Annotated in this window: 53 protein-coding genes and 1 pseudogene (2 of these 54 only partly in view); 22 read left to right on the top strand and 32 right to left on the bottom strand. The window is 52.1% G+C overall.

The window, feature by feature from the left end:
- A protein-coding gene (locus tag ACSV5M_RS02700; RefSeq protein WP_439173992.1) for a DUF4256 domain-containing protein crosses the window boundary here: on the bottom strand, window positions 1-501 show its 5' portion. It extends 45 nt beyond the left edge of the window; 501 of the gene's 546 nt are visible here — the first part of the coding sequence; its start codon is at window positions 499-501; its stop codon lies off the left edge, out of view.
- Window positions 502-560: 59 nt separating this feature from the next.
- A complete protein-coding gene (locus tag ACSV5M_RS02695) occupies window positions 561-944 on the bottom strand; it encodes a hypothetical protein (RefSeq protein ID WP_439173991.1) in 384 nt (127 codons plus the stop codon).
- A 324-nt stretch (window positions 945-1268) separates the two neighbouring features.
- On the opposite strand from ACSV5M_RS02695, the gene ACSV5M_RS02690 reads away from it, so the two are divergent.
- The gene (locus tag ACSV5M_RS02690) at window positions 1269-1796 is read left to right on the top strand and encodes a PEP-CTERM sorting domain-containing protein (RefSeq protein WP_439173989.1); all 528 of its coding nucleotides are present in this window, start codon (window positions 1269-1271) and stop codon (window positions 1794-1796) included.
- 246 nt (window positions 1797-2042) lie between these two features.
- Here ACSV5M_RS02690 and ACSV5M_RS02685 read toward each other — a convergent pair whose 3' ends face one another.
- The 14 genes from ACSV5M_RS02685 to ACSV5M_RS02620 all read right to left on the bottom strand — a co-directional run bounded on the left by ACSV5M_RS02685 (window position 2043) and on the right by ACSV5M_RS02620 (window position 15434).
- The gene (locus tag ACSV5M_RS02685) at window positions 2043-2534 is read right to left on the bottom strand and encodes a phytanoyl-CoA dioxygenase family protein (RefSeq protein WP_439173988.1); all 492 of its coding nucleotides are present in this window, start codon (window positions 2532-2534) and stop codon (window positions 2043-2045) included.
- A gap of 74 nt (window positions 2535-2608) precedes the next feature.
- The gene (locus ACSV5M_RS02680) at window positions 2609-3016 is read right to left on the bottom strand and encodes a hypothetical protein (RefSeq protein ID WP_439173986.1); all 408 of its coding nucleotides are present in this window, start codon (window positions 3014-3016) and stop codon (window positions 2609-2611) included.
- A gap of 133 nt (window positions 3017-3149) precedes the next feature.
- On the bottom strand, window positions 3150-3605 hold the full coding sequence (locus ACSV5M_RS02675; protein WP_439173985.1) for a hypothetical protein: 456 nt from the start codon (window positions 3603-3605) through the stop codon (window positions 3150-3152).
- A 32-nt stretch (window positions 3606-3637) separates the two neighbouring features.
- Entirely contained in the window at window positions 3638-4531 is an 894-nt protein-coding gene (locus ACSV5M_RS02670) for an acyl-CoA desaturase (protein ID WP_439173984.1), read from the bottom strand.
- A gap of 149 nt (window positions 4532-4680) precedes the next feature.
- Window positions 4681-5142 carry a hypothetical protein gene (locus ACSV5M_RS02665; protein WP_439173982.1) on the bottom strand — a complete coding sequence of 154 codons (462 nt, stop codon included), beginning with the start codon at window positions 5140-5142 and terminating at the stop codon, window positions 4681-4683.
- Between the two features lie 93 nt (window positions 5143-5235).
- On the bottom strand, window positions 5236-5811 hold the full coding sequence (locus ACSV5M_RS02660) for a hypothetical protein (RefSeq protein WP_439173980.1): 576 nt from the start codon (window positions 5809-5811) through the stop codon (window positions 5236-5238).
- 111 nt (window positions 5812-5922) lie between these two features.
- Window positions 5923-6144 (bottom strand): hypothetical protein, encoded by a 222-nt coding sequence (locus ACSV5M_RS02655; protein WP_439173979.1) that lies wholly within the window; start codon window positions 6142-6144, stop codon window positions 5923-5925.
- Between the two features lie 151 nt (window positions 6145-6295).
- Window positions 6296-6670, bottom strand: a complete 375-nt coding sequence (locus ACSV5M_RS02650) for a hypothetical protein (protein WP_439173978.1) — start codon at window positions 6668-6670, stop codon at window positions 6296-6298.
- A gap of 124 nt (window positions 6671-6794) precedes the next feature.
- On the bottom strand, window positions 6795-7715 hold the full coding sequence (locus tag ACSV5M_RS02645) for a hypothetical protein (RefSeq protein ID WP_439173977.1): 921 nt from the start codon (window positions 7713-7715) through the stop codon (window positions 6795-6797).
- A gap of 453 nt (window positions 7716-8168) precedes the next feature.
- Window positions 8169-9395, bottom strand: a complete 1227-nt coding sequence (locus ACSV5M_RS02640; protein WP_439173975.1) for a glycoside hydrolase family 27 protein — start codon at window positions 9393-9395, stop codon at window positions 8169-8171.
- A gap of 150 nt (window positions 9396-9545) precedes the next feature.
- Complete coding sequence (locus tag ACSV5M_RS02635; protein ID WP_439173974.1) at window positions 9546-10946, bottom strand: glycoside hydrolase 5 family protein; 1401 nt, start codon at window positions 10944-10946, stop codon at window positions 9546-9548.
- A 35-nt stretch (window positions 10947-10981) separates the two neighbouring features.
- Entirely contained in the window at window positions 10982-12226 is a 1245-nt protein-coding gene (locus ACSV5M_RS02630; RefSeq protein ID WP_439173972.1) for an AGE family epimerase/isomerase, read from the bottom strand.
- 4 nt (window positions 12227-12230) lie between these two features.
- The gene (gene mgp130 / locus ACSV5M_RS02625) at window positions 12231-13412 is read right to left on the bottom strand and encodes a 4-O-beta-d-mannosyl-d-glucose phosphorylase Mgp130 (RefSeq protein ID WP_439173970.1); all 1182 of its coding nucleotides are present in this window, start codon (window positions 13410-13412) and stop codon (window positions 12231-12233) included.
- Window positions 13413-13571: 159 nt separating this feature from the next.
- Window positions 13572-15434: a sodium:solute symporter family protein gene (locus ACSV5M_RS02620; RefSeq protein ID WP_439173969.1), complete on the bottom strand. Its 1863-nt coding sequence runs from the start codon at window positions 15432-15434 to the stop codon at window positions 13572-13574.
- A gap of 72 nt (window positions 15435-15506) precedes the next feature.
- On the opposite strand from ACSV5M_RS02620, the gene ACSV5M_RS02615 reads away from it, so the two are divergent.
- Entirely contained in the window at window positions 15507-15659 is a 153-nt protein-coding gene (locus tag ACSV5M_RS02615) for a hypothetical protein (RefSeq protein ID WP_439173967.1), read from the top strand.
- Window positions 15660-15870: 211 nt separating this feature from the next.
- A pseudogene (locus tag ACSV5M_RS02610) lies at window positions 15871-16871 on the top strand (LacI family DNA-binding transcriptional regulator).
- A gap of 8 nt (window positions 16872-16879) precedes the next feature.
- On the opposite strand, the gene ACSV5M_RS02605 reads toward ACSV5M_RS02610, so the two are convergent.
- From ACSV5M_RS02605 to ACSV5M_RS02585, 5 genes are all read right to left on the bottom strand, one after another.
- Window positions 16880-18043 (bottom strand): AGE family epimerase/isomerase, encoded by a 1164-nt coding sequence (locus ACSV5M_RS02605; protein ID WP_439173966.1) that lies wholly within the window; start codon window positions 18041-18043, stop codon window positions 16880-16882.
- Between the two features lie 483 nt (window positions 18044-18526).
- Window positions 18527-21073: a sensor domain-containing protein gene (locus tag ACSV5M_RS02600; protein WP_439173964.1), complete on the bottom strand. Its 2547-nt coding sequence runs from the start codon at window positions 21071-21073 to the stop codon at window positions 18527-18529.
- Between the two features lie 299 nt (window positions 21074-21372).
- Complete coding sequence (locus tag ACSV5M_RS02595; RefSeq protein WP_439173963.1) at window positions 21373-23973, bottom strand: cellulase family glycosylhydrolase; 2601 nt, start codon at window positions 23971-23973, stop codon at window positions 21373-21375.
- A gap of 68 nt (window positions 23974-24041) precedes the next feature.
- On the bottom strand, window positions 24042-27191 hold the full coding sequence (locus tag ACSV5M_RS02590) for a TonB-dependent receptor (protein ID WP_439173961.1): 3150 nt from the start codon (window positions 27189-27191) through the stop codon (window positions 24042-24044).
- A gap of 769 nt (window positions 27192-27960) precedes the next feature.
- Entirely contained in the window at window positions 27961-28497 is a 537-nt protein-coding gene (locus ACSV5M_RS02585) for a glutathione peroxidase (protein ID WP_439173960.1), read from the bottom strand.
- A gap of 88 nt (window positions 28498-28585) precedes the next feature.
- On the opposite strand from ACSV5M_RS02585, the gene ACSV5M_RS02580 reads away from it, so the two are divergent.
- Entirely contained in the window at window positions 28586-28864 is a 279-nt protein-coding gene (locus ACSV5M_RS02580) for a hypothetical protein (protein ID WP_439173959.1), read from the top strand.
- Window positions 28865-28873: 9 nt separating this feature from the next.
- Here the strand turns inward: ACSV5M_RS02580 and cysQ are convergent, their stop codons facing one another.
- Window positions 28874-29749 (bottom strand): 3'(2'),5'-bisphosphate nucleotidase CysQ, encoded by an 876-nt coding sequence (cysQ, locus tag ACSV5M_RS02575; RefSeq protein ID WP_439173957.1) that lies wholly within the window; start codon window positions 29747-29749, stop codon window positions 28874-28876.
- Window positions 29742-30290 (bottom strand): ADP compounds hydrolase NudE, encoded by a 549-nt coding sequence (gene nudE / locus ACSV5M_RS02570; RefSeq protein WP_439173955.1) that lies wholly within the window; start codon window positions 30288-30290, stop codon window positions 29742-29744. Before nudE ends, cysQ begins: the two co-directional genes overlap by 8 nt.
- 53 nt (window positions 30291-30343) lie before the next feature.
- Between nudE and yrfG the strand changes: the two genes are divergently transcribed.
- From yrfG to hslO, 4 genes are all read left to right on the top strand, one after another.
- Window positions 30344-31033, top strand: a complete 690-nt coding sequence (gene yrfG / locus ACSV5M_RS02565) for a GMP/IMP nucleotidase (protein ID WP_439173954.1) — start codon at window positions 30344-30346, stop codon at window positions 31031-31033.
- Window positions 31030-31431: an RNA-binding S4 domain-containing protein gene (locus ACSV5M_RS02560; RefSeq protein WP_439173952.1), complete on the top strand. Its 402-nt coding sequence runs from the start codon at window positions 31030-31032 to the stop codon at window positions 31429-31431. The genes yrfG and ACSV5M_RS02560 overlap by 4 nt, the downstream gene beginning before the upstream one ends.
- A 5-nt stretch (window positions 31432-31436) precedes the next feature.
- Window positions 31437-31883 (top strand): DUF4124 domain-containing protein, encoded by a 447-nt coding sequence (locus ACSV5M_RS02555; protein WP_439173950.1) that lies wholly within the window; start codon window positions 31437-31439, stop codon window positions 31881-31883.
- A gap of 67 nt (window positions 31884-31950) precedes the next feature.
- On the top strand, window positions 31951-32838 hold the full coding sequence (gene hslO / locus ACSV5M_RS02550) for an Hsp33 family molecular chaperone HslO (protein WP_439173949.1): 888 nt from the start codon (window positions 31951-31953) through the stop codon (window positions 32836-32838).
- A 3-nt stretch (window positions 32839-32841) separates the two neighbouring features.
- Here the strand turns inward: hslO and dbpA are convergent, their stop codons facing one another.
- Window positions 32842-34284, bottom strand: coding sequence for an ATP-dependent RNA helicase DbpA (gene dbpA / locus ACSV5M_RS02545; RefSeq protein ID WP_439173947.1), 1443 nt, complete (start codon window positions 34282-34284; stop codon window positions 32842-32844).
- Window positions 34285-34355: 71 nt separating this feature from the next.
- Between dbpA and ACSV5M_RS02540 the strand changes: the two genes are divergently transcribed.
- Window positions 34356-35201, top strand: coding sequence for a MipA/OmpV family protein (locus ACSV5M_RS02540; protein ID WP_439173946.1), 846 nt, complete (start codon window positions 34356-34358; stop codon window positions 35199-35201).
- 54 nt (window positions 35202-35255) lie between these two features.
- Here the strand turns inward: ACSV5M_RS02540 and ACSV5M_RS02535 are convergent, their stop codons facing one another.
- Both ACSV5M_RS02535 and ACSV5M_RS02530 read right to left on the bottom strand, forming a co-directional pair.
- On the bottom strand, window positions 35256-37619 hold the full coding sequence (locus ACSV5M_RS02535) for a carbohydrate-binding protein (protein ID WP_439173945.1): 2364 nt from the start codon (window positions 37617-37619) through the stop codon (window positions 35256-35258).
- 311 nt (window positions 37620-37930) lie between these two features.
- Window positions 37931-38548, bottom strand: a complete 618-nt coding sequence (locus ACSV5M_RS02530; protein ID WP_439173944.1) for a class I SAM-dependent methyltransferase — start codon at window positions 38546-38548, stop codon at window positions 37931-37933.
- Between the two features lie 100 nt (window positions 38549-38648).
- On the opposite strand from ACSV5M_RS02530, the gene ACSV5M_RS02525 reads away from it, so the two are divergent.
- Window positions 38649-39371, top strand: coding sequence for an acyltransferase (locus ACSV5M_RS02525; protein ID WP_439173943.1), 723 nt, complete (start codon window positions 38649-38651; stop codon window positions 39369-39371).
- 155 nt (window positions 39372-39526) lie between these two features.
- On the opposite strand, the gene phoR is transcribed toward ACSV5M_RS02525, so the two are convergent.
- From phoR to ACSV5M_RS02505, 4 genes are all read right to left on the bottom strand, one after another.
- Window positions 39527-40801, bottom strand: coding sequence for a phosphate regulon sensor histidine kinase PhoR (gene phoR, locus ACSV5M_RS02520; RefSeq protein ID WP_439173942.1), 1275 nt, complete (start codon window positions 40799-40801; stop codon window positions 39527-39529).
- 145 nt (window positions 40802-40946) lie between these two features.
- Window positions 40947-41645: a phosphate regulon transcriptional regulator PhoB gene (gene phoB / locus ACSV5M_RS02515; RefSeq protein WP_439173940.1), complete on the bottom strand. Its 699-nt coding sequence runs from the start codon at window positions 41643-41645 to the stop codon at window positions 40947-40949.
- A gap of 122 nt (window positions 41646-41767) precedes the next feature.
- Window positions 41768-42667 (bottom strand): 4-hydroxybenzoate octaprenyltransferase, encoded by a 900-nt coding sequence (ubiA, locus tag ACSV5M_RS02510; protein WP_439173939.1) that lies wholly within the window; start codon window positions 42665-42667, stop codon window positions 41768-41770.
- Window positions 42668-42685: 18 nt separating this feature from the next.
- Complete coding sequence (locus ACSV5M_RS02505) at window positions 42686-43273, bottom strand: chorismate--pyruvate lyase family protein (protein WP_439173938.1); 588 nt, start codon at window positions 43271-43273, stop codon at window positions 42686-42688.
- Between the two features lie 196 nt (window positions 43274-43469).
- Between ACSV5M_RS02505 and ACSV5M_RS02500 the strand changes: the two genes are divergently transcribed.
- From ACSV5M_RS02500 to mutM, 6 genes are all read left to right on the top strand, one after another.
- Entirely contained in the window at window positions 43470-43745 is a 276-nt protein-coding gene (locus ACSV5M_RS02500; protein ID WP_439173936.1) for an HU family DNA-binding protein, read from the top strand.
- Between the two features lie 55 nt (window positions 43746-43800).
- On the top strand, window positions 43801-45108 hold the full coding sequence (locus ACSV5M_RS02495; protein ID WP_439173935.1) for a dicarboxylate/amino acid:cation symporter: 1308 nt from the start codon (window positions 43801-43803) through the stop codon (window positions 45106-45108).
- Window positions 45109-45145: 37 nt separating this feature from the next.
- Window positions 45146-46945, top strand: coding sequence for a DNA helicase RecQ (gene recQ / locus ACSV5M_RS02490; RefSeq protein ID WP_439173934.1), 1800 nt, complete (start codon window positions 45146-45148; stop codon window positions 46943-46945).
- A 104-nt stretch (window positions 46946-47049) separates the two neighbouring features.
- Window positions 47050-49044 (top strand): cation:proton antiporter domain-containing protein, encoded by a 1995-nt coding sequence (locus tag ACSV5M_RS02485; protein ID WP_439173933.1) that lies wholly within the window; start codon window positions 47050-47052, stop codon window positions 49042-49044.
- A gap of 69 nt (window positions 49045-49113) precedes the next feature.
- A complete protein-coding gene (locus ACSV5M_RS02480; protein ID WP_439173932.1) occupies window positions 49114-50514 on the top strand; it encodes an HDOD domain-containing protein in 1401 nt (466 codons plus the stop codon).
- A gap of 282 nt (window positions 50515-50796) precedes the next feature.
- Complete coding sequence (gene mutM / locus ACSV5M_RS02475) at window positions 50797-51609, top strand: bifunctional DNA-formamidopyrimidine glycosylase/DNA-(apurinic or apyrimidinic site) lyase (protein WP_439173931.1); 813 nt, start codon at window positions 50797-50799, stop codon at window positions 51607-51609.
- A 36-nt stretch (window positions 51610-51645) separates the two neighbouring features.
- On the opposite strand, the gene coaD is transcribed toward mutM, so the two are convergent.
- Window positions 51646-52128, bottom strand: a complete 483-nt coding sequence (gene coaD, locus ACSV5M_RS02470; RefSeq protein WP_439173930.1) for a pantetheine-phosphate adenylyltransferase — start codon at window positions 52126-52128, stop codon at window positions 51646-51648.
- A 247-nt stretch (window positions 52129-52375) separates the two neighbouring features.
- Between coaD and ACSV5M_RS02465 the strand changes: the two genes are divergently transcribed.
- Window positions 52376-52798 (top strand): hypothetical protein, encoded by a 423-nt coding sequence (locus ACSV5M_RS02465; protein WP_439173929.1) that lies wholly within the window; start codon window positions 52376-52378, stop codon window positions 52796-52798.
- 1 nt (window position 52799) lies between these two features.
- Here the strand turns inward: ACSV5M_RS02465 and rsmD are convergent, their stop codons facing one another.
- A complete protein-coding gene (gene rsmD, locus ACSV5M_RS02460; protein ID WP_439173928.1) occupies window positions 52800-53414 on the bottom strand; it encodes a 16S rRNA (guanine(966)-N(2))-methyltransferase RsmD in 615 nt (204 codons plus the stop codon).
- Window positions 53415-53494: 80 nt separating this feature from the next.
- Here rsmD and ftsY point away from each other — a divergent pair, with 80 nt between their 5' ends.
- The 5 genes from ftsY to ACSV5M_RS02435 form a co-directional block, all read left to right on the top strand.
- Window positions 53495-54595 (top strand): signal recognition particle-docking protein FtsY, encoded by a 1101-nt coding sequence (gene ftsY, locus ACSV5M_RS02455; RefSeq protein WP_439173926.1) that lies wholly within the window; start codon window positions 53495-53497, stop codon window positions 54593-54595.
- The gene (gene ftsE / locus ACSV5M_RS02450) at window positions 54592-55260 is read left to right on the top strand and encodes a cell division ATP-binding protein FtsE (protein ID WP_439173924.1); all 669 of its coding nucleotides are present in this window, start codon (window positions 54592-54594) and stop codon (window positions 55258-55260) included. Before ftsY ends, ftsE begins: the two co-directional genes overlap by 4 nt.
- Window positions 55257-56255, top strand: coding sequence for a permease-like cell division protein FtsX (gene ftsX / locus ACSV5M_RS02445; RefSeq protein ID WP_439173923.1), 999 nt, complete (start codon window positions 55257-55259; stop codon window positions 56253-56255). Before ftsE ends, ftsX begins: the two co-directional genes overlap by 4 nt.
- A gap of 193 nt (window positions 56256-56448) precedes the next feature.
- Entirely contained in the window at window positions 56449-57303 is an 855-nt protein-coding gene (gene rpoH, locus ACSV5M_RS02440) for an RNA polymerase sigma factor RpoH (protein WP_439173922.1), read from the top strand.
- A gap of 101 nt (window positions 57304-57404) precedes the next feature.
- Window positions 57405-57671, top strand: partial view of a DUF423 domain-containing protein gene (locus ACSV5M_RS02435; protein ID WP_439173920.1) — the 5' portion only. 111 nt of this gene lie beyond the right edge of the window; 267 of the gene's 378 nt are visible here — the first part of the coding sequence; it begins with the start codon at window positions 57405-57407; its stop codon lies off the right edge, out of view.

Below are 57671 nucleotides of genomic sequence, written 5' to 3'. Positions count from 1 at the left end.
CTGCGCACCGTTGTGATACACAAAAACCCTGCCATAACGGGAATCACCGAAGATGGCACCGCCGAGCTTTCTGATCTCCGGCGGGACTTTTAACCAGCTTGAGGTTTTTGTATCGAAGGTGCCGAGCTGTTGCAATTCCCGGTATTGTTCTTCGGTTAATATCTCTATCCCCATAGCGGTCGCCATATCGATAGCATTGTTTGCGGGCTTGTGTTCTTTTCTTGAGTCCAGTGCTTCACGGTCATAGCACACACTTCGGCGCCCCTTGGGGGTTTCTGCTGCGCAATCGTAAAAAATATATTCGCCGGTTTTTTTATCGTAACTCACCACATCCGGCTCGCCACCGGTTTGCTCCATTTCATAGAGCGAATCCAGTTTTTTGGGATTGGCTTCAAGCCTTACCTGGACCTTATCCCACGCAAGCCCTTTATGACGATTCATGTTTTCTTCAAAGCGCGCTTTTAGAATCGCCAGCAGCGCATCGCGTTCTTTTGCTTTCATGCTTTTACCTTTCTCTCGCTATTTCGTTGCCAAATACGTAAGCCAGGAATCAACCAGAATCAATGCCATTCGCCGCCTTGGGCAACGCAACCCTTTTTGGTATCAGCGAGTGTTTCCGCATCTCTTTTATAGTAATACGCCGTCATGGGCGAACCGAATAAACCTTTACAGGAGCCCTGAGCACCAGCGGGGCAGGCTGCAAGATAGGTAATCCTGGCTGGCTCCGCACCAAAGGCAACAGCCGCATTGGAAATACCTTCACACGTCTCAACAAATTGTGCTTTGGCAACGCCACCGCTTTCCATGCAATCTTTAATTTCTGTGGTTTGCCCGAGCATGGTGAAACTGCCTTCCATCAAACAGGCGTTCTCCTCTGCAAGCGCGGGGGATATCATCATGACAAGGGAAGAGGCAACGACGAATGAGCGGATAAACTGGGGCATGTAAATCTCCTTATGAGTGAAATTTTACCTACTATAGCATCACTTTATTTCAGTGGTGAAGGCGCTCAGAGCACGGCTGCTATAGGAATCCCCTTAAGAAGGTAATACCTAATAACCGAATAGAAGGTATTGACATCGACATCCATTCAAAATGCATGTCGATAAATTTATCAACATCCCTTCCAGCGCTGAAGAACCGCATGACAGCCCTACCGCTATCTCCGCGAATTACATTGGCTGCACACAACTGGTTTATAACTTGCGTGTTAAAAGTACCTGCGTTTGTCTGGCACCAGAGTAATAATATTTTCAGGAGGATTTGGCATGAAGATTTATCGTTTAGTGTCTGCTGCTGTTCTTCTTTTTGTCGCTTCGTTTTCACATGCCTATATTGTGGAGAATGTTTTAACTTTCAATAAAGTGTACAACCCAGGCCACTTCGTTACGCTGGCGCATGATATGCGGAAGTATGGCTTCGTTCCCGACGGCACCCTGCCTTCATTTACACTCAAGCTCGAAATACGTGATCCAAAAAATGCAAAGTGGGAAGATCAATGGCCGTTTTATATGGTGTCTCAAGGCCATGGATTCGATTTCGGAAGAGTTCAACCGGAAGGTTTTGTGATTAACCCGGACCCTTTCTTTATCAATGGCGAGGGTTATTCAGACGCGCGCTTTACTGTAATCGAAGGCAGCATCTGGATTGGCAGATCGATTTTGACGATGGATATAAAGCCGATACCCGCACCAAGTTCGGGTGTGTTATTGGTTGTTGGGGTGGTTGGTATGCTGTTGTTGCGGCGACGGTATAGGAACTTGGCAAACGGTAGACATTTGAATGGGTTGGTTTGATTGATTTTTGAAATGTATATTTTTACTTGGGGATTGTCGGATTACGCCTTTGGCTAATCCGACCTAGGTTTATCAATTTCAAAACAACATACTTAAGCCCAGCTAATTCCTTCTGACAGAAGATAGCTGCTGTACTCCAAGTGCAGTATGCGCCGCCTTGATGGTTCTTCAGCCTTGCTTGACGCATGCAGAATGTGAGGGCGCATTGCTAGTGCTGATAAAGCTGGCGCCTCAATAACCTCACCTTTAGTAGATGCCGTGTGACAGCAGACCCAACCGGTGGCTATTGGGCACCACCTTCAAACAACCATTCTTACGTGTTGAGCCATCCAGATGAATGCGGAACGTTATCATCGATTCCAGAACTTCCAGTGGAGGCTGAACGTGGTGCACGCCATCTTTAAAGCTCCACGGCCCCCAGCCTTCCTTTTCAAACGTTGAAGATACCGCTACCGTTTTATCCTGATGCCAGGTTACAAGCCAATTATTGTTAAAGGACTTATCGAAAAGAATCGCTCTAACCAAATGAGGGCAGCCTGATAAGTATCTTGATGCTTGAGCTAAAAGATAGTCGGATGAAGCCAGCGTGGCGATTACATTAAATTTCTTATCTGCGTTTCGAATTCCGCCACCTTGAGCATTTAACAGCGGTTGATTTACTTCCTCGATAATCGCAGCAGCCGTATCTGAATCAATGAAGTTTTGTAGCAGCTCAAAGCCAGATTGAAGTAATGTCATAGGACAAAAACCTGTGCAGTGGTACATAACGGTTATGTAAAGCACATACTATATTCCAGGCAGTAGCTTGCTATCTAATATTGAGCCTCAATCCATACAACTCTATTTTTTATCTTTTCTACAAGACAAATAAATCCGCCCCCGGCATCCCCTTTTATGTTGAAAGCTATCCAATAATTTAGATCATTCTCATAAACATGAGCTTTAGCGCGAGGAGTACCAATGTTCCAATCAACTAAGAATTCGTTGTTTTCGATACTTACTGATGCATCCAAACAACCCTCTATTGCGCGATACACTGGCGACGATATCTCTTGAACAACAGTCGCATGCACTTTACAAACGCCTCCGCTTGCATATAACTCATCAGGATGATCCGAACAAATTTGTATGTCAGCCGTATCAGCCATAGCTTTTGAGAAAATAATCAGACAGAGAGATAGTCCAAAAAGCAAACCGTAGAAAAACTTTAATTTATTCATTTATATTGCCCAAAGTTTAAACTCTGCTTGACTACATCGCTCTACTTTTATTAGCCAACTGTTAAGTTTTTTAAATAAGGAAATAATGAAGTGATCTAATTAGACCACTTCAGGTAGTTAAGCTTGCTTATTTTCACTGCAATAAACTTTCTAAATATTTCTCTAGCTCATAAAAACTGTTTGGTGGATTATTTGTAGACACCGAGAGAAATGGACCTAGCCCATAATCAGTTAATATGTACCAGCCTGTTCCGTCCATTACAATTACCTCGACTCCTGCCTGTTCTTCTTGAATTGATTCTTTTACATCGGCTACAGCTAATTTTCTAATTTCTTTTTCTTGTGCGGTAGTTAATGTTTTCTTTAATTTTTCCTTTCTTTTTCCCCAGTTATAACCACCAGCTCCACTATATGCTCTAAGGATTAAAGAGTTAGCGACTACTTCATATTCTTTAGGGGCAGAAAAACTAGGAGCAACAGACAGATAAAAACTTGGGCTGCCTTCATAAAAACGCTGGCCAGTTTTAGTTTGGTATGGTGCACATGAACTGAGCATCACAACCAAAAGCATAGTTATACTTAATTTCATATATTTGCTTAATGCCCCACTGCCTTGGCTTGTTAGCTGATTTTCTTAAGGTCATCCCTTAATTCTAGGGCCCTTGGCTTACCGATATTTCTTGCTAAACCCAAAAAAGATAAAAACTGAATGAAGCGCCATGCTGGATCACATTGACCACGTTCGATACCGATGCGAGCCGACTCTGGAAACGCATGGTGATTGTTATGCCAGCACTCCCCGTAAGTAAGCAGGCCTAAACCGGGAATGTTCGATGCCTGAACAGAGGCATTTTTAACTCGCCATTTTCCAGGGCCTGGGTTGTGGCAAAAGTACGTAATAGACCAATGACCAACGACGCTAACGGACACCCTTACAAAGATTCCCCATACTACAAACGCCCAACCGCCGATCAAATACAGTATTACTGCAAGTAGAAGCTGGTGGTACCGCCAAGTAGACTCAAGACACTGGTAGAACCTATCTGAGAGATACTTAGCTTCGATATTTACAGTAGGCGGATGTTTAAATACAAACTTTGATGTTAGCTGCCACCACACGTCAAGGAAGTAACCCCGCTTGTGGGAGAAAAAGTCATGACATTCTGCCTTACGTTGCGCCCAATCCCTTATGTCATGAATTCTTATGATTCCGTATGGCCCCGACATACCCACAAGAACACCTATATAAATGAGCAGCTTTTCCAAAAGCGGGTGGCACTCATAGGTTCGGTGAATCATCATACGATGCATTCCCGCGCTATGACCTATAAGGAGTGAAAAGTAAGTTAAAACCAAGAACAAAATAAACGCGTCAATACTGAAAGTAAGCGGAGCAAAAACTACCGCAGCACTGATCATTCCAAGATTCCATACAAGTTTAGGCAGGTCATATACAACACGACCTTCGACCGGGCTTGCTCCTCGGTCATCAACTCTTAGAACTGGTTCCATCATTGTTCTATGCTCATTCAGTTAACGTTCGGTTCAACCGCAGCTTGTAAGTGGCGCTTTACGATGACCTTCGCGCAGCGATTTGCTAAATGCGCTGCTTACAAACTGTGGAGCGTAAGCGCGAAACGCTGGAGCGGTATTGCGACCGCTTGCTATGTGATTGCAGTCGGCACCGAACCGGTTTCATTACTGCATTCAATAATTATATGTTGCGGCATATTTTCATAGGTTAGGACGCATGGCAAACCTATTGCCTGTGAAAAATAAGCCATAAACTCCAATACGATATTTAGCGAAGATTGATCAGTTACTTCTTTAGGTGAAATATCTAATTCGATTTCTTCTTCCACGAAGAAGTGGCAGTTAAAGCTAACCCCCTCTTTTTCTATGTCGAGCATTAGCGAAGAGTTTTCTTTTTCAGCAAAAATACTTTCAATATTCATTAGAATTTCACAGGGCTCGCCATTTTTATAAAGAGAGTAGCGAAAGACGGATTCAGGTACAGCTTCAAGAAATAACTTCCAGTTTTCAATGTTTGAACCGAAGAAATATAAGTCTCTCAAACTGCCGTCGGCAATAAAACTTTCCTTAACTTGGTTCCATATGATGGTCACAGTGGATTCTCACATAACGCCTTTAGGGCGGACTTGTAGCCGCGAAGCGGGGAAAGGCCGTCCCAGCCCTGAAGGGGCGATAACAGCCGCTTGTTAGATTTTTTCACGATAGTGTGGCAGAGTTTCAAGGTAGTTTCGAAGTCCAATGTTGCCTTGGAAAATTTTACCTCGCTTGAGAATTGAATCTATATCCGCTGAATCAATAGGATCTTCTTTTCCATCTGGCCACTTTGCAAAGTCATGAATAATGATTGCAGAACTTGGTTCTATTCCTAACTGTCTTTGGGGCCTTAACCGTTCACTGTAATAATCCAACAATAGAGGTCTCGAAGTATTAAGGCAAACGTGAAATTTATGCCGCCAATACTCTTCCTGTTCCTCACAAACTAGCTGGTGGTCCTTGCACTTTATCAATTCCTTTAGCCGTCTGTACTGCTCAATATGTCTCGCAGCCGTTAACCAATTAAGGCGATCGGGGGCAGGAGGTTGAATTTCTTGGCCACCATTAGAAAGTGCTTCATATGCACGCTCTAACGAGAGTGTAGCTTGATCCAAAAATTTCTGGCTTTTCTGCGTTCGCCAAGGAAAGTAAATTGCTGCTGCCGCAGCGAAAGCGGAAACCCCAGCAAACAGCGTGCTTAATGTAGAAATCCACTCAATTTGTGGCATAAACGCTCCGAATAAATCTGACGCCGCTCATAACCGGCGGCAGCGAAGCCGTGAAGGCCGCCCCAGCCCCGAAGGGGCGACAACAGCCGTTTGTTATGCGATACGCGGATGTCACTCTAGATTACTCCACGCTCTCACGAACTTTAACAGCATCTGCGGTGTCACTTCTGGATTGAGCAAATAAAGCGTCTGGATACATTTGAAGGTGGCTTCTGAATACAAAAGCCGGTTCTGGACATAGTCATCCTCAAGCGCCTGCTCTAGATGATCTGGTAGCTCATAATTCCAAGAGCGCTCTGCATACTCTGCCTTAAGCTCAATATCGGTTGCCAACTTAATGCCCGTGAAAAATAGTGGGTTCTATACTTTGGTAATCTTTCATGAACTAACGATCTTGAAGATACTTGCCGCATAACGCTGCCAGCACGCACGGCTCAGAAGGCGAATCCACAAAGGAAAAGCCGTCGCTGTGCCTAGCCGGTAGCTAAAGGCAAAATGCTTTTTCCACCCATTCATCATGCTCAAATGGGCCATGTATGGACTTAAAGCAGCCTCGACTTTCGTCGATGTTTCTGCCCAGATTTGTAGCTACCCAATCAACGGTACAGATAACCTTGTTGGCTTCCAAGATTACACCTTTGATTATGCCTAAGTGAAAAATTTTAATACCAGTTTGACCGCCCCCTTTCATACGCTTAATGGCAATTCGATCACCTGATTTCATTTCTGATGCTTTCTTGTATTGTGCAGGTTGATCGTCTTCCTCCCAGCCAAGCATCCAAATACCTTGCTCAATAAACTTCTTATCTTGGTGCTCAGTACCACCCCAAGAAGCACCTACAACCCAGTAGTTTGGCATTTCATTCTCCGATATAGTTTTACTGCATAACACCCTTGTTCAGCGGCAGCCTTGGGGGCGCGAAGCGCTCTAAAGGCTGTCCGATGGAGGCACCGAAGGTGCCGCAATGTACTGGAACAGATTGTTATGCTCTGCCATCAATTTTCTTCGCTATCTCCGCTAACATAAGTGCGGGTAGATTCTTTTGTGCCCTACTCCAATCCCACTCTTTGAATTCCTTCTCCATCTCAGCAACCCAAGATGCAAATTCCTTTGATTTTGGGCTCAAAATTCTAATAAAGTTAAATTTTGATTCAATATCAATAAATGAATACATTTCTAAGCAAGTCTCAGAATTTATTTTACCAACAGTATCAATAAAAGCTCCACAATCGTAAGCTGTTTGGCAAATAGAGTTTGTCCAAGAAAAGGCTATCGATCCGTATTTACTGCTTACTTTAAAGTAGCTTTTTCTCGGGTTTATCGCCTCAATGGCGTAACCTTTTGGCAAAAACAAACCCTCTTCAACTTTCAATTCAGAAGTAACAAATTTGTTTTCTTTCAAGCTATCAGGCAAAGAGCCGCAAGGCGTCTTAACTGATCCTTTGATTCGATATGAGCAGGGGTTTAACAGTCGACACACCAAAACCATTTGCACTACATCATCTATAAATTTACTAGCATCCGAACCTATAAACTTCATAAGCCTCGCATTTGATCCTATATGGTTCTGGTGTGGCTCATCTAGACGATTATACAAAACTCTCGCATTGACACTAGACATGCAATGAGGGATGTCAATAAATGTATTATTGCTTTTGTCAAACGCAAATAGCATTTTTATCTTATGGCTTGTACTGGACAGCGAACGGGTCAGAACCAAGTAGGCTAGAAGAGCACTTACAAAAAGAGAAGCAGAGACAATAACTATATAGGGTATAGCGTGCTCCTTGTAAGCTTCAGTGAAAACGATGTTTGAAATAGAGCTGACAAGAAATGAGATCAGTATAATTACCAACAACAAGATAATTGATTCTTTTTTTGCAGATTTTAATTTGTCGTACATATGAGAAGATTATCCTTGTAAACATAACATCTGTATATCGCGCATGCTCGATATCAACCTAACCTGATTTCTCGATACTTTATTTAACCATTTGATTTAAAAGGCAGAACATCAAGAAATCACCATATCTTTCAAGGCAAAAACGCGCATGCCCATTTTGTCGCTAGCAGATGCGCGTTATCCCACCCACTCAATACCTTAAGTTATTGACTATAGAAGACTTTGCCCTATTGGCAAGTTGCTAGACGCGCATCCAGCGGAATGTAAACGCGCAAGAACTTATATAGTTGGTCAATATACCGCCCAAATATGCAATACAAAATAACTGCACATTACAGAGCACGACCAGAAAACCGGGATCAATCAGGAAGGAAAGTATGTCTAGCGGAAACGCAAGCAAGGAACTTACAAACAAAAACCTGAGCCAGCAAAGCCAGCCCAGGCAAAACACAATTAACGCGGGGTCAGTTTCAGCATCACCACATCGTGCGCAGGAATCTTAAGTTTTAACGGTTTGGTGGTATCGCCTTTGTTGCCTTTCCACAAATCAACCCAGTTGAATTTTTCGTTTCTGAAATCGATCTGGTAATTAAAGATATCGTCTTTCAGTTCGTAGTAGTGCAGCCAGTCGTGGGTGTAGTTGAGTGGGGTGTTGCCGCGGTTTAAAAACAGAAAAGCCCACTCTTTATTGGCCAGCGGTTTGGCGAATACCATCAGGTCGCCGCCGTGGATGTATTTCATGGCTTGTACGCCGAGCTTGTCCTGGTTGATGGCGATAACGTTTTTGTTGGTGAGGATTTTGCGCGTGGTGTCGCTCATGTTGCGCAGGTCGTTGCCGGCAATGAGCGGTGAATTCATGATGGCCCAGAGTGAAAAGTGTGAGCGGTCCTGGGCTTCGGTCATGCCGTTGCCAACTTCCATCATGTCCATGTCGTTCCAGTGGCCGGGGCCGGCGAATTTGCGCAGTTTTTCCTGTTTGTCGAGGATCGGTAATACGCCCCAAGATGACCAGGAGCCGTGGTTGAGTTCGCAGTCCCAGCAGGGGTAAATGTCGCCGGTGGTGCGCCAGGCGTGGCCGACATCTTTCGCCCAGTCCCAGGGTTTGTTGTCGCCCCATTCGCAGATGCTGAACAGTACCGGGCGGCCGGCGGTGTGCAGTGCGTCGCGCATGGTGGTGTAGGCGCCGATGGGGTTAATGTTTTCGGTATCGCACCAGTCGTATTTCAAATAATCGATGCCCCACTCGGCGTAGGTGAGTGCGTCCTGGTATTCGTGGCCACGGCTGCCGGGGTAGCCGGCGCAGGTGGTGTTGCCGGCGTCGGAGTAGATGCCGATCTTCAAGCCTTTTGAGTGGACGTAATCGGCCAGGGCTTTCATGCCGGAGGGGAAGCGTTCTTTGTTGACCTGGATCTTGCCGTCTTTGTCGCGCTCGCCGTGCCAGCAGTCGTCGATGTTGATGTATTCGTAGCCCGCGTCTTTCATGCCGGATGCGACCATGGCATCGGCCATTTCGCGAATTAATTTTTCGTTTACATCACACGCAAAAGTGTTCCAGCTGTTCCAGCCCAGTGGTGGTGTTTGGCCGAGTTCTTCAAACTTTTTGGCGGACGCATTGGCGCCGAAGGTCATCGCTAGCAATGCGATGGAGAGCAGTGTGGTGGTCTTAATCAACCGGAGCATAGTCTTTCCTCTATTGTCGTTCTTGAAGCGTTAGTTATTATCAAATAATACATATCATATAAATTAATTCGGCGAATAAAAAACCGCAACAAAGGTTACGGTTTTTTACATTGGCATCGGGTAAAACCGAATGCTGATGTGGCAAAAAAATTATTGCTTGGTGTTGATATCTTTCATCGCATCGGCGTGGGCTTTAATCACGGCCAGGGTCGTGGTGTCACCATCAAACACGGAATTCAAACCTTGCGGTTCCTGCGGTGGGTCGCCGACAAAGTCGTCGCCTTCTTTCCACATAAAATCGTCATTCTCCGTGCGGCCATAACCACCCCAAGCCCAGAAGTTCATACCGGCAATAGCGTCGCCAGCACCGGCGCGGGTGCGCAGCAAATTGAAAATTTCTGCGTAAAAGCGGTCGCGATAAACGGTAGTGGAGTCAGTGGTGAAACTGCCGTTGTCGCGTTCGATACCGAATTCTTCCAACACAATCGGCTTGTTCATCTGGTTGGCCACATCAATGTGTTGATTGATGTAATCCTTCGCGGTGGCTAACGCGGAGCTAAAGGTTTCGTCAGGATTTTTCGCGTCGTACCAGCCCCAGTTTTTTACCCACATATGAAAGGTCAGGTAATCCACGTATTCACTTTTGTGGGAATCGATAAATAACTCCATATCGCGGAGTGCGCCCATGGAACCTTCGTTACCGGTGCTCACCAGCTGGTTGGGGGCGAGGCCGTCAATATATTTTGCGGTGTCGTGAATCCAGTTTTTAAATGCGTCGAAATTTGCGCGACCATCAGCATCGCTGCCGGGGCGCGGCTCGTTGGCGAGTTGCCAGGACATGATGGTCGGGTCTTCGCTGTAGCGCTTGCCGTTGATAGTATTTTTGCGGGTGATGAGGGCTTTGATCACATCGCGATACAGTTTTTGCGCTTCTTCAATGCGGTAAAAACTCGCGGAGTTTTCCATGAAGGGATTCCATTCATTGGTTACGTCCGGGTCGAATACCGGCTTGCCGGTAAACCACGCCACATACTGTGACATGCCGCCAGACCACTGCCAGAAGTTATTCAGATATAAGATCGCGGTCATATCGCGCTTGGCCATTTCGTCGAGCAGAAAATCCATACCGGCCAGCAAGGTTTCATCGTATTCGCCCGGCGCCTTGATGATGGCCGGACGCACCGCGCGCATTAATTCACTGCTTTCGGATACCGCCAGTACACGCAAATTATTGATGCCGGTTTGCTTTAACAAATCCAGTTCTTTGATCAAACGTTCGCGGTCACCAACCTCGCCCGCCGAACCCAGGTAACCGCCGTACCAGAAGTTGGTACCGATCACGTAATAGGGTTGGCCGTTACGTAAAAAGTGGTGACCGTCCACGGTTACAAAGGGGCTGTTGGTTTCGGCCGGTTCGTCCGGGTTTTGCAACGCCGGGGAAGACGCCTGCACGTTTTCGCTCGGCGCGGGCGCTTCCTGTTTACTGCAACCCAGCAGCAGAGCAATGCACAGCGCCGCCAGGCATGTGAAGTTGTTGTTGATTTTTTTCATGGATCACCTCGTGCGAATGGAATAGCGGCTACGCGCTATCCAATCTTTTTTATAAAATTAATCGCTTCCAGCATCGCACGGCCATTGTGATACGGGCCTTTCCAGAAGCCGACTTTGTAGGCTTCTTCATCGTGATCGCTATCCAGGGTGGATAACCACAACCACTCACCGTGCTGGCTGTCGCGTTGATACTGTTTGATAAAAGCCCAGACATTTTTTGCCACCGTCAGGTAGCGTTCGTCGCGGGTCAGCGTATAGACATTGAGAAAACCCACCAGTGCCTCGGCTTGTACCCACCAGACACGCTCCGTTAGTTTTTCACCGGATGCGAAATCAAACGCATCGAGCACTTCGCCATATTTGCCCATGGCTTCCTGCAAGGTGATATCCGCCAGTTTGATGATGCCTGGCGTCATCCTTTGCGTAACCTGCGGATCCTTGAGTGAATTCAGCGCCTTGGATAACAGCCAGCTGCATTCGATGTCATGACCGTAGGTAAAACCCGGTGAAAAATCTTCCCAGGTTTCGGTGAGGAACATGCGCAGGTGGCCGTTATCTTTATTGATCAGGTATTTATCAAAACAGTCAATGTTGTAACGTAACGCTTGTTTGATTTGTTCGCCGGGTTTGGCTTTATTGAGCGTGGTGTAGGCTTCCAGCACGTGCAGGTGCGTGTTCATGCTCTTGGGATAATTTAAATCCTTATCGCTCAGGCGCACGTCATCCATCTTGCCCCATTCGCGAGTGAAGGCTTCAAAATAACCTTCGTTCACGCGGTCGATGGTTTTTTCTTCCAGCAACGCAAAACATTCCAGCGCGTGCGCCATGGCGTGTTCATCGCCGGTAAGCTTGTAGTAGGAGCACAGCGCGTACACTGCAAAGGCCTGGGCGTAGGTTTGTTTTTTGGTGTTGACGGGCTTGTCCTGCGCATCCAGTTCCCAATACACGCCGCCGAATTCCCGATCGAGAAAATATTCAACCAGGTAATCGTATGCGCGCACCGCAGCGTCACGATACGCGGGCTTATCGACCACTGCCGCCACTTCACTGAAGAACCACAAGATGCGGGTGTTCAGCACAATGCCCTTGGTGGCCGTTTTTATCGGCGTGTTGTCCGGGCGGATTTCACCGTAGAAACCGCCCTGCTCCCGATCGATGGCGTGTTCAATCCACCAATCGCCGATGGCGATTAATTCCTGCTGGAATTCCTCGTTGAGCGCGGCGGCAGAAGCCGCTTCGGTCAGGGTCTTTGGATGTCGCTGCAAGCTCGCGTCAATCATCACATCACACCAGGTCGTTCATAAGTTTGAGGTTGGCGGCAATCAATTGATTGCGCGTGGCAACAGACGCGGCAGAACGCAAACCATCTTCCGGCGTGTTGATGCAGTAGTCCACCAGTTTTTCGATAGTGCTGGTGGCGACATGCATGCGCGTGTCGGACGACGCGTAATAAATAAAGACTTCATTTTTTTCGTTGACGATCCAGCCATTGGCAAAGGCCACGTTGGATACATCGCCGACGCGCTCGGCACCGTGGGGCGCAATAAAATGACCGGCGGGACGATGCGTCACCACCCAGGGGCGCTCCAGTTCGGTCATGAACATGTACAACACATAACGCAAACCGGCGGCGGTATTGCGTACGCCGTGAGCCAGATTCAACCAGCCTTGTTCGGTTTTAATGGGCGCGGGGCCCTGGCCGTTTTTTACTTCCTTGATGGTGTGGTACACCTTGCCGTCGACAATCACTTCGGATTTCACTTCGGCTTTGGTCATGTCTTCCACCAGACCCCAACCGATACCACCGCCAGCACCGACGCTGATAAAGCCGTCTTGCGGACGAGTGAACAAACCGTATTTGCCGTCGATAAATTCCGGGTGCAGCACCACGTTACGTTGCTGACCGGAGTGAGTAATCAAATCCGGCAGGCGTTCCCAGGTCACCAGATCTTTGGTGCGCGCGATACCGCATTGCGCTTCCGCCGCCGAGGTGTCGTTCGGTTGATTTAAATCTTTTCGCTCGGTACAAAATAAACCGTAGATGTAACCGTCCTGGTGAGCGGTTAAACGCATGTCGTACACATTGGTGTCGGGACGCTCGGTTTCCGGCATAGTGATGGGGAAATCCCAGAAGCGGAAATTATCGATACCGTTGGGGCTTTCGGCGATGGCGAAAAATGATTTGCGATCCACACCTTCTACACGCACAGCCAGAATATATTTGCCTTGCCAGTAAAGCGCACCGGAGTTGAACGCGGCGTTAACGCCCTGGCGCTCCATCAAATGCGGGTTGGCTTTTTCGTTGAGGTCGTAGCGCCAGAAGATGGGCGCATGCTCCGCCGTGAGGATCGGATTTTCGTAGCAGGTGTAGATACCGTTGCCCTGCGCTCTGGGCACATTGGTTTTCGTCACCAGCGCCTCGTGTTCTTTCAACAGGTTTTGTACTGCGCTTTTAAAATTACTCATATTCAATAAACCCTAGGATTGATACTGACCTGACGCCGCGTTTTCATCAATGCAAACGTAACCGGTTACAAAAATCTGCCAAAAAAATTGCACCTTTTTGCTGTTGAACACTGCCCGGCAAGGTGCAACACCGGGCAGTGGCTTTGCATTGTTAAATGATCAGGGCTTACTTACACCCGTGTCATTTTGCGGCAAATAGCCCGCCGGCATATCGTCCGGATAATCTTTCAGTTTCACGTACCAGTTGCGCCACAGGAACAGGCTGGTCAGTGCCACCACGATCATCGAAATAATAAATTCCTGCCAGTGCTTGATCACCATAAAGATCGGTGCAGCCACCAGCGCGGTTTGCCAGACAATCCCGACGATCACGTTGATGGCGTCGCGCCCAAAGTCCGTGTTGGCTTTGAGCTCAGGATGATCTTTACGCGCGGCTTCCAATACCGGACCCCAGAAACCCCAGGGGCGCACTTTCAGGTAAAACTTTTTCAGCACTTCCATATCGTCCGGCTTGGTCGCGAGCGATGCACCGATACACACCAGCAAGCAAGCCGCGAACATAAAGGGGAATGCATTGATCGGATGAATGTCGGTAAAGATCAACGGCATGGCGATGGCAAAGCCGGTGATCATGCCCCAGAAATAACCGAAACCATTGAAGCGCCACCAGTACCACTTGAGCACGTTGGATGCCGTGTAAGCACCGAAGAGCGCACTCACGATCCACTGGATCACGGTGTTCAATGAAGGAATAAACAAACCAATGCCCACTCCCAGGATCACAAAGATCACGGAAACTATATAACTAAGATAGACATATTTTTTAGCGTCCGCATTGGGGTTGATGTAGCGCTTGTAAATATCGTTGACCACATAGGCCGGTGCGGCGTTGGTGGTGGCGGCAAAGGTCGACATAAAGGCGGCGAGCAAACCGGCGATCAACAAGCCGAGCAAACCGGTGGGAATATAATTTTTTAAGGCAAACGGCAGGATCTGTTCAAAATCCACATTGGGGCCCATCGCGCGCAGGTCGTCCATAAAAAACGCCAGCGCCAATACCGTTAAACCGGCGATCAGCATATAGCGCGGGAAGATCAGCACCACGTTCACAAACCAACTCATCTTGGCGGCTTCAACCGGCGTCTTGGCGGAGAGTACACGCTGCATATCATAGTTTGGCGCCGGGCCAGCCATGCTCAACAGCACACCTTTTAATACCATCAACATAAAGAAGATAGTAAACATGGAGTAACCGTCAGACAGGATTTTTTCATTGGCCGCAGGCAATACGTGGGACCAATCCAGATTCAGTTCCCAACCAAAAAATACACTGGTCCAGCCGTCGGGAATCACCGTTGCAAGCATCTCTGGCGACACCTGGTTCATGGCAATAATGCCCACCGCGATACAGGCAACCGTCATGATAAAAAATTGCAGCACTTCGGTGAATACCACGCTGAACATACCGCCTTTCACCACGTAAATCGTGGTCAATGCAGTGATGATCAAACCGTAGGCGACATCGTTCCAGTAAGGATCTGCGGAAAATTTCCATGGCAAAAATACCGAAGCAAATTTACCGATACCGATAAAACCGTAGGCCAGGAAACTCATCACACTGATCAGCGCAAACAGCACGACGACAAAGTGAGACAGTTTTGCGCCCGTGCCTTCACCGAAACGAAAGGTAATCCATTCCGCACCGGTCATCACACCAGAACGGCGCAACCATACGGACAAGAAAACCATCAGGAAGATTTGGTTGAAGACCGGCCATAACCAGGGAATGTAAACGCTGGTGAGACCGTAGACGAACAACAGGTAGACCAACCACATGGTCCCGCTGATGTCGAACATACCCGAGGCGTTGGACAAACCTAATTGCCACCAGGCCAATTTATTGCCGCCAAGGAAATAACTTTTGATGTCTTTGGAGGCGCGGCTTGAAATCCAGAAGCCGACCACCAATGTTGCCAGGATATATAACAGGATGATCGCAAGATCGAGAGTTGCCAGCTGCATGAGTACTTCCAATTATTATTGAGTGGCCGGTGGCCGTTAGTATGTTGTTCGCTGAAGCGAGCATTTTTTTGTATGCCGGTATCAATCGATCCTGCCGAGGACAAAGCGCGAAAATCTCGACCATTCGATGGCGACGCAGGTTCTGCCATCAACCTGGACGCCCGCGCAAACCTGCGCAATACCTGCGAGGCCACGCCCGATAAGGGCGGGCTGATAATGCCATGATGCCTGATAGCGATCAACTTACACTCAGAGATGCATAATGTAATCGGTTACAACTTTTTTTGCTAGTCAGAGTTGCAAACGTGTAGTAGATTTTCGATGTCACGGCACGTTTAAAGCGATAAATAAGCCGAAATTGTCATAACGTTTGTTACATAACGTCTGTTGCCGTTTCATACCAATCCTTGTTGAACCAGCGCCCAAGAGTCGTCCTATGTCGAATATTCGAGATGTTGCCCGCATAGCCGGAGTGTCGGTTGCTACCGTGTCCCGCGCCCTAAGCGCACCGGAAAAGGTATCCAAGAAAGCCTGGCCAAGGTCAAAACGGCTATCGCCCAGGTGGGTTACCGGCCCAACATGCTCGCGCGCAACTTCCGCTCCACCCGCTCCTATGCGGTGGTGGTACTGGTTCCGGATATCGCCAACCCCTTTTATTCCCTGTTTATTCGCGCCCTGGAAGATCGCGCGCAACAAAAAGGTTATGCGGTTCTGCTGGGCGATACACGCGGCACCTCGGAGCGCGAGCAGGACTATATTCGCCGCGTGGAAACCCGTCTGGCAGACGGCATCATCCAGTTGCGCCCCAGCTCGGAGAAAAGCCACAGCAATATTCCGCCGGGCATTGCCTGTGTGAATGCCTGTGGCTGCGAATTTACCACCGGCCCGTCCATTCGTATCGACAACCGCGCCGCGGCGCGCACCATGGTGGATTACCTGATTTCATTGGGCCACCGCCGCATCGGCGTGATCTCCGGCCTGAAAGATAACCCGCACACCATTGATCGACTGGAAGGCTACAAAGAAAGCCTGGCGTCCGCCGGTATTCCCTTTGATAAAGATTTAATTGCCGAAGGCGACTTCACCATGTGGTCAGGTCTGAACAGCGCCTTCCAGTTCTGCAATATGAAAGAACGCCCGACGGCGATTTTTTCCATGAACGACGAAATGGCCATCGGTGCAATGCAGACGTTGAAATCCCAGGGCATTCGCATCCCTGAAGATATGTCGGTCACCGGGTTTGACGATATCGCTTACGCCAAGTATTGCGATCCGAGCCTGACCACGATTTCGCAGCCGGCGGAAGAGATGGGCAAGATGGCGATGGATATGCTGTTGCGGCTGATTGAAGGCGAAACCCTCAGTCAGACCGTGTGTGTATTACCGACTGAATTTATCATCCGCAAAAGCACCGGCCCAGCACCGACGCACGCCTGAGCCGAGGCTCAGGCGTTATAGGTTTCGCAGTGATCCAACAACTCCATCGCCAGTACGATCAGGTGGTAGAGCGTACTGGCCGGTGCGACATCCACCACCACTTCATCGTCAGCACCACGTTGGTCCACATAGGCCCCGGGCGTTGATGCGCACAAGTAATAGGTAAATAAATCCTCCACGCCTTTCACTGCACGCTCGGTGGCTTTTGGGTCGCCCGCGCGGATCTGCACCAGGTTGGCTTTGATAAATTCCGTGAGCCCCCAGCAGCGCTTGTTGTGATCCAGCACGCGGCCATCGGGCATCACCGCATCGAACAGTAAACCGGATTTATCGACGCCGATCTCCAGCGCTTTGTTGTAGAGCGCATCGGTGTAACGCTTGACCGGGCGGCCGGAACGACGGCTGTACCAATCCAGCAACCACACCCATTCCATCATGTGACCGGGCTCCACCACATCGCCGCGTTCGTCGGCACAGCGGGTCCAGTCATCGTTGAAAAATTCGAGCAGGACTTGTTGGTGCGGATCAAAAAAACGGCTCTGGAATAGCGCAAATAATTCGCCCACCCGGGCCAACCATTTTGCATCCTGCGTCGCATCGTAAAGCGCTAAAAAAGCTTCAAACAAATGCATATGCGGGTTTTGTCGACGACAGGCATAGGCGTAGTCACCTTCGATCCAACCGCCGTAGTCCGCACCAAATTTAGCATCGAGATGGGCTACCAGCTTCTCTGCCTCGCGCAGTGCTGCTTCATCGCCAAAGGCGCGATAGCACCAGGCGTTGGCCAGCACAAAGAAGGCGTGATCGTAGAGATCCTGTTTGGTATCGATAACCGTGAAATGTTTGTCGAGCAGATGGGTATAACCGCCACCGGCGGTGGGATGGGCCGCACGCTGGTGAACAAAATTCAGCAGGCCGGTCGCCAGCGTCTGGCCCTGGGGACACCAGCCGCGATGATAGGCTGCCGCGTAAAAAAATGCTTGCCGTGCCTGGACCCGCACGCGGGTTTTGGCTTCCAGATCCGGTTGCCCGTCAGGCAGCAGGCGTTCGTAGTTAGCACCGGTTTCAGGGTCAAAACCGACCTTTTGCCACAAGGGCAAGGCCTGGTCCCTGATCCATATTTCCATACGGCGCGCCGCCGCGATCAATTGCTGAGTCATGTCCTGGGACATAGTTACTGCTTCCCTCATTGATTAAAGGTTCAGGCCACCAATAGCCGGGGGTGATTGTCGCACAAGCGAAAGCGCGCTTTCCAAAAAGCCACGCACATAAAAAAACCCCGGCAAGCCGGGGTAGGGTAGTAAACAACAGCAGGCTTAATGCATTACAACGGGGACTCACATCATCGAACAAAGAAATCGCCTGGAGCGATCGGGAGGAAACCTCCGCTTTACGTAACCGGTTTATAAAATAAAAACCAGAAAGGGCGCCATGTCGACGGAGGAATTATCACTGAAAATGTAATCGGTTTCAAACAGAAATCGCACTTTTATCCCAGACTTGTGCAGGCGGGCACGAATTGGGGCTGTTTTAACAACCCTTCGAAATGGATAGGTTAACGAGGATAGCGATGAGTTATGGATGGCGGCTTATGTAATTTTTTTACCGAAGCGGATGGGGAAATGGCGCGCGGGAAAACGCCCGCGCGCCACCGCTTAGCCCTTGCCGTTGATGTAGGCTTCCAACGCCGGCGCTTGCTGGCGCATAAAGGTCACAAACTCTTCCGGCGCAATGGGTTTACTGAAGTAGTAACCCTGGGACTGGTCGCAGGCGTGCTCGCGCAGGAAGGTCTCCTGCTCTTCGGTTTCAACGCCCTCGGCAATCACCGTCAGGCTCAGGGTCTTGCCCATGGCGATGATCGCCTCGGTAATGGCGCGATCCTCGCGATTTTGTGGAATATCGCGGATAAAGGAACTGTCCACCTTAAGGGTATCGATGGGGAAACGTTTGATCTGCGCCAGCGAGGAATAGCCCACGCCGAAGTCGTCTATCGCCAGGCGCACACCCAGGCTTTTAATGGCGGACAAGATACGAATGGCGCGCTCGGCGTCCTGCATTACCATGCCTTCGGTGATTTCCATCTCCAGCAGCCCCGGCTCCATGCCGGACTCTTCCAGAGCGGCAGCCACATCACTGATCAGACTGTCATCAAAAAATTGCCGCACCGACAGATTCACCGCCATACACAGGGGCGGTAACCCTTGTTTCATCCAGGCCACATTTTGTTCGCAGGCGGTTTTCAAAACCCAGCGTCCGATCAACACTATCAGGCCGGTTTCTTCTGCCAGGGGAATAAAATGGGCCGGCGACACAATGCCCAACTGCGGGTGTTGCCAACGCACCAGCGCTTCCACGCCGGCGATTTCTCCGGTCTTGAGGTTGCGCTTGGCCTGGTAGTGCAGGAAGAACTCATTGCGCTCCAGCGCCAGGCGTAAATTGTTTTCCATAATCAGGCGCTCAAGCGAGCGCGCCTTGATATCCGGCGAATAGAATTGGTAGTTGTTCTTGCCCTCTTCTTTCGCGCGGTACATGGCGATGTCCGCGTTCTTCATGATGGTATGTTCATCCTCGGCATCGTCCGGGTAGACGCAAATCCCGATACTGGCGGTCACCCGACATTCCTGGCCATACACCGATACCGGCTTGACCGCCGCCGATAAAATCTTGCGCGCAACCGTTGCCGCCTGCTCGGGGCTGTCGAGTTCCTGGATCAGGATGACAAACTCATCGCCACCCAGGCGCCCCACCACATCACTCGCCCGCAGACATTGCTTGAAGCGGCCCGCCATTTCGTTCAACAACAGATCGCCGGCTTCATGCCCGAGGGTATCGTTGATATTTTTAAAGCGATCCAGATCGATAAACAGCACCGCCAGTTTGCGCGTATTACGCCGCGCTGACTCGATGGCGAGATTGAGGATTTCGCTAAACATGAAGCGGTTGGGTAAGGAGGTCAGGCTGTCGTGGGTGGCGAGATACTGGATGCGTTCTTCCGAGGTTTTGCGGTCGGTAATATCGCGACCGATGCCGCGATAACCGCGAAATTCGCCCTTGGCGTTGAAGGCTGGCACGCCGGTCAGGCTGAGGTAACACGCGCGGCCATTGCCTTTGACATGGCGCAATTCGAGATCGCGAAAAGGTTTATGCTCGGCCACGACGGCATCGTGCTCATCCCACGAGCCGGAGAGGATTTCCGTGGTGGGCAAATCCCGCAGGGTTTTGCCCAACAACTCCTCACGCTGGAAACCGGACTTGCCATTGGGATCTTCCAGTTCAACAAAGGCGAGCTGCGCGTTCTGCTCCCAATACCAGTCCGACGAGAGCGCGGTCAGGCTGCGAAAGCGTTCTTCGCTTTCACGCAACGCCAGCTCCGCTTCGCGGCGCAGGGTGATATCGCGGCCAATGCCCACCAGACCCACAATATCACCCGCCTCATTGCGCACCGGCAATTTACTGGTCAGCAACCAGCGCATCTTGCCGGTCTGGTTATTGACTGCGGGCTCCTCCTGATTAAGCATGGGCTCGCCGGTTTGCAGAATGCGTTGTTCATCATCATAAAAGCGCTGGGCCATATCCGGCGGAAAGAAAGCAAAATCATCTTTGCCCAATAAATCCTGCGGTGTAGCACCCATACCGCGCGCTACCGCATTGTTCGCCAGCAGGAATTTACTCTGCGCGTCTTTGGCAAAGATACTGTCGGGTACCGAATCCACCAGGATGCGCATCAAATTACGCTCGTAGGCTAGTACCTCACTCAGCGCCTGCAACTCCGCCGTGCGCTTGGCCACGCGCTCTTCCAGTTCGGCATTGAGCTGGCGCACCTGGAGCGCTGCACGTTTGCTGGCGGTAATGTCGCGGGTAATCCCCATCGTGCCGATGATATTGCCGGCATCGTCACGCAAGGGCACCTTGGTCGTGGAATGCCAGCGCGACTCGCCGGTTTTTGCATCCACCACAATCTCTTCGCGATCCACCAGGGGCTCGCCGGAGCGCATCACCGCCTGGTCATCCTCGGCATAGCCCCGGGCGAGATCCGGCGGATTCAGGTCAAAATCGTTCTTACCCAAGATATCTTCCAGCGTCGCCGCACCCGCCATACGCAGAAATGCCTGATTACCAAAGGTAAAGCGCCCCTCACGGTCTTTCGCGTAAATCAAATCCGGGATGTTATCGCCCAAGGTGCGTAATACATTGCGTTCCATGGAGTTCTTCTTTCGACAAAATGACAGATCACCCCCCATTGTGAGCGGCGTTAACCCCAAGTATAGGCCAGGGTTGAGAAGAGACAGCGCTAAGTTGGCGCATTATTTATAACTTATTCGTATGGATAGGCGCGTAAAGTGGGGTTTAGGGTTGGATGGACTAGAAGCGGTGGGATGAAGGCAACACAGGAGTAACGCGGCGCCAGGTAGTCAAGCCACAAAACCCGAAAGCAAATCGCCCGGCCAACTGCCGGGCGATTGCCAAAGATGGGAAGCAGGTTTAACAGCTTCCGGAACGTTTATTCAGCAGCTTCTTCATCTGGAATACTGCCTAACAGCGTTTCTACGATGCCGCCTTTACCTAAAACAATCTCTACACCCCGATCAGTAATACCAGCCAAAGAATTGATGGTGGTGGTCATGTCCCATCCGGCAAATTCGCTGGCGTTTCCGTACCAGGACCAGGCTGCCCAGCTGAAGGGGGCGGAGCGTTGGCTGATCGCAAATTTGCCTGCGTAATCATCAGCGACAATGCCACCCTCAGCAATATCGACAGCAACTGATTCCCCTTGGTGCACGTAATGGAAATCAACCAACGCGCGGACCTCTTCTTCCTTTTCAACCTCGATCAGCCCTTCGAAAATAACTTCATCAATCTGAATGGGATCATTCATCGGTAAGCTGCCGCCCTCAAGCATAAAAGAGAAACCAATATGCTTGGGAGCCCCGACGCGGGAGAAAGCTTCGGGGAATGCGACTTCAACATCAAAATCGTTCCAGTCACCGTAGGTCAATTCATCCCCGCTCAGATTGATCACTTCAAAGTGATTTGCCCAGCCAGAATCCTGCATGTAGAACTGCAAATTGAAGCCTGTCCCTTCTAGCGAAGCGGGCAGAAAGACGCGTGTCTTCACCACGAACGGATCCTGGAGGTTTAATTTCTCTACTGAATCAATATTACCTTTCTGGATATCAATTCGTGCGGTGCCCGGATCTTTGGGCGTGACATTCATAACGCCATTACTGACATCAACATTTGCTGCACCTCCCCAACTGATATAAGCCCACCCATCTGCATCCGCATCAAACGTACCGCTGTATTGCACACCGTATTCATATGCACTTTCTTCAACAGTGGAGATCACGATATCGTCGAAGAGAATCGCTTCATCGGGCTCAGCAATGACAGTATCGGTTCTCCCGATATTGCCCATCTGGAAGCCCATGGATGTGCTGCCAGCAGGGAAGGTTGCATCGACAGAAATCTCTGCCCATTCACCATAAGCAAATCCTTCAGCCCCAACGTTTGTGGACTCAGCCCACGCCCCGTTTTCATCGTTAAAGAACTTAAAATAAATCCAGGAACCCTGGTATGCCTCCGGCACAAATACCTTGGCCGAAATACGCACTGGCTTGGAGAAATCGACAGCGGAGAGCCCTGTTACCTTACCGACAGCCTCGCCCCCCTCACTGGGCATCGCTTGCATTACGCCATCACCATAGGAGATAGTGCCGGCCCATCCAGTACCCCAACCTTGCAGATCCGTATCAAAAGTCATACTGGCCATCTCAATAGCGGCGCTGCTATTAATCACACGCAAGTTATCCAGCTGAATTTTTCCACCAACCTCAACCGGCTTACCATTGGCAATCAATTCAATACCGATGCGTGCTACCTGGGTAATATCAAATGCATCGGAAGCCCAGCCAAAAGAGCCTTTATTTTTGACCGTATATTTGCGGCTGTTCCAGGTGCCTACATCAAAGTTCTCAACCGTGTGCCATGAAAGATTTGCATATTCGCCGTTAACGTCGCGAAGATATAATTGCATGCCCATTTGCGGGTATTCGGCAAAGCTTTCGTCAATGTGAATCTCAAAAGCAATTTCTGAATTGGTCGCATCAACCGGTTCGCCGAAGGGAACCATAATGCCCGCTTTGTCATCGGGTGTTTTCCACTGGGTGTCAATTTCCAGCGCATAGTCACCTGCACCTCGCTCAAGAATATGGTGCAGCTTGACGGGACTATCACCTAAATCTGAACCACCAAATTCGCTGACAATCACAGGCACGTTCTGGCTGGTGATTCTGGCGATACCGTAATCAATCTTGGTGCGATTATTCCAGGTTGAACCATAAGCATGAACCGAGAACACCAGATTTTTTTGTTCATCTGCCGCCATCAATTCGGTTGCACGAATAGACTCAAACGCGTGGAAGTCCTCCCCACACCCAGGAGCATCGATCACTATTGGAAATTTCAATCCTGCACGACGGAATTGTCTGATGACTGCTTTATGCGTATCAATGTAAGTGCGGTAACCAAAACTGGATCCATTGAAGACGGCTTTCGGCCCCCACCCGCTAGCCATGTTGACCATGATCTTATCTTGGTAACGATCCTGGGCGATGATCGGCAACCATTCTTCCAACCATAAATCTTCTACAGCTTCGGTAAACAGCGCTTCATCATCGTTACATTTCAGGTTGGGACTGTTTAAGGTGAGAATTGCTGCCATATTATTTTCAATGGCCATATTCAACGCGGCTTCCAGTTCGACTTCGCTCGTTTCTTCACTTAACTGGATACGCACGAAGTTCGCACCGGTTTCAGCAATGGCTGGAAAAGCCGAAATCATTTGCAATGGATTATCGCTGTATTGCAGGTTAACACCGCGCACAATTGTTTCGTTACCGTCGGCCCAATAAATCCTGGTGCCTTCGGTTTTCATTACCGGCGCATTTTCGGAAGGGCGTGGGCGCGTTAAATCTTCAGTCACTTCTTCAGGAATTAATTTGTGATCATCAGCGTCGGATGAGCCGAGCATGTCGCCGCCACCGCAGCCGTGCAATACCATTGCGCTGGTCAGCAGCGCTAACAAATGCAGTTTGGTTTTCATAGGAAACTCCATCATTAATCTTTATTGTTGTTATGCGGCACCGATAGCGCCGCACAAATGCATATCAGTTAGAAAGAAAGGTTCACACCGGCTGAGTAGCGTGCTTCCTGTACCCAAAGCGAATGGAACTGATCTTCGTATTGCGCATAACTTTTACGACTTTGTTCAGTCAGGTTGGTACCGTTGAGGAAGAAGCTCACATGCTCGTTCAGCCAATAGCTGACCGACAGATCGAGATAGCCGGCAGGCTCAAGCCATTGCGCCATATTCAATACCGCCGCATTGGAATTCACACCCACCATGCCCAGGTATTCTTCACTGCGCCAGTTGTATGCCAGACGCACGTTCAGGCCGGCGTGGTCATACCACAAAATCATGTTGGTTTGATGTTCAGAGTTGGACACCAGCGGCAAGGTATTACCCTCAACATCAACATCTTCTGATTCGCTGTGTGAATAGGTGTAGTTAAATTCCGCACCAAATTTATTGAGGATATTGTTCTCAAAGAATGAGAAGGGTTGCTTGTAACCAAATTCAACGCCGTACAAATCAGATGCGCCGACGTTTTGCGTGGTCCAGATATTGGCCAGGCGTCCGCGATCAATGCCATCCATATCCAGGAAGCGACGCTGCTCCTGGAATGACTGTACCGCTTGCTCAACATCAATCATGAACAGACCAACCCCGAGAATAGCATTTTCATCAAAATACCATTCGCTGGAAAAGTTATAGACGTTCGCTAACCAGGGTTCGATATCGGGATTACCGCGATCATCACCACCACCGATACAACCGACAGTGTCTTGCATTTCACCACCGGTTGATGGATTCGGCACCATGACAGGATCGCCGTTTTCGTAGGTTTTTGGACACTGTTGATACCACAGCGCCATGGACGCGCCGACATTTTCCAAGTCATTTCGCGTCATGGTGCGCGCAGCAGCCAGGCGCACAACAGTGTCATCCGTTGGAAAAATATTCAGGTTAAACGACGGTAATATTTCCGTTTTTGAATTGGTGAAACGCTCAACGTCATATACGTAAGCAATTTTTTGCCAATCGTCGTAACCGATGGAGTTGAAGGAATCCAGCACTTCCGGCACAACACTTTTGTCCACTTCACGATCAACCTGTGCCACCTGAATACCGATATTGGCGTTGTAGGGCAAACCAAAAAGGCCTTCGTTGTCATTGGCGAAATTAAATTGCACATAAGCGTTTATCGAATCTTCCTGCACACGGTAGGTGTAGCCAGGATCATTCACAGTACGCGTGCCGGGATACAAGCGGTTCATAAATTCGTATGGGTTGTCCCACTGGTCGGGCGCCAAAGCAGCTACGCCACCTTCAAAGCCCTTAATCGGACCAAAATCATAGAAAGCCACGGTATCCGCACCGGAAAAGCCGTTGTCCTGCAAGCCGCCGATATCAATCAGGCTGACGTTGGTTTCGGCATAATCAAATTTGAGCCAGTTAGGGAATTTCTGCCAAATCAGGTTGCCCGGCAATAGGCGATAGCGTTTATCAGCGGGTACACGAGGGTCTTCCCAATCGGTGTAGCGACCGGTAGGTGTTACATAATTAAATTTGTTATGGCTGGCTTCACGAATGCCGTAACGAACACCAGCATCAACAGATTCGAAATGACCATGATCTACGCTGAACTTCACATCAAAACGCGCTGCGTTTAGATCTGCGTCGATATTTTTTCCTTCGGCAAAGCCTTGATATTGTTTCAGCACGCTCGGATCAGACAAATCGCCTTCCCACGCGAATGAAGGATATTCGCCGGTGTAATCCACCGTCACGTTAAAACCGTCAACCGGATCCTTGCCGGGAAATTCATCTTCATCTACCCATAACCATGCTGGCGTCCCCTGCTGGAAAGTAGCTTCGCGGTATTGTTGTTCTGCCTTGGCATGAATAACCCGGAAGCTTGCTTCGAGGCTCTCGTTATTGGTGTAGTTCACTTCAAAATTGCTGTTGTAGGCTGCCGTCTTGGTAATCTTGCTGGTCGACGACGTTTGGAAATCTGCCGCCCATACATCCACCACCTGCAAGGCATAAAGATCACGGGTTTGTGTTACACCATCGTTATCAACGAATGAAATCGTTGAGCCAAAGTTCACCTCTCCGCTACGGATTGCGTCATAGATTTCCTGATTGTTCTGTGCAGCCGTACCATTTTGCTCAAAAGATTCCGGCGTGTGCTTGCCGTTAAATCCGGCTTTTACACCACGGTTGTACTGATCCATTTCGGTATAGAAGAAATCACCGCGCACTGACCAGTTTTCATTGATATCAAAGAGAGCGCTGATAGAACCACCGGTACGTTCACGCTCCATAAATTGGCTGGAAGCTCCGAACTCTCCAGGCACGACATACCAATCGTTAACGAGGTCGCCATCACCATTGAGATCGTATTTATCTGTCGGCATGCCGCCTTGCGAATCGAGAAACCCTAGCCTCTGATCCTCATACATCGAATAGTTAGCGTTATAGGTATTGGAGTTATACAAGCTGGTAACAACCGAAAAGTTTTCACCGTTATTGAATCCAAACACGAGACCTGCGGTGTAATCCGGATCACGCCACTCTTTGGAACCGTCTTCCTGAATCTCGCGACTGGAGTAACGTCCGCCTGCGCCTTCAAGACGCACGCGCGTGGTGAAACCTTCTTCCAATGTAGACGGATCAAGGGTTTTTAAATCCACCACACCCGAGATGCCCCCAGCCAGCATATTGGCGGATTGCGATTTATACACATCCACACCGGAAATCATGCCAGCCGGAATATCAGAATAATTTGCCTGGACTTCAGTAATGGCCCAGGGGCTCAGAAATTGTTCGCCATTCAGGGTCGTTAATACTTGCGGCATACCGCGAATATTTAACGAGGTGCCCTCACCTGCTTCACGGGTAATTTGCACACCGGTTACACGCTGCAATGAGTCCGTAATGGTGACATCGGGCAATTTGCCTATGTCTTCCGCCACGATGGAATCCACCACGGTTCTGGAATTACGTTTGATATCAATCGCCTTGGCCTGCGATGCACGTACACCGCGAACCACAATCTCTTCGATGTTTTCACCCAGGTCTTCACTCGTCGTGGGTGCCTCTTCCTGCGCGTAGAGGTTGCCGCCGGACAAGGTGCAACCGATCGCCAGTGCGAGTAGTTTTTTGCGCGTGTTGATACTGCTGTTTTTATACATCATGGGCTTCCTCTTATCGTTATCTCGCATTTTTTTACTTTATGGGTGTAATAGGCGCACAAGCCTCCTGACGGACTGATCAGGCGTAACCAGTCGCAGAAACTTGAGCGGTAAAATCAGAAAAGGGGATTTAGTCGGTCTGCAATCGCTGCGGCGAATCCGAACCAAAAGCTGATAAACCCATTGCGTAAACGCAGGGCCATCGGGAGGTGTTGTGCAGGGTGTTTGCGTGCATGGTAGTGATTCTCCAGGTGCATTTATTGTTATTGCTTTGTTCACAGATTCTGGCGATCTGCTGTTTTGTTCGTTGCTTGTTCTGCGGCGCAACGCTGGCTGACTCAGGGCCAACCCATTTATATGATCACGCCGGTGGACTTTAATATGGCTCAATCTGTAACCGGTTTCAAGAAAAGTTTATTTAGCCGTCAACGAAGCAGCGGCCATTTCCCGGCATAGAACCGGCGGTGCATACGCAGGGATAAAGTCTTCAATTTCAGGGGTTATTAGCATTCTGTTGCGATGAAACCCGCACCAATACTGGGTTTGGCAGGGTCGGGCCATATCAGGTAGATGGCAGAGAAGGAGGCGCAAAAATGAATACGGTTTCAAAAATCCGCGAATTTAAATAAGGATTGGCTATAAAAGAACAGAAAAGGACGGCAAAAATATTCTATTGCGTCACAGGGACGGAGGGAACTTTGTCATGTTCGGCCAAAGAAAGCGCCATTAAGCGAACCTGATCCTGCGGAGCGGGACCAGGTTCGGTGATGGATTAAAGCAGTTTTTCAATGGCACCGGTCAGCGCCTTGTCTTCCGGTTTCACGCCGCTGCCGAAGTGCTGAACGATCTTGCCGTCTTTGTCCAACAGGTATTTGTTGAAATTCCATTTAGGCTCGGTGGTAGCTTTGGCCAGGGATTTAAACAGGGTGTTGGCTTCGTCGCCGCGCACATGGGTGGGGGCAAACATGGTGAAGGTCACGCCGAAGTTTTCAAAGCAGATGGTGGCCGCTTCTTCTTCATTCTTGGCCTCCTGGTTGAAGTCGTCACTGGCAAAACCCACCACTACCAGGCCCTTATCGCGATATTTCTGGCTCAGCGCTTCCAGCCCTTTGAATTGCTTGGTGTAACCGCAATGGCTGGCGGTATTGACCACCAACACGGGTTTGCCTTCGGTCAGTTTGCACAGGTCGATATCCTTGGTGGAGTGCAACTGGCGATACTCGCCCTGTAGATAATCCGGGCAGGCGGCGAGTAACGGGCCGGATAACAACAGCAACGCAAGACCGCCAAAAAAGGCTTGTGATTTCATGGGAAAATCCTCTGGATTAATGGTAGAGACGCGTTAGTATTAGGCGCTGAAATCGAACACAGCATACACACTTATACGGAAAATCTTCATGAAGGCATCACTGCGCAAACTCTTTTCACCCCTGTTGAATCCCCTTGAGCGCGGCGATGAACCTTATGTTTATAAACCTTTGAGTCGCAAGATACTCCTGGCGGTTAGCCTGCTTTTTTCAGTGATGTGCGCCGCACTGGTGTATCTGATGCCCGCCGATGCCGACAAGGGTTACCTGATTCCGGTGGTGGTCTTCGGCCTGGTGGCCGCCGTTGGTTTTATTGTCGGCCTGCTGGGCAACGAGCGTGCGGTGGCGAAGATCTGGGGCAACCGTTAAATCATGTCGTTAAGATCGTTTTAACAGAGCCGGCCAATCCAGATTGACATCACCCACCGCATAAAAATCCGGATTGATCACATCGTCTTTATCGTTGTACACCAGCGGACTCAACCAGGCTCCGGCGCTTTCATCTGCATTGACCACCGCCCCACCGGCTGCCTCCAGCACGGCCTGCGCGGCAGCGGTATCCCATTCGGAGGTCGGCGCCAGGCGCGGATAAAAATCCGCCAGCCCTTCGGCGATCTGACAAAACTTTAACGAACTGCCCGCGTTGGTCAAGGCCACCCGGCCAGTCCACCGTTGCCGTAATTGGTCCACCAATGCATTGACTGCGCCCGTACCATGGCGGTGGCTGGCCAACACCACCAGCGTATTATCATCCCGCGCCTGGGCGAGCGAGCGGACCCGAATGCGGGTCGCAGGGTGATCTTCACAGTATTTCCAGGCGCCGTTGTATTGCGCAGACCCGGATGCGGCAACGCCCAGATAGGTTATCTGCCGGGCTGGCAGGTGGACCACGCCAAGCACTGGCTTGCCCGCTTCGATCAAGGCAATGTTGACCGTGAACTCCCCGCTGCGCAGGATAAATTCCTTGGTACCGTCGAGCGGATCAACCAGCCAGTAACGCGTCCAGGTCTGGCGTTCGGAGGCTGGCGGCACAGGCGCCTCTTCGGAAATCATCGGCAGGTCGAGTAAACGCGCCAGGCCCGCCGCGATGATGTCATGGGCCGCGATATCGGCGCGGGTTACCGGTGACTCGTCGGCTTTTTGTTCAATGCCGAATTCTGCGCTGGTATAGACCGCCATGATGGCATCACCCGCCGCGCGCGCCAGCGTGATCAGTGCGTCGATCAGGCCTCCATCAAGTGGTTGTTTATCCATGGACCAGTAGCCACTCGCGCGCCAGGAATAACGCGGCAATGGACCGGCCTTCACAGAAGTCGGGGCGCGCCACCAGATTCACCAGATCTTTCATGGGATAGGGCACCACCTCGATGGGCTCGGGTTCATCGCCGGGCAAACGCTCCGGATATAAATCCCGCGCCAGCAGAATGTTGATGCCATGCTCCATATACGCCGGTGATAAATTCACGCGCTTTAATAACTGCAAATCCCGCGCGCCGTAGCCAACCTCTTCTTTCAGTTCACGATTGGCCGCTTCCATCAGGGTTTCGCCTTTATCGATAGCCCCTTTGGGTAACGCGAGGTGGTAATCCTCGATACCGGCTGCGTATTCACGCACCAACAACACCGTCTCGTCATCCAGCATAGGCACCATCAGCACTGCGCCGGGGCCACCGCTGCACAATTTTTCGTAGATGCGTTCTTCGCCGTTACTGAACCGCAAATGCAATTCGTCTGCGCGAAACAAGCGGCTGCGCGCCACGGTCTGACGCTTTAATATCTCGGGTTTTGTCGGCATACTTAGCCCTGAATTTTTGCAGGATTTACCCGCACCAGAGTGAATAACCACTGATGATTAACTGGCACGATATAGACACAGTGTTACTGGATATGGATGGTACCTTGCTGGACCTCCATTTCGACAACTATTTTTGGCTGGATTATCTGCCACAGCGATACGCAGAAATTCGCCAGCTGGATCTGCGAGTGGCCCGCGAACACCTGGAAGATCATATTCGTCGCCACGAAGGCACACTCAAATGGTACTGCCTGGAATTCTGGTCCGATGCCCTGCAAGTGGATATTCGCAGCCTGAAAGCGGAGATCAAACACAAAATTCGCATGCGTCCCCATGTGGAGGAATTTCTCACACGCCTGCGCCAGCATAGCAAAAAACTCTTGCTGGTAACCAATGCTCATCCACAAAGTTTATCGCTTAAACTGGAAGTTACCGCCATTGATCGCTGGCTGGATATCATCATCTCATCCCACGAATTCCAGCACCCCAAAGAGAATCAGGAATTCTGGCAACGGCTGCAAGCGCGCGAACAATTTGACCCGGCGCGCACCTTGTTTGTGGATGATACGGTGCGCATCCTCGATTCAGCCAAACAGTTCGGTATTGGTCACCTCTTGTGTATTCATCAACCGGACAGTCAAACAGCGCGGCGTATTGAAGGCTATCCGGCGATCCATCATTTTGATGAAATCATGCCGCCCCCACCGGGTGGCAGCGGTTTGCTAGAGGTGAAAGCCTTATGATGACCACCGAAGGCAAAGTGCGAATCGATAAATGGTTATGGGCCGCGCGCTTTTTTAAAACCCGCAGCCTGGCCAAGCAAGCGATTGAAGGCGGCAAGATTCACTGCGACGGCCACCGTGTGAAAGCCAGTAAGGAAATTACCACCGGGCTTTATTTAACCATCCGTCAGGACCTGGATGAAAAAACTGTCCTGGTAACCGGGTTATCGGAACAGCGACGCGGCGCACCGGAAGCGGCACTCTTGTATCAGGAAACCGAAGAAAGTCGCACGCAACGTGAAGAACGCGCCGCGCAACGCAAGGCGGGCATGGGCAGCTACATCATCAGCGACCATCGCCCCAACAAAAAGGAACGTCGGCAAATCCACCGCTTTGAACGTAAACATCTGGATGATTGATACCTATGAAAATCCATCGCCATTTATTTGCTGCACTGGGATTGTTCAGTGCACTGGTTGCTTCCATGCCCCACGCAGAGGTGTATCGCTGGGTTGATGAAAATGGCAAGACGCACTACAGCGACAAAAAGCCGAAGACAGAGGCGGAAGATATTACCCAGGCGATAAAAAAACAAAATATCGACACCAGCATCGAAGAGCAACGCAAGCTACAGGACATTTTCCGCCCCGAGAATGAAGCGGATCGTGAATATCACCGCCAGCAGCAATTGAAAAACCAACCGACGCCCGAAGATATACAGCACTGCAATAATCTTCGCCATTACCTGAACAAGATAGACGGCAGAGTGCAATTTATTGACGAAGACGGTAAAGCGGTTCCGGTAACCGAGAAACAGCGTCAACAACGTGTTGAAGAGGTGCAAGGCTACCTGGCCGAGCACTGCAACTGAGTCCCTTTAATCGAATGATCTCCAGCGCACCTGATGGTGCCACACTTCTTTCTTGATGGTTTATACAATGACACCCAGCAATGATTTACTGCACCGCTTTATGTTTGATGAATACGATATTCGCGGCGAGATTGTCACCCTAGGCGATAGTTATCGCGAAATCATGCAGAACAATCCCTACGCCACCAGCGTTAAACATTTATTGGGCGAATTCCTCGCGGCGGCCAGTTTGCTTTCCAGCACCCTGAAGTTCGATGGCATGATCATCCTGCAAGCGCGCGGCAACGGTCCTATCAGCACCATCATGGCGGAATGTAGTAATCATAAAAATTTGCGCGGCATTGTGCGGCTTAATCCGGATATTGAATTAACCGAAGCACAGCAGCAGTCAGCGGACATGCAGACCCTGCTCGGCGAAGGTGTACTGGCCATTACCATTGAGCCGAAACGCGGTGAACGCTACCAAGGCATAGTGCCTATGGACAGCGCGAGATTAGCGGGTTGCCTGGAACATTATTTTCATCAGTCCGAGCAACTGCCAACCCGTTTGTGGTTTGCCGCCGACGGCGCCCATGCGAGCGGTCTCCTGTTGCAAGCGCTGCCTCGCCAGGTCAACACAAGCCAGGAAGATAACGAAGATCAGTGGGAAACCTTATCAGCCTTAGCCGACACTTTATCCGACGATGAGCTGCTGAACCTCGATCACGAGACCTTGCTGTATCGTTTGTTCCATGAGCATCAGGTGCGCCTGTTTGATCCCAGCGCGCTAACCTTTTCCTGCAGCTGTTCCCGTGAGCGAACCGGCAATGCGCTGGTGTCTATCGGGCGGGATGAAGTGGAAAAATTATTGGTAGAGAATGGCCACATTGATGTGGATTGCCAGTTCTGCAATCAGCATTATCATTTTGACGCGGCGGCGGTTCGTGCGTTGTTTGGGGATACCACATTGCACTAAACGTTAACGCACCTGGCGCGCCTTGAATTTTTTTCCTTTCAATTTTCCCTGCTGCAAATGTTGCAGGGCTTTTTTTGCCACCGTTGTGTTAACGGCAACGTAAGCGCAAAAATCAAAGATATCAATCTTGCCGATAGTGTCACCGGACAAACCGGCGTCTTTGGTTAACGCGCCGAGGATGTCGCCGGGGCGCAATTTGTCCTTGCGCCCGCCGTCGATGCACAGCGTTACCATCTGCGGTTGTAATTCTGCGGGATTTTGTTGTGTGGTCGGCAAACTCTCCAGTGTCAGTGTTTGCTGCAAGTAATCTTCCAGGCGATTCAGACGCGGCACTTCGTTAGGCGCAATCAGGCTCAGCGCCAAACCGGTTTCGCCCGCGCGGCCCGTGCGACCGATCCGATGCACATGCACTTCCGGGTCGCGCGACAATTCAATATTAATCACCGCATCCAGACCTTTGATATCCAGACCGCGCGCCGCTACATCGGTAGCGACCAACACCGAACAACTTTTATTGGAAAAACGCACCAGAGTCTGGTCGCGGTCGCGTTGTTCCAGATCGCCATGCAGTGCTAAAGCGCTAATACCTGCCGCACGCAAATCTGCACACACGTCATCGCATTGCTGTTTGGTATTGCAGAACACAATCGAGGCCTGGGGCTGGTAATGTGCCAACAGTGTTAGTACCGCCGACTGTTTTTGTGAGGCATCCTGCAACTCATAAAAATGTTGCTCGATGTGTTGGTCGCTGTGCAGTGAATCCACGGTGACTGACACAGGGTTGTGTTGACAATGCGCACTGATTTTTTGAATCGCTTCGGGATAGGTCGCCGAGAATAATAAGGTTTGCCGTTGCAGCGGGCAGGCTTGCAATACCGTCTCCAAGGCGTCAGCAAAACCCATCTCCAGCATACGGTCTGCTTCATCCAGCACCAGTTGCTGCAAGTATTGCAGCGATAAAGAGCCTTTACCCAGATGATCCACAATGCGCCCCGGCGTACCGACCACGATATGCGCCCCGCGCTCCAATGAGCCGAGTTGCGGGCCGATAGAAACACCACCGCACAGTGTCAACACTTTTACGTTGTGGGTAAACCGCGCGAGCCGCCGGATTTCCTTTGCCACCTGGTCCGCCAATTCCCGTGTGGGGCAGAGCACCAACGCCTGGGTTGCAAATTGTTTAACATCCAGCTTATTCAATAAACCAATCGCAAACGTGGCCGTTTTACCGCTGCCGGTTTTGGCCTTGGCAATAATATCCCGGCCTGCCAGGATCACCGGCAAGGACTGCGCCTGGATCGGCGTCATGGTGTGGTAGCCGAGCGATGCAAGGTTTTCAAGCATGGCCGGCGCGAGGGGCAAGGTGGAAAAAGCAGTCGTGGTCACAATAAACTCGGTGGCTAGCGGCAAAGAAACGGGTGAGCAGGATAGCAGATTCACCTTCATTCGTCCCCGCGCTTTGTTTTGCAGTCGATTGACTCTATGATCTGCGCTGAATTCTTCAGGAACGGTTATTCATGAATTTATCAATCAGGGTTTTATTGTTGTGGTGTTTCATCAGCCAAGCGGCAAGCGCTCAAACAGCCGAGGATGACGCCATTCCGGAAACAGCCCCCACAACCAAAGCGTCTTCCGCAGCCACGGTAAAAACCTGGGAAGCCGGCATCGGCGTCGGCGCCATCAGCGGACCGGACTATCGCGGCTCCGAAGAATACAGCCATTATGTTGCTCCCATTCCCTATTTTATTTATCGCGGCAAATATATTCAGACGGATCGCGACGGGGTGCGCGGAAAATTATTCACCCGCGATGATTTTGAATTCAACCTCAGCATGAGCGCCTCCATTACGCCAGAGAGCGATGAAAATGAATTGCGTGAAGGTATGCCGAAACTCTATTCCACCGTTGAATTCGGGCCGGCGCTGAATATTAATTTAACCGGCGATAATTTTCGGGAAGGCTGGATGATGCATTTACCGCTGCGCGGTGTAGTTGCGGTGGGCGGCGGCGATACCGACTATGTTGGCTGGCTTGTCCATCCGCAACTCGCTTTTCGCACCGAAATTGAAAAATGGAATTTCACCTTTCGCACTGGCGTGTACTACGCCAGTGATGATTACCACGATCACTACTACACCGTTGCAGAAGAATACGCGACCGCAGCGCGCCCGGCATTTGAAGCCGACGCCGGCTACAGCGGCTGGAGCAATTCCTGGGCGATGAGTCGCGCGATTGACCATTATCGCATCGCATTTTTTATTCGTTATGATAATTTGCGCGGCGCAGAGTTTGAGGAAAGTCCATTGGTGGAAACAACGGATTCGGTGGCGGGCGGCCTGGCGTTGATCTGGGTTATTCGATAAACAGCCGGGACGGCGGGCAATCTGATTCCGTTCAGATTGCCCACCGCTGTAACCTTAGATCAGGCTATTTAAATACACTTCCAGGTTGGTATACATCGAATCCAATGAATAATCATTGCGGTCATTCGGGTTAAACGGATTCAAACCCCGCTGCTGTTCCCACGCATCCGGCATACCGTCGCTGTCGCTATCGTCTGGTGCGGCATCGCTGTAAAGCGCAACCAATCCACCGACTTCATCCTGGCTGTCGATGATGCGCCCGGTATTACTGCGAACTTGCTGTACAACACGCGCATCAATCGCATCGCGCGCGAGTGACGCACCGGCCTGATTCAACACATCGTCATAGGCTTGCTCTGCACTGACCGTCGGTACCGAAGGAAAATTCCAGCGCGAGCTGCGTCGTTGCGCACTGGTAAAATTCGGGAACATACTCCAACCGTTGTCCACGCCGTCACGCACCCCGTTCATATTGTTATCAAGTTTGTTACCGGATTGGTAGGTCAGGATGCCTTCGGTCTTGACTTCATCCCACACGGAATTGGCATTGCGTGAATCGTTATTGGCGATCACATAGTTGTTAACATAGTTGATCTCCACAATACCGCCCGCCGAACCACCAATGGATTCACCCGAACGCGTACCCCAGCCGTAGACAACATTGTTAACAAAATCCAGTTGGCCTTTTATTGATGGGGTTGTCTGATTACTGCCTGCACCGGGGTTACGCATATCGTGGTGCGAATACAGGTTGCGATAAAACGTACTGCCGCCTTCACCGTTACCGCGAATTAGCGAACCGAAACCATGGTTACCTTTATCGTGATAAGAGTCATTCAAACTTTCCGACACAATAGAATGTTGTACCGTTACATAATTTGAATAGGTTACCGACAAGGTTTCATCGATTGCCCAGGACGTTGATACGTGATCAATGATCACGTTGTTCGCCACCAGCACGTCCAGTGCGCCCGCCGTACTGCCTTTTAAGTTGCCATTACCTTTTGAGGGCTTGCCGTTTTCTGCTAATGCATTGAAATCGCCGCAACGGAAACGCATGTAACGAATGATGATGTTATCGGCATTCACCGTAACGGGATAACCCGCAACCGTAATGCCATCGCCCGGCGCCGTTTGACCGGCAAGCGTGAGATTGGGCCGTTTAATATCGAGCTTGGATTGCAACAGGATATTGCCTGATACCGCAAACACAATCGTGCGCGGGCCACTGGCTGACGTAATCGCGTCGCGTAGCGAACCGGCACCATTGTCATTGAGGTTGGTCACGATATAAACATCGCCACCACGCCCACCGCTGGTCAGACGACCGAAGCCGACCGCGCCGGGAAAAGCCAGTACTTCACTACTGGCCGCACTGCTACTGGAATTGCTCGACACGCTGCTTGCTGCAGCGCCGGATACCGTCATGTAATCCATATTCGGACCGCCATTGCTCGTCGTCGCCAGGGTGCGGATAGTGTTGGTCCCTGCGTGCAAATTGACGTTGATACTGCGGGTTGTCCAACTATTCCAGGCACCGGTGCCGGGGAATGACATATTGCCGTTTACCGATGCACCATTGACCAGAATATTCATCGCGCGATCTGCTGTTGTGCCGTTGGCAAACCGGAATGTCAGGGTTGCACTGCCGGCATTGGCCCGATAAATCGTCCACTCCAGGGCACTGCCCACCTGATTATCATAATTAACAAAACCGGAACCGGTGTAACCGCTGTGATTGAATTCCACCGCACCGCTGGTGATCACGCCACCTTCCGCTTCGTAGGTGGTCGCGACCGACGGCGCACTGCTGGCACTCGACGAGGACATTGGCGCAACGGAAGATGACATCAGGGATGACGAGCTGGCGACCGACGCGCTTGAGGAAACGGGCGCGGAACTTGAAGCGCTCGATACCGAGCTCGATAAGACACTCGACAAAGCACTCGAACTTGCGACGCCGGTTGCGTTATAGACCTCAAATTCTGCAATGGCCGGTGCCGCGCTGGCATCGACATACAAACTGATTTTTTTCATGCTTACCGCGCCGAGATTGATCACCCGGTTTGCGCCGATGGCGTTACCGGCAGATAAGACTTCATCGGTTTCATGATTGCGCAGTTGCCAGTTCGTCACGCGGTTGCCGGCTTCACGCAGTACCACCGTATTAAAGGTTTGTGCAGTGCTCCATTTCACCGACACCCGTTGGTTACTCGTGCCGCTCGCTTGCGAGGCGGAGTTGATATTGCCGTCACGCACCGTTTTCGTATTACTGAAACCGGAACCGTCCGCACCGGCGCCCGGACCAGTAAGGGCCAAGTTGCTGCCGAGATTCTGTGCCAGGGAAATATTATTGATACCGAGTGCCAAGCCTGCGAGCAGCAGACCGCGCACCATAGATTGATGTAAAGGTTTCATAGGATTACCTGTAGGTTATTGTTATTTCTCTCACTTATTTTTACGCCAGGGTAAAGCGAGGACCCCGGCGTGAGGGAATTATGCAGGAGTGATCGATGAAGAAACCAGTAACAGGTATCGGTTTGCGTGTTTGGGGAGTTGTCGGATTACGCTGCGCTAATCCGACCTACTTGACTATCCGTCGACGTGGCGCCCGTAGGTCGCGTTAGCGGCACAGCCGCGTAACCCGACACCCCCACAACAATTCATAAAAATAATGCAGAAGCAAAAAAATTCCGCAACATCAGTCCTTCGGATAATCGTTACAGCGCCTAAATTCGGCGCAGTATGCCGAGACTTTTCACCAACGGTAATGCTTCAAATAAACCAGAGGCTTGCGCCAGTTTCCAGATTTCATAAGGCGGGCGCCCGCCGTCGGCGGGGTTGGGGAAGACGTCGTGAATCGCCAGGAGGCCGCCGCGCATGATATGGCCGGCCCAACTGCGGTAGTCCGTTAATGCGGCGTCCATACTGTGGCCGCCGTCGATAAATACCATGGCCAGAGGTGTGGCCCACTGGCGGGCGGCCAGTTGCGATGGCGCAACAATCGGGATTACCGTATCGAGCAAGTCGGCGCGGATCAGTGTTTGGCGAAAACTGGGGAAACTGTCCATTAATGCGGCGCGCGCGTCATAGAGTTCGGGGTCGTGATATGCCTCGCCGCGCTGATGTTCTTCCGAACCGCGATGGTGATCCACCGCATACAAGACCGCACCGGCCGCTTTACAGGCAGCACCGAGATACACCGTGGATTTTCCGCAATAACTGCCCACTTCCAGACACGGACCGTGTTGTGCCGCTTGCGCGGTATGATGATAAAGCGCCTCACCTTCTTCGGCGGCAAGAAAACCTTTGACGCTATCGATATCCAGAGGCAAAGTGACGGGCATAATCGCGTTCCTGAATGACATTGCGCGGCATTCTAACAGTTGAAAATTTTTTTGCCGACTGTCATCACACCAACACTCGTCAACTCCATGGAAATATCCTGTGCGTCGCAATACCAAACCTTACTGGATAAAACGCATCAGCACCCTGTGCAATCGCTGGTACGTTAAACATTTTATTCGCCCGCAATTTGATGCTGCGGGAAAGTATCTGGAGATTGCCCACCCGCGTCACCTGGAATTATTCGGGCGCAACATCCGCATCGGTGATCATGCCCATCTTATTGCCGCCACGGACAATAAAATTCGGTTGACAACCTGGTCCGGCAAGCAAGGGCAGGGTGAAATTGTGATGGGTGATTATTGTTTGATTTCTCCCGGCGTCAGAATTTCAGCGGCCCGATCCGTGCGCGTCGGCAACAATTGTATGCTGGCCGCCAATGTGTATGTGAGCGATAGCGACTGGCACCATGTGTACAACCGTATCCGCCCGTTTCGCTGCACCAGGCCGGTGGTGCTGGAGAACAATGTCTGGCTGGGTGAAAGTGTGATGGTATTGAAAGGTGTGACAATCGGTGAGAACAGTGTGATTGGCGCGGGCTCGGTGGTAACCAAAGATATTCCGGCGAATGTGGTCGCGGCGGGCAACCCGGCGCGGGTGGTTAAAAAAATAAATCCGCACCGCCGGATGTTGAAACGTGAATTGATGTTTCGCGATGCAGAACATTATTACCACAATCAGGATGAACTGGATCGGTATATGCTGGCCAACAATGGCTGGTGGAATTGGTTGCGTAGCGTTTTCTTTCCGAATAAAAACGATTGATGCCGGATTACGCCTTCGGTTAACCCTACAATGCCTCTTCGAAAAGAAAATTGGTTTGCGACTGAAAGATCGCGTCGGATTACGCTTCGCTAATCTGACCTACGGGTATGGGGTTTATGTAGGTCGGGTTAGCGAAGCGTAACCCGACAAAAATCTCAATGAAGCGGAAACACGCACGTGAAGACGCTGCCCTTACCCACTTCACTGGTAATTTTTAATTCGGCATCGTGACGCAACAGCACGTGTTTAACAATGGCCAAGCCTAAACCGGTACCACCGGTGCTGCTGTTGCGGCTGGCGTCGACGCGGTAGAAGCGTTCGGTCAAGCGGGGGATGTGTTTGTTTTCAATACCCGGCCCATTGTCACTGACCGCGAAATAACAATTCTGTTTATCCTTCCACAAGCGCATGGCGATCTTGCCTTTGGCCGGAGTGTATTTCACGGCGTTAACCACCAGGTTGGAGAAAGCGCTGTGCAGTTCTTTTTCGTTCCCCAGCAATTGAATATTGCCATCGCAGGTCAGGGTGATTTCCTGTTCCTTATCGCCACTCAATGCCACAGCTTCATTGCGAATAGAATGCAGCAACGGCTCCAGCGGAATCAGTTTCTGGTTGTGGCCCACCTCGGTGGTTTCCAGTTTTGATAACACCAACAGGTCATTGATCAGCAATGCCATGCGCTGTGTTTGTTGCTGCATTTGTTGCAGGGGTTTTTGCCAGGTCGGGCCCAGGTTATTGTTGTCCGCCAGGGTTTCCAGGTAGCCACTGATCACCGTCAACGGCGTGCGTAACTCGTGCGAGACGTTGGCAATAAAATCCTGGCGCATCTGTTCCAGGTTATGAATCTGGGTAATGTCGCGCACCAGGATCAGGCGTTCATTTTTACCAAAGCGGGTAATCTGAAATTGCAGTTGCTTGGAGGAAAAACGCGGTGAGGGTAATTCCAGTGGCTCGCTGTAATTGCCTTCTTCAAAGTAACTGACAAAGCGCGGGTGACGAATAAAATTGATGACCGACAAACCCTGGTCTTTGGTGTGAAAACCCAATAAGCGTTGGGCTGCGGGATTCCAGAAATCCAGGTGACCGCGCCAGTCCAGCAGGATCACGCCGTCTTTTAATGCAGAGGTGATTTCCTGCACGCGATTGATCACCGCTTGCAGGTTTTCCCTTTCCTGGCGCTGGTGACGTTGCAGGTGGTAGATATTGTCGAAAACGTCGCCCCAAATACCCGTGGCCTCGGGTGGCTCTTCGTCGTTTTTGCGCAACAGCCAGCGGTTGAGCCGCGACATTTGCCAGAGCATGTAGGCAAGATACGCCAGGACACCGATATCCAATACCAGCAATAAGTGTCCGGTCAGCCAGCCCAGTAACAGACAGATCGCGACGAAGATCGACAGGCGCTTGAGTTCGGCGCTAAAACCTTGCAGCAAAATAGTGAGCCTCTTTCACAACCATCTCCAGCAGAATATTTTCACTCACTATCGCGCGGAAATATGACTTTTCTTCGCGCGGGATATAAAAATTTCTGCCCACCGGTCTTGTTGAAAACGCCTGTGCGTTTTTAACCGGTTTGAATTATGCGTCGGCCTTGGTGGAGAAACGATAACCGGTACCGCGCACAGTCTGGACCAGGTTTTCGTGGTTGTCGACAGTGAGGGCTTTGCGCAACCGGCGGATGTGCACATCCACCGTACGCTCTTCCACATAGACGTTGCCGCCCCACACATGGTCCAGCAGTTGGCTGCGAGTATAGGCTCTTTCCTGGTGGGTGAGGAAAAATTCCAGCAGGCGATATTCCGTCGGCCCCATATCAACCGCCTGGTTGTTGATCGTCACCCGGTGACTGGCCGGGTCGAGGCACAAACCCTGCACGGTAATAGGGTGGCCATTAACCTGCGGGTCAGCGCGGCGCAATACCGCCTTCAGGCGGGCGACCAGTTCGCGGGGGGAGAAGGGTTTGGTGATGTAATCGTCGGCCCCGACTTCAAGGCCCTGGATCTTGTTGTCTTCCTCACCTTTGGCGGTGAGCATAATGATGGGTACATCAGCAGTCACGTCGTCGCGCTTGAGGCGGCGCGCCAGTTCGATACCGCTGGTGCCGGGCATCATCCAGTCCAGCAGGATCAGGTCAGGCTTTTCATCCACAATCAACGCATGGGCGTCCTGTGCATTGCTGGCTTCGATACACTGATACTCGGCCATTTCCAGTGCGACCCGGAGCATGTCGCGAATGGCTGACTCGTCATCGACGATCAAGATTTTACGCCCACTCATAATTCTTACCTGTTACCCGCTGATGGCTGAGAGCAATTGTTGCAAGCGTATTAAATAAGCCCTGTGTTACAACTTTATGACAGCACAGGATTCAACGCAGCACCAGCAGCACCGGTAAATTCTCAGAGTTTGTCGGCCACCACGCCGATAAAGACGGCCAGACCCACCCAATTGTTGTTCATGAAGGCCTTGAAACAGGCCTCCCGCTGGCGAAAGCGGATCAGGTATTGTTGGTAGGCAAACAGCGCAGCGGCCACACCGAGGCTGATGTAATAAAAAGTACCCAGCTCGAAGCGCGAGCCGACCATTACCAGAGCGTAGAGCGTCAGGGCCTGTAACACGCCCGTCATCAGGCGGTCCTGCTCACCAAACAGGATGGCCGTGGATTTCACTCCGATGCGCAGGTCATCGTCGCGGTCCACCATGGCATAAAAGGTATCGTAGACCACGGTCCACAGCACCACAGCGGTATAGAGCAGCCAGACTTCCACACCGAGCGCCCCACTCTGGGCGGCAAAGGCCATGGGAATGGCCCAGGCAAAAGCCGCGCCCAGCACCACTTGCGGCAGGTGGGTGTAACGCTTCATAAACGGATAACAAAATGCCAGTAACACACCACCCACGGATAATTGAATCGTCAGGGGATTGGTTAATAGCACCAGGCCAAAGGCGAGCAAACACAATCCGATAAACAAGGCGATAGCTTCGCCACTCGATACCTGTCCGCTGACCAGTGGCCGTTCACGGGTCCGTTTGACATGGCCATCCACCTTGCGATCAGCGAAGTCATTGATGACGCAGCCGGCGGAGCGCATCACAAACACCCCCAGCACAAAGATCACCAGCACATCCCAGCGCGGCACGCCATCGGCCGCCAGCCACAGGCTCCACAGGGTAGGCCACAACAGCAAGAGTGCACCGATAGGCTTGTGCATGCGCATCAATTGCCAGTACAGGCGGATGCGTTGGCCAATAGATAAAGCGGGTTGTTTAGCGGCGGGGCGCTGGCTAGGTTGAGTCATAGCAGATTCTGTTGTCCGTTATTGACGATGGGTAGACATCAAGGGTGGCGGCGAGGCCAGGGTGTCGACAAACGCGTCCAGGAAGACTTCGCTCACCAGCAGCGGTTTATCCTCCAGGTAAAACACCGAACGCCGCCCCCACAAGGGCTTATCGCTGGTGAGCGGTTCCGGCACATAGCCATGATGGCGTTTCAGCCGGCTCACAGCAATGGCACTGCGCTGCAAGTGTGGCTGACTGAACAAAAAGGCCCCCAGTGGACGGGCGTCCTGTTTGCGCAAGTGCCGCAGGCTACCGGTCAGGCTGGTCAGGGGCAGCACGCTGCGGGCGAATACCCAGGGCTGCTGGTGGCCGCACAATACCACTTCGCGAATCAACGCCAGCTCCGAACGGTCCATGTTCAAACAACGCCATTCCGATAAGGCGGGCCGCGCAATCTGCTGACGCAATACCTCGACATGAAAATGATCGTGACTGCGAGCCACCAGACGCGCCGTAAGTGAACCTTTGTCCAGCAACCACTCACACAGCGCCGCCTCCGGGCGTTGCGCCTTGGGCCACTGCGCCAGCGGCTGCCATGTTACCCGGCCATTTATCGATAACCCCAAAAGTCGCTCCTGTCACACATGTCGGCAAACCAGCGCGGAATTCTAGCAGGTGGCACCGGGAGTTTGGCCGGCAATCGGTCCCGACCAATAAAAAGCTGCCGTTTTCACTGCCCCCCGGCGACCTGAGCGGGTACACTCCCGTTTGTCCAGCCTGCCACTACCGCGTCAGGACTATCGATACTTGAGGGCCCTTGCCATGCATAAAACTGATCTCGTCGATCGGGTTGCCGATCAAACTGATATGAGCCGCGACAAGGCGGATGCGGCGGTATCCGCCATGATTGAACACATCACCAATGCACTCAGCCGCGATGAATCGGTGTCGCTAGTGGGATTCGGCAGCTTTGTAAGAAGCCATCGCTCCGCGCGCCAGGGGCGCCACCCACAGACCGGCGATACCATTCAGATCGCCGCCAGCAGCAGTGTGTTGTTTCGGCCCGGTAAAGCGTTGAAAGACGCGCTGAACCCATAATAACAACCAACACCCGACTGAAACCCCACCACTGATAACAACGATCGAGGCTAGGATGACACTCACCAACCGAATCCTGCTGGGCATGATCCTCGGCATTATCGTCGGCATTTTGTTTAACCTGATTATCGCTATAGATCCGGATACCGGCCTACCGGTAACCGCCTGGGGCGCCTGGCTTGATCGGGTGTTGATCAACGGATTTCTGGACGCGGTGGGCCAGGTCTTTATCAAGTCGCTCAAATTATTGGTTGTCCCACTGGTGTTTGTGTCGCTGGTATGCGGCAGCGCCGCGCTCGGCGGCCACAGTCGCATGGGCGCCATGGCACTCAAAACCGTCTCGCTTTATATGCTGACGACTGCTATGGCCATCGCCCTCGCGATTCTGGTGGCCTCGCTGATTCAGCCCGGTGAAGATGTGGACTTGACCATGGCCACCGGTTTCAGCGCGATTGAAGCGCCGGGTTTGAAAGAGACCTTTATCAATATCTTTCCGGAAAATCCGATCCAGGCCATGGCTGATGGCAATATGTTGCAGGTAATTGTATTTTCCCTGTTGTTCGGCATTGCCATCTCCCGCAGCGAATCCCCCGCCGCACAAAACCTGCAAGCCTTCTTCAACGACCTCAACACCGTGGTAATCAAGATGGTGCTGCTGTTGATGCACATCGCGCCTTATGGGGTGTTCTGCCTGCTGGTGAAATTATTTTCTTCTCTGGGTATCCATGCCGTGGCGGACCTGGCGCTGTATTTTTTTACGGTGCTGCTGGTGTTGTTCTTACACGGCCTGGGCGTTTACGGTTTGCTGCTGAAATTATTGAGCGGCTTAAACCCGCTGATTTTCTTTCGCAAGATGTGGTCGGTGATGGTGTTCGGTTTCAGTACTGCATCCAGCAATGCCACCTTGCCGATCACCTTGCGCACCGTCGAAAACGATCTGGGCGTGGACAACAAAGTAGCGTCTTTCAGTATTCCCCTCGGCGCTACCATCAATATGGACGGCACGGCCATCATGCAGGGCGTAGCCACGGTTTTTATTGCGCAGGCTTACAATATCGACATCGGCCTGGGCGGTTACCTGTTGGTGATTCTCACCGCGACCCTCGCCTCCATCGGCACTGCCGGTGTTCCCGGCGTTGGCCTGGTGACACTGGCGATGGTGTTAAACCAGGTGGGCCTGCCGCTGGAAGGTATTGCCTTGATCGTCGGTGTCGACCGTTTGCTCGATATGATTCGCACCGCCGTGAATATTACCGGCGATGCCATGGTCTCTACGGTTGTAGCCAAAAGTGAAAACCTGTTGGACCGCGCGCGCTTTGAAAACACCAATAAAAATCTGGTGGATGAGATTTCCAAAGAATGATGCCGATGTTTATTACTCCAGTGTCAGGTAAGGATGCATGACCACACCCCACGCTATTCTCGAACATACCTTCGGTTACAACCGCTTTCGTGGTACGCAGGAAGCGGTGATCAACCATTTGATCGCCGGTGATGACGTCCTGGTGTTGATGCCCACCGGCGGCGGGAAATCCCTGTGTTACCAGATTCCTGCCCTGGCGCGCGCCGGTACCGGCGTGGTTGTTTCGCCTCTGATTGCACTGATGCAGGATCAGGTCAGCGCACTGCATGAACTCGGCGTGCGTGCCGGTTTTTTAAATTCCACATTATCGCCGCAGGACGCCTGGCAAACTGAGCGGGCCCTGCAAAACGGCGAACTGGATTTGCTCTATGTCGCCCCTGAACGGCTGTTGCAGGACCGCATGCTCGACCTGCTGGACAACGCCCGCATTTCCCTGTTTGCCATCGACGAGGCGCACTGCGTAGCGCAATGGGGCCACGACTTCCGCGCCGATTATTTAAAGCTGGATATCCTGCAACAACGCTTCCCCGAGGTGCCGCGCATTGCGCTCACTGCCACCGCTGATGTGCGCACGCGCCAGGAAATTATTGAGCGCCTGGGTTTGCAAAGCGCGCAGCAATTTATCAGCGGGTTTGATCGGCCGAATATTCAATATCGCATCCAGCAAAAAAATAATCCCCGCCAACAATTGTTGCGTTTTCTACGCGACGAACAAAAAGACAGCGCGGGCATTGTGTATTGCCTGTCGCGCAACAAAGTGGAACAAACCGCTGCCTGGTTATGTGGTGAAGGTTTTAATGCCTTGCCCTACCACGCCGGTTTAAGTGCAAGCCTGCGGGCCGAAAACCAACGGCGATTTTTGCGCGAAGACAGCATCATTATGGTGGCGACCATTGCGTTCGGCATGGGCATTGATAAACCGGATGTGCGTTTTGTTGCGCACCTGGATTTGCCCAAAAGCATTGAAGCTTATTATCAGGAAACCGGGCGGGCTGGACGCGACGGCGAACCGGCCACCGCGCTGCTGTTGTATGGGCTCGAGGACGTGGTGAAACTGCGCCAGATGATGGCCGGTTCCGAAGGCAGCGAATTATTCAAGCGACAGGAACAACAACGCCTGCAAGCCATGCTCGGTTTATGCGAGATCACCAGCTGCCGGCGGCAAACCTTGTTGCGTTATTTCGGGGACAACCTCGATGAACCCTGTGGCAACTGCGACTCCTGTTTAACACCGGCACAAACCTGGGATGCGACCGAGGCCGTGCGCATGGCCTTATCCTGCGTTTACCGCACCGGCCAACGCTTCGGAGCCAATCATGTGATCGATGTGTTGCGCGGCAGCAACAACGAAAAAATTCTCAGTTTTGATCACCATAAATTATCCACCTACGGCATCGGTAAACACCTGAGTGCCGATGAATGGCGCTCTGTCTTTCGCCAACTCGTGGCGCGCGGCTTTCTCGATGTGGATGCCAGTGGCTTTGGCAGTTTATTGTTGAATGACGCCTGCCGTCCGGTATTGCGCGGTGAGCAAGCCATCCAGTTGCGCCGCGACATCAAAACTGCGGCTACCAGTGCAACACGCCGCGCGCCTGTCGCCGTGGCACCGGAAGATGAAAGTTTATGGTTCGCATTGCGCGCCTGCCGCAAACGGCTTGCAGAGGAACATGGCGTGCCGCCTTACGTTATCTTTCACGACGCCACCCTGCGGGAAATGCTCGAACAGCGTCCGCTCACACCCAGCGAGATGCTTAATATTTCCGGCGTCGGCGACAGCAAACTGGAACGCTTCGGCGATGAGTTTCTGGAAGTGATTCGCGAGCACGAATACGTATAAGCCGTGGGCCGAGAGGCTTGATCTTCCACAAGATTAGTCATCCGGGCTTGCTATATACTCCGGCTTTTACGCCAACCGCCCTTTCTATTACGGAAGCCCTGATAGTGGACCAGTCTTTCGCTCACTTGCTGTTGTTACTCGGCATGGCCGTTACCGTCGTACTGATTTTCCAGCGGCTGCGCATACCTTCCAGCCTCGGTTATTTATTAGTGGGTGTCATACTCGGCGGACACACCATCGGTCCGGTTATCGATCCACAACCCATCCAGGCGTTCGCTGAATTCGGGATTGTGTTTCTACTATTCACCATCGGTCTGAATTTCTCGCTGCCGCAGATTTATGCCCTGCGTCACCTGGTATTGGGTTTGGGTACTGCCCAAGTGGTGCTGACCACGGTCATCGTCGGCATGGTGGCTTGGCTGCTCGGCTTGCCGCCTGCCGGTGCCTTTGTCATCGGCGCGGTCTTCGCCCAATCATCCACCACAATCATCAGCAAACAGTTGGCAGAACAGGGCGATGAATACAGCCGTCATGGGCGCCTCGGCACTGCCATGTCGGTATTTCAGGATGTCACCGCCGTGCCCTTTGTGGTCATTATTCCCGTGCTGGGTATGGCCTCAGCCAGTTTCGGCGATTTAACCGGAGCCCTTGGCTGGGCGTTTGTGAAAGCGGCAGCCGCTTTCGGCTCTGTGTACCTGGTGGGACGTTGGTTGTTCCGACCCCTGTTTCATCTGGTTGCGGAACGCCGATCTGCGGAAATTTTTACCCTGACCGTGTTATTTGTGTCGCTGCTGGCCGCCTGGACCACGAATAGCCTCGGCCTGTCCATGGCCTTTGGCGCATTCCTCGCCGGCATGATGCTGGGCGAGACGGAGTTTCGACATCAGGTGGAATCCACTATCCGCCCCTTCCGCGATGTGCTGCTGGGTCTGTTTTTCGTGGGTATCGGTATGCTGTTCGATCTGTCCTCCTTACCCAAGATCTGGCACTGGGCATTGCTCGGCGCCGTGGCGCTGTTACTGATAAAAACCCTGGTGGTAGTGCAAATCGTCCGCATTGCCGGTATTGATGCCGCCACCGCCTGGCGCACTGGCTGGATTCTGGCCGTGGGAGGGGAATTTGGTTTTGCCCTGGTTTCCATCGCTATGGGAGCGGATGTTATCGCCTCAGATACTGGTCAGATCGCCCTGACCTCAGTCCTATTTTCCATGATCGTTGCGCCCTTCCTTATCCGCTATAACCACGCACTGGCGAGCTTGTTTGCATCGCCCTCCCGCCCACAACAACAGGAAGAACCGGCCCCCAAACCCGGGGTGGACACCGTGGGGCAGATAAATGACCACGTCATCATTTGTGGTTACGGTCGCATCGGCCAAGGTGTGGCGCGCTTCCTGGAACTGGAGCAGATCCCCTACCTGGCGCTGGATCTGGATTCCGCTAAAGTAAAGGAAGCCCACCTTGCCGGCGAGCGCGTATTTTATGGTGATGCCGCCGAGCGCGATATCCTCGAAGCCTTGGGAACCGCAACAGCCCGTCTGGTCGTCATCAGTCATGAGGACGTGTCTTCCGCCCTGCGGATACTGCAACACCTGCGCAGCCTGCGCCCGGATCTACCAGTGATGGTGCGCACTCGCGATGAAAGTCATGTGGAAGAATTACGCGCGGCGGGGGCGACGGAGATAGTCGCAGAAACACTGGAAGCCAGCCTGATGATCGCAGCGAATACCCTGATGGCCTTACAACTGCCAATTTCGCGCATCGTCCGCCGGATGAAAGAACAGCGGGAGGGCCGCTACCGGTTATTGCGCGAGCTTTACCGCGGTGACAGTTTTCTTGCTGATACCTTGCACGAACAGGATGCGGATCGCCTGCGCCCGGTGTCGCTACCACCGGACAGCCCAGCCATCGGTCGCGCACTGAACGAACTGACGCTGACCGGCGTGGTCGTTACTGCGCTGGTCCGTGACAATAAAAAACAACTCAAACCCGCCCCGGATACCCGCCTGGCCAGTGGCGATGTGCTGGTCATGTTCGGCTCACCGGAAGATCTGGAACAAGCGGAACAGGCGCTTTTGGGCGTGAAGCTGACCACGCCGTAACAATCACGGCTCCGTCTGGGTTTAGCGCATCTATACTGAGAGAACCCCTCGTTTCTCAGGATAATAACAATGAGCGATATTCGCGGATTACAGGCCTGGATGCGCGTGCTGTCGGACCAGGATTTACCCACCCTGAATTCAGTTGTCAAAGCCATCTGCGAACTCAGCGACGATAATCAAAGTTCTACCCATGACCTCACCCAGATTATCCTGCGCGATGCGGACCTGACCTCGCGAGTACTCAAGATCGCCAATTCGGTCCACTACAATCGCTCCTTCACCCCCATCAAAACCATCTCCCGTGCGATTGTGCAGATCGGGTTTATCAATCTAAAAAATATCACGCTGGCCAGTTCGTTGATCGACAGTTTTCTCAAAGGAAAACCGCGTGAATTATTGATCCAGCGTCTGGCAAAATCCTTTCACGCGGCGGTGCAGGCCCGCGCGATGGTGCCTTACCTGAACAACGAAAAACAGGAACAGGTTTTTATTGCCGCGTTACTACGCCACATCGGCGAATTGGCCATTCTGTCTACTGGCCGGGAGGCAGCGGAAAAGTTTATCAGCGCGCGGGATTTGCACCCGGAAAATGAATTGGGTTTGAGCATGGAATACCTGGGCGTGGATATTCACCACCTCAACAAATCCCTGATTCGCGAATGGTCCCTCGGTGAATTGGTGAATGAAGCTTGCGACCGCCAGGGCAAGCACAGTTTGATGGCGCACGTGGTGAATCTCGGCAATGAAGTCAGCCTGCATATTCATAAAGGCATGCATCACGCCCGGATGGTGCAATTGTGCGAACAGATCAGCGAGCAGTGTGAAATTTCGGTGGAGGACGCGCACAAACAAATTTTATTGATGGCCGAAGAAGCCTCCGTGATTGCCAAAACCTACGGTGCGGAAAGCCTGCTAAAAGCCCTGCCGCAACGCGAAGCGATCGAGGCAAAACATTTCACACAATCCACGGGTTATGAATTGTCGCAATACCTCAACCAGATGCACACCTTGATGATCGACGGTGAAAGTATGTCGGCGGTCATGCAGTGTGCAGTGCTGGCTTTGCATGAAGGAGCCGGGATGCAGCGCGCTGCTATCGCCATGATGGACTACGACAGCAAGTGCCTTGATGTTCGCTATATCGCCGGTAAAGGCACCAACCACTGGCGCGAAGACGGGCGCATTGAACTGGAGCGTTTACACAAGGGTGAGTTACTGCACGAATTCCTGCGCACACAACATCCGCTGTGGCATGAATCCAGTAAGGATGCGGCACCGCCCGGCATTCTGCGCAAAATTACCCAGGGTGGCGATTGCATGTTGGGCGGATTGAAACTGAATAAGCGCATCGTGGCCGTGGTATACGCCGATGCGGCGGGCAAGGCAATGACTGAGCGTCAGTTTGAAGAATTTCAACTGGTGGTGAATCAATTGAATTTAATGCTGCGGATTAATGCGGTGGATCGCTGACAGCTCACTACAACATTCCGTTTGAGCAGCACGGGAAAATAAAAGACATCCTTGTCGAAAGTGATGCTGTTGAATCGCATGCACAAAATAGCAATTCCCAAGCCAATTACATAAAAGCCATATAAATCAGCAAATTATAAAAAACCATGGTGGCGCCGCCAGCCAAATCTGTAAGAAATACCTTCGCAAAATTTGCCGGAAAAAAATTCCCGAAACCAACGTTCTGGTTATAAGGGTTGAATGCTATAGTGCCTCGTTCAACCATGACGGTGATTATTATCCATGCCCGAGTTACCCGAAGTCGAAACCACCCTGCGCGGCATTACGCCGCATATCCTGGGCCGCCAGATTACACAGGTGGTGGTGCGCCAGGCACGTTTGCGCTGGCCAATTCCTGCTGAATTAACCACCCTACTGGCGCGCCGAAAATTACTCGCAGCGAGTCGCCGGGGAAAATATTTACTCTTGCAGTTCGCCCACGGCCACGCACTGATTCATCTGGGTATGTCCGGCAGCTTGCGTATTGTTAAAGCCTCGGATACACCGCAATTGCACGATCACTTTGATCTGGTATTTGGCGATGTGGTGCTGCGCTATTGCGACCCGCGCCGTTTTGGTTGCCTGCTGTGGCTGGAGGGCGGTCCACTAACCCATTCGCTGCTGACTCATCTGGGGCCCGAGCCGTTGACTGCAGACTTCACGGCGGACTATTTATTCCAGCGCACCCGGCGGCGCAGTCAGGCGATAAAACAATTCATCATGGACAGTCGCGTGGTGGTAGGCGTCGGTAATATTTATGCCAATGAATCCCTGTTTATGTCGCGCATTAAACCGACTCGCAAAGCCGGTTCACTGACCCGTAAAAACTGCGAGGATCTGGTGCGCGATATTCAGTTTGTGTTGCAGCGTTCGATTGACCAGGGCGGCACAACCCTGCGGGATTTTGTTGGCGGTGATGGCAAGCCCGGTTATTTCAAACAGCAGTTATTGGTCTATGGCCGCGGCGGAGAGGCGTGCGCAGTCTGCGCAAAACCGCTCAAGGAAATTCGCATGAATGATCGCACCACGGTGTATTGCACGCAGTGCCAGAAGTAGCGGCATCAGGCCGTCAGACGCTGTTTGGGGTGATTTCTAATTGCGAGCGAATTTTTTAACTAACGCCGACTCCACCGCCGGCGCAACAAACTTGCTGACATCGCCACTGAGCATGGCAATCTCGCGCACGATAGATGACGAAATATACGAGAGATGTTCGGCAGGGGTAAGGAATAAACTTTCCATATTCGGTTCCAGTGCGCGATTCATATTGGCCAACTGGAATTCATACTCAAAATCCGACACCGCCCGCAAACCACGCAACACCGCCTGGGCACTTTTCTGACGCACAAAATCCACCAGCAGGATATCGAAGCCGCAGACTTCCACATTGGGTAAATGGGACAGGGTGTCCTGAGCCAGCTCTACGCGTTCATCCAGGGTAAACAGGGGATTTTTGCGGCTGCTGGCCGCTACCGCGACGATGACTTTATCGAAAAGCCGACAGGCGCGCTCCACCAGATCGATATGGCCGTTGGTGATGGGATCAAAGGTGCCGGGGTAAACAACTGTACGCATAGCCAATCTCGGGTCGGACGCTGTCGGGCAGCGGGAGGCAGATAGTACAAAATTCACTGTGCACTGGCCAGCAATCCTGGTGCCCCTCCAACCTACCCTCAACCGTCCGTCGCTTTCCATAACGCACGGGCATGCCGCCATTTGACCGGCAGAAGCAGACGCTATATGTTGCTCGACGCACATAGCCCGCCGTGTAAACAGGCTGGCCCGACGCAAGTATTACGAAGGAATATAAACGGTGAGCACCATGGCCAATCGCACTCCTTTTCGTCCTAAACTCTGGCGGCAAGCCGCCGTATTATCAACGCTGTGCCTGACGTTACTGTTGAGCGCCTGCGGCGGCGGAAGCGGCGACAGCGATGACACATCTACCCCGCCACCTAACACAACGAACCCGGACCCCAATGAATTCAAAGGACCAGTCAGCTTGAGCTGGGTACCACCAGCGCAGCGCGAGAATGGGGATGAGCTGGATATTACCGAGCTGGGTGGCTACGAACTTCGCTACCGGCAAGGCACCGATCAAAAATATATTTCCGTCATCATCGAAGATCCCTGGACAACGGATTACTACATCGAATGGCTGGAAGGCCGCCATGAATTCCAGATTGCTGCCTTTGACAACACCGGTTTGTACAGCGAATTTGTCTCTCTGCAACCGGAGGGCTGATTCAGGCAGGTTGAAAACGATAGAACAACCGATAATTCACTTGCCCTGCCTGTTTATCGCGATGGAGGGACCAGTTAGAGGGCACCTGATAAACGGATTCACGCCCGGATTCAATATAGATTGAGGATTCATCAGCCAACCAGCCGCCGACTTCCAAAGCATCCACCACGGCTTGCCACAGGTTTAACTGAAACGGCGGGTCGACAAACACCACATTGAAAGGCGCTGCGGAATTACCCTGACGCAACAGGGTCAGAGCATCCGCATTCAGCAGGCTGCCCTGCTCCGCTTGCAGCAACGCCAGGTTCGCGCGCAACTGCGCCGAGGCTTGTGCATCCCGCTCTACCAGCAAGCTGGCACCCGCACCCCGCGATAAGGCCTCCAGACCCAGCGCACCGGAACCGGCAAACAGATCCAGGCAGCGGGCACCCCGAATCTCAGGGGCGAGCCAGTTAAACAGAGTTTCGCGAATTCGGTCACCGGTAGGTCGCAGCCCTTCCACGTCGGGGAAACCCAGTTTGCGCCCGCGCCATTGGCCACCAATGATACGTAGCTGGTTGACACCGCGCAGGGCAGCCGAACGGGATTTGGCGGGTGTTGGGGCGGGCGGTTTCAACAGCGGGCGCTCTCTCTGGTCACAATAGAAGTGGTAGGATAGCGCCTTTCTTTTCAGTCGATAAGCAACGAATTCTCTCTATGTTCTTCAAAAAGCTCTTCAACAAGTCTGAACCCGAGTCCCCCAAGGCTCCCGAGGTGCCTCAGGAACAAATGCCTGCGGAGCCATCCCCGGTGGATGATTCCGGGGCGGATTCCTCCGCGGCCTCGATCCCTGCAGAAGCACCTGTACAACCCGAACCCGCCGCCAAACCGGGCTTTTTCGCGCGCATCAAACAAGGGCTGAGTCGCACCAGCAACAACTTCGCCGAAGGGTTGGGCAACCTGTTTCTCGGCAAAAAGAATATTGACGATGAGCTTCTGGAAGATATTGAGAGCCAGCTTTTGATCGCCGACGTAGGTATCGAGGCGACCAGCGAGATCATCGACAACCTCACTCAACGCGTCGCCCGTAAACAATTGGCTGATGCCGATGCCCTGTTTCGCGCGCTGCGCGAATTACTCGCCGGTTTGCTGCGCCCGGTAGAACAGCCGCTGGTGATCGATAAAGCCAAACAGCCTTACGTTATCCTGGTTGTCGGGGTGAACGGGGTGGGCAAGACCACCACCATCGGCAAACTGGCCAAACGCCTGCAAAACGAAGGCAAAAAAGTCATGCTCGCGGCGGGGGATACCTTTCGTGCGGCAGCCGTTGAACAGCTACAGGTCTGGGGCCAGCGCAATAATGTGCCGGTGATTGCCCAGCATACCGGCGCCGACAGTGCTTCGGTTATCTTCGATGCCGTGCAGGCCGCGCAGTCCCGCAAGATGGATGTGATCATCGCCGATACGGCTGGCCGCCTGCATAACAAAGACCATTTGATGGAAGAGCTGAGCAAGGTCAAGCGGGTTATGGCCAAGCTGGATGTCAGTGCGCCCCACGAAGTCCTGCTGGTGCTGGATGCGGGCACCGGCCAGAATGCGGTCAACCAGGCCCAACAATTTATCGATGCTGCGGGCGTCACCGGCATTGCCCTGACCAAGCTCGACGGCACCGCCAAGGGCGGGGTGATCTTCGCCCTGAGCAAGCAGTTTGGTTTGCCCGTGCGCTTCATCGGCGTGGGCGAGGGTATCGATGACCTGCAACCCTTTGCCGCGGAGCCCTTTATCCAGGCGCTGTTTAATCAACAGGACGACCTGTGATCCGTTTCGACAACGTCAGTAAACGTTATGCCTCCGGCCACGAAGCGCTGACCCGCGTTGACTTTGAGGTCGAGCGCGGCGAAATGGTGTTTCTTACCGGCCACTCCGGGGCCGGCAAGAGCACACTGATGAAGCTCATTATGTTGATGGAGCGACCCACCCAGGGGCAGGTCTTTGTTGACGGGCGCAACCTTAATCGTTTGTCGTCCGGGCAGATTCCCTACTACCGCCGCAATGTCGGCGTGGTCTTCCAGAACCATCAACTGCTGTTTGATCGCAGCGTCTTTGACAACGTGGCCCTGCCGCTACAAATCGCCGGTAACACGCCGGCAGAAACCGGGCGACGGGTCCGCGCCGCCCTGGATAAGGTGGGCCTGCTGGATAAAGAGCAGCAGAATCCCATTGTATTGTCGGGCGGTGAACAGCAGCGGGTGGGGATCGCCCGCGCCGTGGTTAACAAACCTTCTGTCCTGCTGGCCGACGAACCTACCGGCAACCTCGACCCGGAGCTTTCAGCGGAGATCATGAATTTATTTCGCCAGTTTAACGAAGTTGGCGTCACCATCATGATCGCCAGCCACGATCTGGAATTGCTTAAACGTATGAACAAGCGCGTGCTGGGCCTAAGCCATGGCCAGGTCGCTCACGATGGAGTGCTGTGGTGAAACCCGTCCGCCCCAACCGTGCCGCCGCTGCCGCCCGCCCACAGGGAGCGGTGCAGAGCAAATCCCGTCTGGGTGATCGTTTCGACGCCTGGATGGCCCATCACAGCACCACCGCCATCGACAGCTTGCTGCGACTGCTGCGCACGCCGCTGCAAAGCCTGATGACCTGGCTGGTGGTGGCTATTGCCGTGGCGTTACCGGCGGTGCTTTATATCGCGCTGACCAATATCCAGAACATCGGCTACAGCTGGCAGGATTCCAGTCAGATCTCGGTCTTTCTCAACAAGCAGGTCTCCGATAGCCAGGCCGAAGAACTGCGCCGTCGCTGGGCTAATCGCGCAGATATTGCGCAGGTGATCTATGTGTCCCCCACCATCGCATTGGAAGAGTTCAAGACGGCGTCGGGCCTCGGCAACGTGGTGGATAGCCTGGATGAAAACCCCTTGCCCGGCGTGCTGCTGGTCCAGCCCGGCTTGGCCGGAAGCACGCCCGCCGGCCTGGAAGCACTGGAGCAGGTTCTCCGCCAGGATCCGTTGGTCACCGATGTACGTATAGATATGCAATGGGTGAAGCGCCTGCATCAGTTCATGGCGGTGGCCCAACGCGTGGTTATGGCCCTGGCTGGCTTGTTGGCACTGGGTGTGATCCTGGTGATTGGCAATACCATCCGCTTGGCGATTGAAAACCGGCGCGACGAGATCCTGGTAGTGAAACTGGTGGGCGGCACTAATGCCTATGTGCGCCGCCCCTTTTTGTATACCGGCCTGTGGTATGGCCTGGGCGGTGGCCTGCTGGCCCTGGTCCTGCTGGCAATAGGCCTAGGGTGGCTGGGCGGACCCGTGGCGCATCTGGCTGATCTGTATCAAAGCAGTTTTCGTTTACAAGGCTTAGGCTTTATCCATAGCCTGCAACTGGTGCTGCTGGCCGGCATTACGGGCTTGTTGGGCGCATGGATTGCCGTGGGGCGACACCTGTCACATATCGAGCCTCATTGAGCCAACCCGCGCATAGCCATAGAAATTTGCAATTGATCAAATGCTTGCCAAATGAATCAATATTCATACAATTTTTGCCCCAACTTACTGATTTAAAACAGTTTTACGCGACCCTTATGGAACTTGTCAGTGCGTAGCACTCTAATCTGACTAGTGCTACACTCGGCCTACATCTTTACTGGAGGTAACTTACATGAGCACAAGTCTGCAACCTATCGGCGTCCTTGCCCCGGGTGCAAACCTCAATGCCTATGTTCAGGGAGTCAGCAGCTTTCCGATCCTGACCGTCGAGCAGGAGCAGGAGCTAGCGGAGGATTTGTATTACAACGGCAATCTCGATGCAGCACGCAAGCTGGTGATGGCCCACCTGCGCTTTGTGGTGCACATCGCCCGTTCCTACAACGGTTACGGCCTGCCACTGGGTGATCTGATCCAGGAAGGTAACGTTGGCCTGATGAAAGCCGTGAAGCGTTTTAACCCTGAGAAGGGCGTGCGTCTGGTGTCCTTTGCGGTCCACTGGATCAAGGCAGAAATCCACGAATTTATCCTGCGCAACTGGCGCATCGTCAAGATCGCTACCACCAAGGCACAACGTAAATTGTTCTTTAACCTGCGCGGCGCCAAGAAGCGCCTGGCCTGGTTGAGTAATGACGAAGCGGCCGCTGTGGCCGAGGATCTGGGCGTAGATATCAAACACGTGCGCGAGATGGAAGGTCGTCTGGCCTCTTATGATGCCGCCTTCGATGCCAGCGACGATGACGATGACGAAAGCTACGTCGCGCCGGCGCACTACCTGGAAGACAATCGCTACAACCCGGCTTCGCAATTGGAAGCAGCTGACTGGGAAGAAACCAGTGTCAACAGCCTTGAGCTTGCCATGGAAAAACTGGACGACCGCAGCCGAACCATCCTGCAACGTCGGTGGTTAAATGATGACAAGGCAACCTTGCACGACCTGGCCGCGGAATACGGTGTTTCCGCCGAGCGTATTCGTCAACTGGAAAAAAATGCGATGAACAAGGTCAAGAACATGATGCTGGAAGCCTGATCCAGCCTATGTAATTAACGTTCAAAAAGCCGCGCCAGTGCGCGGCTTTTTTATTGTCTCACCCACCCGCCAATAACCAACAACAACCTCGAGAAGCACCCATGGGACAATGGCTATTATTTTGTGCCGCACTCAGCGGATTCCTCGCCGTCGGTCTTGGCGCCTTTGCTGCCCACGGCTTAAAAGCCCGTTTAGCGCCGGAGATGCTCGCCGTCTTTCAAACCGGTGTGCAATACCAGATGTATCATGCACTGGCCTTGCTGGGCGTTGTAGCTCTGCTGAAATTCGTTGGCCATAATATCTGGCTGCAAACTGGCGGCATTCTGTTTATCATCGGCACCCTGTTGTTCAGCGGCAGCCTTTACGGC

This window comes from Cellvibrio sp. ARAG 10.3, assembly GCF_051846955.1.
Taxonomy (GTDB): domain Bacteria; phylum Pseudomonadota; class Gammaproteobacteria; order Pseudomonadales; family Cellvibrionaceae; genus Cellvibrio.
The sequence above is the reverse complement of the archived record's forward strand: the minus strand, read 5'-3'. Positions and strand labels throughout refer to the sequence as shown.

Excerpts from the sequence above, each read along its gene's own strand:
- ubiA (WP_439173939.1), bottom strand. The coding sequence starts at position 42,667 with ATGACTCAACCTAGCCAGCGCCCCGCCGCTAAACAACCCGCTTTATCT.
- ACSV5M_RS02650 (WP_439173978.1), bottom strand. The coding sequence starts at position 6,670 with ATGCCAAACTACTGGGTTGTAGGTGCTTCTTGGGGTGGTACTGAGCAC.
- ACSV5M_RS02595 (WP_439173963.1), bottom strand. The coding sequence starts at position 23,973 with ATGAAAACCAAACTGCATTTGTTAGCGCTGCTGACCAGCGCAATGGTA.
- nudE (WP_439173955.1), bottom strand. The coding sequence starts at position 30,290 with ATGCCGACAAAACCCGAGATATTAAAGCGTCAGACCGTGGCGCGCAGC.
- mgp130 (WP_439173970.1), bottom strand. The coding sequence starts at position 13,412 with ATGAGTAATTTTAAAAGCGCAGTACAAAACCTGTTGAAAGAACACGAG.
- rpoH (WP_439173922.1), top strand. The coding sequence starts at position 56,449 with ATGAGCACAAGTCTGCAACCTATCGGCGTCCTTGCCCCGGGTGCAAAC.
- ACSV5M_RS02580 (WP_439173959.1), top strand. The coding sequence starts at position 28,586 with ATGAAGGCATCACTGCGCAAACTCTTTTCACCCCTGTTGAATCCCCTT.
- ACSV5M_RS02560 (WP_439173952.1), top strand. The coding sequence starts at position 31,030 with ATGATGACCACCGAAGGCAAAGTGCGAATCGATAAATGGTTATGGGCC.
- mutM (WP_439173931.1), top strand. The coding sequence starts at position 50,797 with ATGCCCGAGTTACCCGAAGTCGAAACCACCCTGCGCGGCATTACGCCG.
- ACSV5M_RS02615 (WP_439173967.1), top strand. The coding sequence starts at position 15,507 with ATGCCGGTATCAATCGATCCTGCCGAGGACAAAGCGCGAAAATCTCGA.
- ACSV5M_RS02495 (WP_439173935.1), top strand. The coding sequence starts at position 43,801 with ATGACACTCACCAACCGAATCCTGCTGGGCATGATCCTCGGCATTATC.
- phoB (WP_439173940.1), bottom strand. The coding sequence starts at position 41,645 with ATGAGTGGGCGTAAAATCTTGATCGTCGATGACGAGTCAGCCATTCGC.
- ftsY (WP_439173926.1), top strand. The coding sequence starts at position 53,495 with ATGTTCTTCAAAAAGCTCTTCAACAAGTCTGAACCCGAGTCCCCCAAG.
- cysQ (WP_439173957.1), bottom strand. The coding sequence starts at position 29,749 with ATGGATAAACAACCACTTGATGGAGGCCTGATCGACGCACTGATCACG.
- ACSV5M_RS02605 (WP_439173966.1), bottom strand. The coding sequence starts at position 18,043 with ATGTCCCAGGACATGACTCAGCAATTGATCGCGGCGGCGCGCCGTATG.
- ACSV5M_RS02540 (WP_439173946.1), top strand. The coding sequence starts at position 34,356 with ATGAATTTATCAATCAGGGTTTTATTGTTGTGGTGTTTCATCAGCCAA.
- ACSV5M_RS02500 (WP_439173936.1), top strand. The coding sequence starts at position 43,470 with ATGCATAAAACTGATCTCGTCGATCGGGTTGCCGATCAAACTGATATG.
- ACSV5M_RS02670 (WP_439173984.1), bottom strand. The coding sequence starts at position 4,531 with ATGATGGAACCAGTTCTAAGAGTTGATGACCGAGGAGCAAGCCCGGTC.
- hslO (WP_439173949.1), top strand. The coding sequence starts at position 31,951 with ATGACACCCAGCAATGATTTACTGCACCGCTTTATGTTTGATGAATAC.
- ACSV5M_RS02590 (WP_439173961.1), bottom strand. The coding sequence starts at position 27,191 with ATGATGTATAAAAACAGCAGTATCAACACGCGCAAAAAACTACTCGCA.
- ACSV5M_RS02555 (WP_439173950.1), top strand. The coding sequence starts at position 31,437 with ATGAAAATCCATCGCCATTTATTTGCTGCACTGGGATTGTTCAGTGCA.
- dbpA (WP_439173947.1), bottom strand. The coding sequence starts at position 34,284 with ATGAAGGTGAATCTGCTATCCTGCTCACCCGTTTCTTTGCCGCTAGCC.
- ACSV5M_RS02600 (WP_439173964.1), bottom strand. The coding sequence starts at position 21,073 with ATGGAACGCAATGTATTACGCACCTTGGGCGATAACATCCCGGATTTG.
- ACSV5M_RS02640 (WP_439173975.1), bottom strand. The coding sequence starts at position 9,395 with ATGCTCCGGTTGATTAAGACCACCACACTGCTCTCCATCGCATTGCTA.
- ACSV5M_RS02465 (WP_439173929.1), top strand. The coding sequence starts at position 52,376 with ATGGCCAATCGCACTCCTTTTCGTCCTAAACTCTGGCGGCAAGCCGCC.
- coaD (WP_439173930.1), bottom strand. The coding sequence starts at position 52,128 with ATGCGTACAGTTGTTTACCCCGGCACCTTTGATCCCATCACCAACGGC.
- ACSV5M_RS02530 (WP_439173944.1), bottom strand. The coding sequence starts at position 38,548 with ATGCCCGTCACTTTGCCTCTGGATATCGATAGCGTCAAAGGTTTTCTT.
- ACSV5M_RS02685 (WP_439173988.1), bottom strand. The coding sequence starts at position 2,534 with ATGACATTACTTCAATCTGGCTTTGAGCTGCTACAAAACTTCATTGAT.
- ACSV5M_RS02635 (WP_439173974.1), bottom strand. The coding sequence starts at position 10,946 with ATGAAAAAAATCAACAACAACTTCACATGCCTGGCGGCGCTGTGCATT.
- ACSV5M_RS02535 (WP_439173945.1), bottom strand. The coding sequence starts at position 37,619 with ATGAAACCTTTACATCAATCTATGGTGCGCGGTCTGCTGCTCGCAGGC.
- ACSV5M_RS02690 (WP_439173989.1), top strand. The coding sequence starts at position 1,269 with ATGAAGATTTATCGTTTAGTGTCTGCTGCTGTTCTTCTTTTTGTCGCT.
- ACSV5M_RS02620 (WP_439173969.1), bottom strand. The coding sequence starts at position 15,434 with ATGCAGCTGGCAACTCTCGATCTTGCGATCATCCTGTTATATATCCTG.
- ACSV5M_RS02680 (WP_439173986.1), bottom strand. The coding sequence starts at position 3,016 with ATGAATAAATTAAAGTTTTTCTACGGTTTGCTTTTTGGACTATCTCTC.
- ACSV5M_RS02660 (WP_439173980.1), bottom strand. The coding sequence starts at position 5,811 with ATGCCACAAATTGAGTGGATTTCTACATTAAGCACGCTGTTTGCTGGG.
- ACSV5M_RS02645 (WP_439173977.1), bottom strand. The coding sequence starts at position 7,715 with ATGTACGACAAATTAAAATCTGCAAAAAAAGAATCAATTATCTTGTTG.
- ACSV5M_RS02480 (WP_439173932.1), top strand. The coding sequence starts at position 49,114 with ATGAGCGATATTCGCGGATTACAGGCCTGGATGCGCGTGCTGTCGGAC.
- ACSV5M_RS02585 (WP_439173960.1), bottom strand. The coding sequence starts at position 28,497 with ATGAAATCACAAGCCTTTTTTGGCGGTCTTGCGTTGCTGTTGTTATCC.
- ACSV5M_RS02630 (WP_439173972.1), bottom strand. The coding sequence starts at position 12,226 with ATGATTGACGCGAGCTTGCAGCGACATCCAAAGACCCTGACCGAAGCG.
- ACSV5M_RS02695 (WP_439173991.1), bottom strand. The coding sequence starts at position 944 with ATGCCCCAGTTTATCCGCTCATTCGTCGTTGCCTCTTCCCTTGTCATG.
- ACSV5M_RS02675 (WP_439173985.1), bottom strand. The coding sequence starts at position 3,605 with ATGAAATTAAGTATAACTATGCTTTTGGTTGTGATGCTCAGTTCATGT.
- yrfG (WP_439173954.1), top strand. The coding sequence starts at position 30,344 with ATGATTAACTGGCACGATATAGACACAGTGTTACTGGATATGGATGGT.
- recQ (WP_439173934.1), top strand. The coding sequence starts at position 45,146 with ATGACCACACCCCACGCTATTCTCGAACATACCTTCGGTTACAACCGC.